At 34.1% G+C, this 57,671-nt stretch carries 46 protein-coding genes (1 of these 46 only partly in view); 27 read left to right on the top strand and 19 right to left on the bottom strand.

What is annotated here, in order from left to right; translation table 11 throughout:
* The first annotated feature begins 249 nt into the window (after positions 1-249).
* The gene (locus H7355_RS16105; protein WP_186643902.1) at positions 250-1,980 is read left to right on the top strand and encodes an adenylate/guanylate cyclase domain-containing protein; all 1,731 of its coding nucleotides are present in this window, start codon (positions 250-252) and stop codon (positions 1,978-1,980) included.
* Position 1,981: 1 nt separating this feature from the next.
* On the opposite strand, the gene H7355_RS00680 is transcribed toward H7355_RS16105, so the two are convergent.
* The 4 genes from H7355_RS00680 to clpP form a co-directional block, all read right to left on the bottom strand.
* Positions 1,982-3,403, bottom strand: coding sequence for an SH3 domain-containing protein (locus H7355_RS00680; protein ID WP_186643900.1), 1,422 nt, complete (start codon positions 3,401-3,403; stop codon positions 1,982-1,984).
* A 213-nt stretch (positions 3,404-3,616) separates the two neighbouring features.
* Positions 3,617-6,070, bottom strand: coding sequence for an endopeptidase La (lon, locus tag H7355_RS00675; RefSeq protein WP_186643892.1), 2,454 nt, complete (start codon positions 6,068-6,070; stop codon positions 3,617-3,619).
* 160 nt (positions 6,071-6,230) lie between these two features.
* Positions 6,231-7,607 (bottom strand): ATP-dependent Clp protease ATP-binding subunit ClpX, encoded by a 1,377-nt coding sequence (gene clpX / locus H7355_RS00670; protein ID WP_186643890.1) that lies wholly within the window; start codon positions 7,605-7,607, stop codon positions 6,231-6,233.
* 19 nt (positions 7,608-7,626) lie between these two features.
* Entirely contained in the window at positions 7,627-8,235 is a 609-nt protein-coding gene (gene clpP, locus H7355_RS00665; protein ID WP_130607863.1) for an ATP-dependent Clp endopeptidase proteolytic subunit ClpP, read from the bottom strand.
* A gap of 220 nt (positions 8,236-8,455) precedes the next feature.
* Between clpP and hemB the strand changes: the two genes are divergently transcribed.
* The 9 genes from hemB (at position 8,456) to H7355_RS00620 (ending at position 18,416) form a co-directional block, all read left to right on the top strand.
* Positions 8,456-9,469: a porphobilinogen synthase gene (hemB, locus tag H7355_RS00660; protein WP_186643888.1), complete on the top strand. Its 1,014-nt coding sequence runs from the start codon at positions 8,456-8,458 to the stop codon at positions 9,467-9,469.
* A gap of 58 nt (positions 9,470-9,527) precedes the next feature.
* On the top strand, positions 9,528-10,067 hold the full coding sequence (locus H7355_RS00655) for a TIGR00645 family protein (protein WP_186643886.1): 540 nt from the start codon (positions 9,528-9,530) through the stop codon (positions 10,065-10,067).
* 208 nt (positions 10,068-10,275) lie between these two features.
* Positions 10,276-12,297: a DNA mismatch repair endonuclease MutL gene (gene mutL, locus H7355_RS00650; RefSeq protein WP_186643884.1), complete on the top strand. Its 2,022-nt coding sequence runs from the start codon at positions 10,276-10,278 to the stop codon at positions 12,295-12,297.
* Complete coding sequence (gene miaA, locus H7355_RS00645; protein ID WP_186643882.1) at positions 12,279-13,313, top strand: tRNA (adenosine(37)-N6)-dimethylallyltransferase MiaA; 1,035 nt, start codon at positions 12,279-12,281, stop codon at positions 13,311-13,313. Before mutL ends, miaA begins: the two co-directional genes overlap by 19 nt.
* Positions 13,314-13,401: 88 nt before the next feature.
* A complete protein-coding gene (gene lexA / locus H7355_RS00640) occupies positions 13,402-14,196 on the top strand; it encodes a transcriptional repressor LexA (protein ID WP_186643880.1) in 795 nt (264 codons plus the stop codon).
* 340 nt (positions 14,197-14,536) lie between these two features.
* Entirely contained in the window at positions 14,537-15,490 is a 954-nt protein-coding gene (locus H7355_RS00635) for an ABC transporter substrate-binding protein (protein ID WP_186643878.1), read from the top strand.
* A 33-nt stretch (positions 15,491-15,523) separates the two neighbouring features.
* Positions 15,524-16,384 carry an ABC transporter permease gene (locus tag H7355_RS00630; RefSeq protein WP_186643877.1) on the top strand — a complete coding sequence of 287 codons (861 nt, stop codon included), beginning with the start codon at positions 15,524-15,526 and terminating at the stop codon, positions 16,382-16,384.
* Positions 16,381-17,061 (top strand): ATP-binding cassette domain-containing protein, encoded by a 681-nt coding sequence (locus H7355_RS00625; protein ID WP_186643876.1) that lies wholly within the window; start codon positions 16,381-16,383, stop codon positions 17,059-17,061. The genes H7355_RS00630 and H7355_RS00625 overlap by 4 nt, the downstream gene beginning before the upstream one ends.
* Before the next feature lie 401 nt (positions 17,062-17,462).
* Entirely contained in the window at positions 17,463-18,416 is a 954-nt protein-coding gene (locus tag H7355_RS00620; RefSeq protein WP_186643871.1) for an ABC transporter substrate-binding protein, read from the top strand.
* Positions 18,417-18,740: 324 nt separating this feature from the next.
* Here the strand turns inward: H7355_RS00620 and H7355_RS00615 are convergent, their stop codons facing one another.
* The 4 genes from H7355_RS00615 to H7355_RS00600 all read right to left on the bottom strand — a co-directional run bounded on the left by H7355_RS00615 (position 18,741) and on the right by H7355_RS00600 (position 24,297).
* On the bottom strand, positions 18,741-19,202 hold the full coding sequence (locus H7355_RS00615) for a hypothetical protein (RefSeq protein WP_186643869.1): 462 nt from the start codon (positions 19,200-19,202) through the stop codon (positions 18,741-18,743).
* A gap of 450 nt (positions 19,203-19,652) precedes the next feature.
* Positions 19,653-21,476 (bottom strand): ATP-binding protein, encoded by a 1,824-nt coding sequence (locus H7355_RS00610; RefSeq protein ID WP_186643867.1) that lies wholly within the window; start codon positions 21,474-21,476, stop codon positions 19,653-19,655.
* A 501-nt stretch (positions 21,477-21,977) separates the two neighbouring features.
* Positions 21,978-22,952, bottom strand: a complete 975-nt coding sequence (locus tag H7355_RS00605; protein WP_186643865.1) for an NAD(P)/FAD-dependent oxidoreductase — start codon at positions 22,950-22,952, stop codon at positions 21,978-21,980.
* A gap of 40 nt (positions 22,953-22,992) precedes the next feature.
* The gene (locus H7355_RS00600; RefSeq protein ID WP_186643863.1) at positions 22,993-24,297 is read right to left on the bottom strand and encodes a pyridoxal-phosphate dependent enzyme; all 1,305 of its coding nucleotides are present in this window, start codon (positions 24,295-24,297) and stop codon (positions 22,993-22,995) included.
* Between the two features lie 155 nt (positions 24,298-24,452).
* Here H7355_RS00600 and H7355_RS00595 point away from each other — a divergent pair, with 155 nt between their 5' ends.
* From H7355_RS00595 to kdsA, 6 genes are read left to right on the top strand one after another with little or no spacing between them, the layout of a single operon-like run.
* Positions 24,453-25,319, top strand: a complete 867-nt coding sequence (locus H7355_RS00595; protein ID WP_186643861.1) for a hypothetical protein — start codon at positions 24,453-24,455, stop codon at positions 25,317-25,319.
* 2 nt (positions 25,320-25,321) lie between these two features.
* Positions 25,322-27,946 carry a hypothetical protein gene (locus H7355_RS00590; RefSeq protein WP_186643859.1) on the top strand — a complete coding sequence of 875 codons (2,625 nt, stop codon included), beginning with the start codon at positions 25,322-25,324 and terminating at the stop codon, positions 27,944-27,946.
* A complete protein-coding gene (locus H7355_RS00585) occupies positions 27,943-29,967 on the top strand; it encodes a hypothetical protein (RefSeq protein ID WP_186643857.1) in 2,025 nt (674 codons plus the stop codon). The genes H7355_RS00590 and H7355_RS00585 overlap by 4 nt, the downstream gene beginning before the upstream one ends.
* A 51-nt stretch (positions 29,968-30,018) precedes the next feature.
* On the top strand, positions 30,019-30,444 hold the full coding sequence (locus H7355_RS00580; protein ID WP_186643855.1) for a PilZ domain-containing protein: 426 nt from the start codon (positions 30,019-30,021) through the stop codon (positions 30,442-30,444).
* A 15-nt stretch (positions 30,445-30,459) separates the two neighbouring features.
* Positions 30,460-31,155, top strand: coding sequence for a hypothetical protein (locus H7355_RS00575; RefSeq protein WP_186643853.1), 696 nt, complete (start codon positions 30,460-30,462; stop codon positions 31,153-31,155).
* A gap of 2 nt (positions 31,156-31,157) precedes the next feature.
* On the top strand, positions 31,158-31,994 hold the full coding sequence (kdsA, locus tag H7355_RS00570; protein ID WP_186643851.1) for a 3-deoxy-8-phosphooctulonate synthase: 837 nt from the start codon (positions 31,158-31,160) through the stop codon (positions 31,992-31,994).
* Between the two features lie 4 nt (positions 31,995-31,998).
* Here kdsA and H7355_RS00565 read toward each other — a convergent pair whose 3' ends face one another.
* From H7355_RS00565 to H7355_RS00550, 4 genes are all read right to left on the bottom strand, one after another.
* The gene (locus H7355_RS00565; protein WP_186643849.1) at positions 31,999-33,597 is read right to left on the bottom strand and encodes an SGNH/GDSL hydrolase family protein; all 1,599 of its coding nucleotides are present in this window, start codon (positions 33,595-33,597) and stop codon (positions 31,999-32,001) included.
* A gap of 375 nt (positions 33,598-33,972) precedes the next feature.
* Entirely contained in the window at positions 33,973-34,731 is a 759-nt protein-coding gene (locus tag H7355_RS00560) for an amino acid ABC transporter ATP-binding protein (protein ID WP_186643847.1), read from the bottom strand.
* A gap of 17 nt (positions 34,732-34,748) precedes the next feature.
* Positions 34,749-35,537, bottom strand: a complete 789-nt coding sequence (locus H7355_RS00555) for an amino acid ABC transporter permease (protein ID WP_186643845.1) — start codon at positions 35,535-35,537, stop codon at positions 34,749-34,751.
* Positions 35,538-35,596: 59 nt separating this feature from the next.
* Positions 35,597-36,460 (bottom strand): transporter substrate-binding domain-containing protein, encoded by an 864-nt coding sequence (locus H7355_RS00550; RefSeq protein ID WP_186643843.1) that lies wholly within the window; start codon positions 36,458-36,460, stop codon positions 35,597-35,599.
* A 254-nt stretch (positions 36,461-36,714) separates the two neighbouring features.
* Here H7355_RS00550 and H7355_RS00545 point away from each other — a divergent pair, with 254 nt between their 5' ends.
* Entirely contained in the window at positions 36,715-37,392 is a 678-nt protein-coding gene (locus H7355_RS00545; protein WP_186643841.1) for a hypothetical protein, read from the top strand.
* Between the two features lie 8 nt (positions 37,393-37,400).
* Positions 37,401-38,006, top strand: coding sequence for a hypothetical protein (locus tag H7355_RS00540; RefSeq protein WP_186643839.1), 606 nt, complete (start codon positions 37,401-37,403; stop codon positions 38,004-38,006).
* Here H7355_RS00540 and H7355_RS00535 read toward each other — a convergent pair.
* From H7355_RS00535 to H7355_RS00520, 4 genes are all read right to left on the bottom strand, one after another.
* Entirely contained in the window at positions 37,990-38,478 is a 489-nt protein-coding gene (locus H7355_RS00535; RefSeq protein WP_186643837.1) for a hypothetical protein, read from the bottom strand. The two genes, H7355_RS00540 and H7355_RS00535, sit on opposite strands and share 17 nt — an antisense overlap.
* Positions 38,479-40,377, bottom strand: coding sequence for a hypothetical protein (locus H7355_RS00530; RefSeq protein WP_186643835.1), 1,899 nt, complete (start codon positions 40,375-40,377; stop codon positions 38,479-38,481).
* Between the two features lie 325 nt (positions 40,378-40,702).
* Positions 40,703-41,383: a 3'-5' exonuclease gene (locus tag H7355_RS00525; RefSeq protein WP_186643833.1), complete on the bottom strand. Its 681-nt coding sequence runs from the start codon at positions 41,381-41,383 to the stop codon at positions 40,703-40,705.
* Between the two features lie 12 nt (positions 41,384-41,395).
* Positions 41,396-42,328, bottom strand: a complete 933-nt coding sequence (locus tag H7355_RS00520) for a LysR family transcriptional regulator (protein ID WP_186643831.1) — start codon at positions 42,326-42,328, stop codon at positions 41,396-41,398.
* Positions 42,329-42,431: 103 nt separating this feature from the next.
* Between H7355_RS00520 and H7355_RS16100 the strand changes: the two genes are divergently transcribed.
* The 7 genes from H7355_RS16100 (at position 42,432) to argS (ending at position 52,946) form a co-directional block, all read left to right on the top strand.
* Positions 42,432-44,132 (top strand): NFACT RNA binding domain-containing protein, encoded by a 1,701-nt coding sequence (locus H7355_RS16100; protein WP_186643829.1) that lies wholly within the window; start codon positions 42,432-42,434, stop codon positions 44,130-44,132.
* A 267-nt stretch (positions 44,133-44,399) separates the two neighbouring features.
* Positions 44,400-45,566, top strand: coding sequence for a glycosyltransferase (locus H7355_RS00510; RefSeq protein WP_186643827.1), 1,167 nt, complete (start codon positions 44,400-44,402; stop codon positions 45,564-45,566).
* Positions 45,567-45,578: 12 nt separating this feature from the next.
* Entirely contained in the window at positions 45,579-46,943 is a 1,365-nt protein-coding gene (locus tag H7355_RS00505; protein WP_186643825.1) for an undecaprenyl-phosphate glucose phosphotransferase, read from the top strand.
* A gap of 82 nt (positions 46,944-47,025) precedes the next feature.
* Positions 47,026-48,177: a FapA family protein gene (locus H7355_RS00500; RefSeq protein ID WP_186643816.1), complete on the top strand. Its 1,152-nt coding sequence runs from the start codon at positions 47,026-47,028 to the stop codon at positions 48,175-48,177.
* Positions 48,178-48,192: 15 nt separating this feature from the next.
* A complete protein-coding gene (rlmD, locus tag H7355_RS00495) occupies positions 48,193-49,629 on the top strand; it encodes a 23S rRNA (uracil(1939)-C(5))-methyltransferase RlmD (protein WP_186643814.1) in 1,437 nt (478 codons plus the stop codon).
* On the top strand, positions 49,626-51,005 hold the full coding sequence (gene radA / locus H7355_RS00490; RefSeq protein WP_186643812.1) for a DNA repair protein RadA: 1,380 nt from the start codon (positions 49,626-49,628) through the stop codon (positions 51,003-51,005). Before rlmD ends, radA begins: the two co-directional genes overlap by 4 nt.
* Before the next feature lie 165 nt (positions 51,006-51,170).
* A complete protein-coding gene (argS, locus tag H7355_RS00485) occupies positions 51,171-52,946 on the top strand; it encodes an arginine--tRNA ligase (protein ID WP_186643810.1) in 1,776 nt (591 codons plus the stop codon).
* Position 52,947: 1 nt separating this feature from the next.
* On the opposite strand, the gene H7355_RS00480 is transcribed toward argS, so the two are convergent.
* On the bottom strand, positions 52,948-53,748 hold the full coding sequence (locus tag H7355_RS00480; protein ID WP_186643808.1) for a nucleoside phosphorylase: 801 nt from the start codon (positions 53,746-53,748) through the stop codon (positions 52,948-52,950).
* Positions 53,749-54,046: 298 nt separating this feature from the next.
* On the opposite strand from H7355_RS00480, the gene H7355_RS00475 reads away from it, so the two are divergent.
* Entirely contained in the window at positions 54,047-55,237 is a 1,191-nt protein-coding gene (locus tag H7355_RS00475; RefSeq protein ID WP_186643806.1) for a hypothetical protein, read from the top strand.
* Between the two features lie 39 nt (positions 55,238-55,276).
* Positions 55,277-55,858 carry a hypothetical protein gene (locus tag H7355_RS00470; protein WP_186643805.1) on the top strand — a complete coding sequence of 194 codons (582 nt, stop codon included), beginning with the start codon at positions 55,277-55,279 and terminating at the stop codon, positions 55,856-55,858.
* Positions 55,859-55,864: 6 nt separating this feature from the next.
* Here the strand turns inward: H7355_RS00470 and H7355_RS00465 are convergent, their stop codons facing one another.
* Both H7355_RS00465 and H7355_RS00460 read right to left on the bottom strand, forming a co-directional pair.
* Entirely contained in the window at positions 55,865-56,914 is a 1,050-nt protein-coding gene (locus H7355_RS00465) for a BMP family lipoprotein (protein ID WP_186643803.1), read from the bottom strand.
* Positions 56,915-57,008: 94 nt separating this feature from the next.
* Positions 57,009-57,671: the 3' portion of a dihydrolipoamide acetyltransferase family protein gene (locus H7355_RS00460; protein ID WP_186643801.1), read on the bottom strand. Its footprint extends 630 nt past the window's final position; 663 of the gene's 1,293 nt are visible here — the last part of the coding sequence; the start codon falls outside the window, past its right edge — the gene reads right to left on this strand; it ends in the stop codon at positions 57,009-57,011.

Below are 57,671 nucleotides of genomic sequence, written 5' to 3'. Positions count from 1 at the left end.
TAGAAAACAAACCGTTCAATCGAAGTCAATAAATACCTCAGTCCAGGCAATAAGCTATTTGGAGATCATATAAACAAAAATGCAATCAATAAGTGATTTTGCGAATCATGAAACACCTTTGACGATAGGATAGCATGTCTCTTTTACTATTATTTTATGTAAAACATACTTACTCAAAGCCACATTTTTACACAATTAAGAAATCATTTGTTTAAATAGTTTTAATGCATAGAACAAAGGGTGTCGTTCGTGTTTTCCATACGCAGTCGTTTTCTGATCTCTATGGGTTTACTTGTAATCATTTCTTCCACAATCTGCCTTTTTTTTGGTGGATGGCTTTTCCTTGAGCAACTTAGAACTTCGTCTATGAATACTTTAAGCACGGGACATGAAGTTTTGGGGGCAATAATAAATTATGAATTTAATAAGCTAAAAAGTGATTCTAAAATATTATCGAATCTGTCAGATTTTATAAAAAAAGTGGAAGCTCGGCAGAGCCAAGCAGTCTTAAAAGTTGCTAGAAAATTCCAAGAGCAAATGGTGATTGATGACTTCTCTAGCTATGACAATGATGGAAATCCTATTGCTTTAGCAGATGAAAAAAGCAAAGATAATATTTTAAATTTTTTTTCCCTAGATAAAAACAAGGATATTGAAAATTCATTCAAACAGGCTTTAAAAGGGCAATCAAGTATTCGATTTCATGTTGAAAGCGAAAAAGTGAATTTCACTTCAATATCACCTGTTATCTCGGATAAAAAATCAATATGTGGAATTCTTACAACATCACTCTTTCTAGACAATAAATTTACAGAAAGAATAAAAGAATTATCAAAGGCGGATATCAGTATATTCGCAAATAGAAAATTGATTGCAAGCTCACTTGAAAGCCAAGAAGAAAAAAATAAGATACTTGACGAATTTTTGCGAATTAAAATGGAGCAATTGGAAAAACAGAAAATTTGGAATATCGACACAGAATTTTATTTACTCACTCGCTTTGATAGCAAATATGAAGGAGATAAAATATATGCTCTCTTTTCTGTTTCCAATAAAGAAAATATTTATATATTTGAATATATTAAACAATTTATTATTTCGTTTGGAATATTAACTATATCTATTTGCATTGTATTAGCCACTTTAATCTCTTCAGGAATAACGCGCGGCCTAAAAAAATTGGAAAAAAATGCTATAGCTCTCTCAGCTGGAGATTTAAATATAAAAATTGATACAAGAAATAATGATGAAGTTGGGAGATTAGCGAGAAGTTTTGACAAAATGCGCAATTCAATTGCTCAGCTTATAACCAATTTAAAAGAAATAAATGAATCCTATCAAAGATTTGTACCAAGTCAATTTCTAGATATTTTAAATAAACAGGGAATATTAAATGTGCATTTAGGCGATAGTAAACAAATAAAAATGACAATTTTATTTTCTGACATTCGAGATTTCACCACAATTTCAGACAAATTAACACCACAAGAAAGCTTTGATTTTCTCAATCAATATTTAAAAATGATTGCGCCAATTATCAAAGAAAAATGTGGATTTATCGATAAATATATAGGTGATGCAATTATGGCTCTTTTCCCGACAAAAGCTGCCCATGCTTTGGAAACTGCTATAGAAATGCGCTGCTGTTTGGAAAAGTTAAATATGGAAAGACAAAATCAAGGTAAAAATCCAATGCAAATAGGCATTGGTTTAAACACGGGTTTGGTTGTAATAGGAATTGTTGGCGAAGAGCAAAGAATGGATGCAACTGTTATTGGTGATTCAGTGAATGTTGCTGCACGAATTGAAAGTTTAACAAAAAATCAGGTTAATAAAATCCTTTTATCTCATGAAACGTATTTAGATTTAACTGAAAAACAAAAAGAGTTAGTTAAAAGTATAGGATTGCATGATTTAAAAGGAAAAGAACAAGCTGTTCTTCTTTATGAGGTTGAACAAAATGAGATAAAAAAATTTTAATTTAAAATTTTTCATCTAAATAAGTGATTATAAACTTATCTCTGTATTTATCATTTGCAATTGAAATTAATTCCGGATTTTCTGGATAATATTTAAGCAAAGGCATCAAGGATGATTGTCCTATAATTGAGCGATAAGAATTATCTTCAGGTCTAAAACCCCAAATATTATTATGAATCCATGGAGTGTTATTATAATTTCCAATATAAAGCATGATATGACCTTGAATATAAACTAATGTTAGGAATTTACGACCATATTTTGCAAGAGCTTCTAATCTTTCTTGTGTCCCAAGAGAACTTAAATTGAGCATGACCCCCTCTTTAGATTGCTCCGCTGAGTTACGGGGAAGCCATATTCCAAAGGTTGAAAAAATTGCTTTTAACTCCAATGAACAATCATTGAAAAAATACAATCCCCCCCAGCCATATGGCCTACCAAGCAATGGATTAATAACATTAACAAAGTTTTTTGGTGTAGCTACCAAAGGGAAAAATGCGATTTTTCCCTGATTTATCTTAGCCACTTTCAATTTTGCATATCCATTTTTTAACATAACAGGATAAAATATTTTATTTATATTATTTAAATATTGTCCAGGATACAAGCTCCCAGTATATCCAATATTCACTATTTTACCTAAATTATTCTTTATTGGTGTTTCGGGTTGAATAATAACACGGAGCCCATTTTTAACTACAATTTTTTTATATCTTTCAATAAATTCGCAAGAAACACGTGCAATTGAATAACTTGGTACCCAAGTAACAATATCAGAGTTTGTTAATATGAGTGACCATTTTTTATCTTTTGATTTCCCAACTATATATAATGGAGTACCAAGCCAGATCGAAGTGATCTGCAATTTATCAAATGGATAACCTTCTCCAACTTGATTATAATTAAAATAAAGCGGGGAATTTGTAGGCAACGATCTAGCACTTATATTTTCGACTGCTATCGCTCTATTTTCAGGATTAAAATCTAAATATTTATTAAATTGGGTAAGATTCAAATTTGGTTTTATTTTATTTTCAAACCATGCACATGTATATGGCCGAAAATTAAAAGAAAAACTCTTTGGATGTTTTGTATCGCATTCTGCTTTAAATTTTTCCAGTAAAAGATTTTCTATACTCAAAATGTCTTTGGGACTCGGTTTATTTATTGCGTTTATGACAAATTCTTTTGCCCAAGGAGACTGTTCACCAAAAAAACGTTCTTTATATGCATCGACCTTTTCTTGTTGAATTGCATTTTGCAAGAGTGGAGAGTTATAATCATTCGACTTAGGATCTATATAATAATTTAAATTTTGTGCATAATTAGTCAATGGAAAAATCTGAACTCTATTTTTTCCATTATTTGTTATATGACAAGATTGTATAAGAAAAACAAAAATAAGTAACGATATTTTTTTCATAATTATCCAAAAAATTATTCTTTTTTATTTAAAATTGAAATTTTTCTATATAGAGTTATATAGATTCGTAGCAGGTTTTAATAACTAATAGGATAGCTGTCAATACTATTTTAAGCCAAATTATACTTTATATATAAGCATTTGGAATAGCTAAGTTTTAAAAAATATTTCTTATCGTAACAGAATTAAGTAGCTAAAATGACATATTTAAGCTTAAGCCACTGAAATATTGTCTTCAACAGATAGATTTCTTTCAACAATATTTTTACTTTCATCTAATTCTTTAGAAGAGTTATCTTCATTTATAAAATATTCTTTTATGACATCTTCTAAAGTTGAGACAAAAGATACGTTGACTCTACGGCGAATCGTAAGGGGTAACTCAGCAAAAGAACCTCTGTTTTTTTCTGGCAAACAGACTTTTCTGATACCGGCTCTCAGGGCAGCTAATACTTTTTCGCGCACACCTCCGATTGGCAAAATACGCCCATGGAGTGTTATTTCCCCAGTAACTGCAATATCTTGGCTGATTGCTACATTTTTAAAAGCAGAGACCAGAGCAATAGCGATGGCAATACCTGCACTGGGACCATCTTTTGGAATGGCACCTGCGGGCACATGTAAATGAATATCGTAATTTGTAAATTTACTACTATCCAGTTCAAGTTCTTTTGCCAAACTGCGGACACAACTGAGAGCCGTTTGAGCTGATTCCTTCATCACTTCTCCCAATTGACCAGTGAGAATCAGTTTACCCGTACCGCCCATCAATTTGACTTCAAGCTCAAGAATCTCACCACCCGTTTGGGTATATGCAAGTCCAACTCCCACACCAATTTTTTTATTATATATGTCGTGATCGTCGTTAAAGTAACGTTCTTCACCGAGCAGTTCTTTTGCTATTTTAGCAGTTACCTTAACTAATTTTCTTTCTTTCCCTTTTTCATCATTTTCTGCGATATATCTCGCAAGTTTTCTTGTTATTGTTGCTATATGTTTTTCTAAACTGCGCAATCCGGATTCGCGGGTATAGGCATTTATCACTAAGTTAACTGCAGTGTCTTGAAATTGCACAAGATCGGCATTCAAACCATTTTGTTCAATCACTTTTGGAATAATGTATTGTCGAGTAATTTCAGATTTTTCTTCTTCGCTATAGCCAGACACTTCTATAATTTCCAGCCGATCCCGAAGAGCAGCAGGTATAGTATCGAGTCTATTTGCATTCGCTAGAAATATAATTTGGCTTAAATCGAAAGGGACTGAAATATAGTGGTCGGAAAAGGTATGGTTCTGTTCTGGGTCGAGCACTTCAAGCAGCGCGCTTGCGGGATCCCCTTTGTAGTCGGCACCAAGCTTATCAATTTCATCGAGCATAAGCACAGGATTCCGAGTTCCAACAGTCTTTAACGTCTGGATAATTCTTCCTGGCATGGCTCCTACGTAAGTTCTGCGATGTCCTCTAATCTCCGCTTCATCACGTACGCCACCCAAACTGATTCTGACGAATTTTCTTCCAAGAGCCCTAGCTATACTTCGCCCTAAACTGGTTTTACCTACTCCTGGAGGTCCAACAAAGCATAAAATAGGGCCTTTTAAATCTGGATTTAATTTCTTGACCGCAATATATTCTAAAATACGATCCTTTATCTTTTCTAAGCCATAATGATCTTCATCTAAAATCTTTTTACAATGTGCCATTTCTATTTTAGAATCACTCATTTTTGCCCAAGGAATATCGACCATCCATTCCAAATATGTTCTTGTTAAGGTTGCCTCACTTGAATCTTGATTCATTCTTTCCAACCGACGCAATTGCTTAAGGCACTCTGTTTGCCCTTCAGAACTCATCCCTGTTTTCAGAACTTTATCACGTAGATCTTCGATTTCATCTTTTCCGTCAAGTTCTCCCAACTCGTGTTTTAAGGCTTTGAGCTGTTCCCTTAAATATTGCTCCCTCTGATTTTTAATAGCATCTTCTCGCCCTTGTGAAAATCCCTTGGAATTAACAGTGTAGTTTTCTAGCTCACGCAATAATAAAGTATGAACTCTTCTTAATCTTTCAAAAGGTTCGATCGTTGCTAAAACTTTTTGTGCTTCCACAATTTTTAAGCCTAAATTACTCGCGACAAGATCGGCTAATTTGCCAACTTCTGTTACATCTTCGAGAAGCATTAAAAGATCTGGAGAAATTGTCCTCCCAAAAGTAACTATTTTCTCTAATTGTTCTTTAACAGCGCGACAGAGAGCTTCACTTTCTTGAGCGCTTTCTTTATCAGGCAACATTCTTAGGTTAACAACCGGAAATGGTTCAGTTTGTTTTAAATTTATGATACTTCCTTTAGAAATACCTTGAATGAGAACTTTCGTTCTTCCATCAGGAAGTTTGCGCGTGCGCATGACGGTAGCAATTGTACCAACATCATAGACATCAAATGGTGGAGGAGTTGAGACACGTAATTCAGGATAAGAATCATGCTCACGATTTATTTCTGAGCGAAATGCTGAAAGGAAAATAAATCTATCTTTTGCACATGCAGCTTCAACTGCTCTCATGCAAATATCCTCTGCAACAAATACGGGTAAAATCATTTGAGGAAAAACCACAATATCTTTTAATGGCAAAAGGGGTAGACTTTCCGCAACTTTATCAATTCCTTGCAGCATAGAATCCTTCCTCTAGTGCAATTGTTTTTAATTTTTCTTATTCTCTTATTTATTTTTACAGATTATTTATAAACTCAGTGAGTCGCAAAAATGGCAGGAAGCAGATAAGACCATATCTGTTGAAAAATTTACTGTGCAAAAATTTCTGCAAAGAAATAATTTATTTCTTTGCAGATGTTTTAACTTTGGCTGCTGTTGTCGAAGCGGGTTGAGTAGCTGATGACTGAGCACGCGCGCGTTGTTCTTGTCTCTGTTGAACTTCTTCATCAGTTAACAAAATTCTTTCAGGAGGTTTTCCTTCACGAATGCACTCAGCTGTTACGGTAATTTGCTTAACATTTCTTTGGCCAGGAATATCAAACATAGTTTCTAGCATCACATCTTCAAGTATCGCTCGTAAACCGCGAGCACCTGTCTTTCTTTTTATTGCTTCTTGTGAAACGGCAATAAGAGCTTCTTGAGTAAATTCTAAAATAACTCTTTCATAACTAAACAACTTTTGAAATTGTTTAATGATAGAATTTTTAGGTTGAGTTAGAACTTGCACAAGCGCAGATTCATCGAGTTCAGCTAAAGTAACAATTACAGGCAATCGTCCCATAAATTCTGGAATCATTCCAAATTTTAAGAGATCTTCTACTCTCACTTTCGCAAAGAGATCTGTAACAGACATCTTGGATTTATTTTTTATATCAGCCCCAAATCCCATTGCTGTCTGTTCCATACGATTGCGGATAATTTCTTCAAGACCTGCAAAGGCTCCTCCACAAATAAATAAAATATTTGTGGTATCAACTTGGAGAAATTCTTGTTGAGGGTGTTTGCGTCCACCTCTTGGTGGTACATTGGCAACAGTTCCTTCAAGGAGTTTAAGCAATGCTTGTTGAACGCCTTCTCCTGATACATCGCGGGTGATCGATGTGTTTTCCCCTTTACGGGCAATTTTGTCAATTTCATCTACATAGGCAATGCCTTTTTGTGCTTGTTCAACATCGAATTCCGCTGCTTGAAGTAGATTTAGAATTATGTTTTCAACATCTTCACCAACATAACCTGCCTCAGTTAAGTTAGTTGCATCGGCGATAGTAAAAGGAACCTGTAATATACGTGCCATACTTTGCGCTAAAAGAGTTTTACCAGAGCCCGTTGGCCCAATGAGTAAAATATTACTTTTAGAGAGCTCAACATCTTCTTTTGCAGCATTCGAACCGTGTTCTATGCGTTTGTAGTGGTTATGAACAGCTACGGAAAGAACCTTTTTAGCTCTTTCTTGACCGATCACATATTCATCAAGAACTTTTTTAATTTCGCTTGGACTTGGAACGCCTTCCGCTATTTGTGCAGCATCGTCTTTTTCCATTTCCTCTGCGATAATTTCATTACAGAGTTCAATACATTCATCACAAATATAAACATTTGGCCCTGCAATAAGCTTTTTAACTTCTCTTTGACTTTTACCGCAAAAACTACAGTGGAGGCCATGCGAGCTGTTGGAGCCACCGCGTCCTGATGAAAATTTTATTCCATTTTGTATCATAACAATTCACTACCTTTTATCAGAGACCCGTAAAAGCCACTCTGTCAGATCTCGGCATTAAAATATCGTCAACCAGACCATAATCCTTAGCTTCGGATGCCGACATGAAAAAATCCCTGTCTGCATCAGCTTCGATATCTGTAATTTTTTTGCCTGTATGAGCAGCTAAGATTTCATTCAAACGCTTTTTAAGGGAGATGATTTCTTTTGCTTGAATAGCAATATCTGTTGCTTGTCCACCAGCTCCTCCGCTCGGTTGGTGAATCATAACACGGCTATTCGGCAATGCATATCGTTTTCCTTTTGCTCCTGCCGCTAAAAGCAGAGCTCCCATGCTCGCACATTGCCCAACGCAAAATGTACGAACTTGTGGGCGAATCACTTGCATAGCATCATAAATTGCCAGTCCTGCAGTGACACTTCCTCCTGGGCTATTTATATAAAAACTAATATCTTTTTCAGGATCTTGAGACTCAAGAAAGAGAAGTTGAGCAACAATAAGGTTGGCAACTTCATCATAAACCGGAGTTCCAAGAAATACGATTCGATCTTTTAGAAGGCGAGACCACACATCGTAAGAACGTTCTCCTCGATTGGTTTGCTCAACAACTATAGGAACAAGTGGCATAGGTCTTCTCCAAACAATGTGCAGTGGCAAAAATTGCAATTCACTGATTACAAAATAAATATAACCTAGAGTGGATGTTCCTGCAAAGATGATACTGAAAAACTTCAAAGCTAAAGTCTTAAAACACTTGCTTCAAAATCTGCAAATGAACATACTCGGCGAAGCCCATTTCAAGAAACTATGAAAAAAGGCTGTTAAATGCAATAAAAAGGAGCAGTAAATGAATCGTTTTCAAGTTTTTCCTGACCTACCTATTGGCAACAATCATATACGCCCTCGTCGTCTCAGAGTAAATGAAAACATTCGTTCCCTAGTCCAAGAAAATAAACTGCAAAAGACGGATCTTATTTTACCTCTTTTTATTTCTGAAAAAGGAACGAAACGCTTTGATATTCAAAGCTTACCCGGAGTTTATCGCATCCCATATGATGAAATCATCAATGAAATTGATGAAATAAAAAAACTCGGTATCCAAGCAATTATGCTTTTTCCAGTTGTTGACATTTCTCGCAAAGATCTCCATGGGACAGAAGCATTTAACCCAGAAGGTCTGATCCAAAACTGCATCCGCAAAATTAAAGAAACATTTCCAGACATGATAGTCTTTGTAGATGTTGCACTTGATCCCTATACAACCCATGGACATGATGGTATTATTAACGAAAATGGCTATGTCTTAAATGATGAAACCGTTGAAGTATTGTGCAAACAATCATTATCTTATGCTGCTTGCGGTGTGGATTTTGTTTGTCCAAGCGATATGATGGATGGAAGAATAGCAGCAATTCGCTCGACACTTGATAAAGAAGGTTATACAGGTACCGGAATTTTGGCTTACAGTGCAAAATATGCATCTGCTTTTTATGGTCCTTTTCGTGAAGCTATTTCCTCTGGAGCCCGTGGATTAGACAAAAAAACCTATCAGCTCAATCCAGCCAACTCCCGCGAAGCAGTCCGTGAAGCTGTGCTTGACATTCATGAAGGTGCGGATATGGTTATGGTTAAACCAGGTTTACCTTACTTGGACATTGTGACAAAAATCAAAAGTCAAAGTGAAGTGCCTGTAGTTATATATCAAGTCAGCGGTGAGTACGCTATGCTCAAATGCGCTGCACAAAATAATTTGATTGATGAGAGAGCTGCTGTTCTCGAAAGCCTTCTTTCAATGAAACGTGCGGGAGCTGATTTAATTGTAACGTATTATGCAAAATGGATTTGTGAAAATATATTATAAATTATTTTAATATATATTTTATATGAGTGAGGATTGATTACAATTAATGCAAAATAAAATGGCTAAAAAAAGAGAATTAGTTGAACATGGATTAGAATATATTATTTTTGCAAGCCGCTGGCTGCAAGCTCCAATGTATTTTGGCCTAATCGTAGTTCAAGTTATTTATACTTATAAATTTATTCTTGAGCTCATTCATATTGTAAGCACTGCCGATGTCAGTTCTGAACTGCAAATATTGCTTGGGATTTTAAGTCTTGTTGACGTTACTATGGTTGCAAACTTAGTGGCCATGGTTATCATTGGTGGATATGCAACATTTGTAAGCAAATTAAATCTTGATCACCATGATGACAAACCTGATTGGCTCGATCACATCGATCCCGGTGCGATTAAAGTAAAGCTCGCAAGTTCATTGATTGGAATTTCGAGCATTCATTTATTACGTTCATTTATCGACATTGACAAAATGGAAGCAGATAAAATAATGTGGCAAATTATTATTCATATGACTTTTATAGCATCGACAGTATTTCTCTCATTAACTGAATATATTATGTCAAAAAAGCAAACCCATTCGAATAATCACAATGCATAAGAGCTGTCCTTAAATATAGCATTATTAACAAAAACACAAATCTTGCTTAAATACTCTTAAAATGAACAATTGCACGATTTTTCGAGGAAAGGTATCGTGGCAAGGGCAGAATCACGCAAAAAATAAAAGCGGCATTTTGCTAAAATGTAAAAAAATAATAATAATTGAGTATTTTATGTATTACTCACAGTTCTGCGGGAGAGCTCCTTTGCTACAAAATGAGATCAGACATCTAAATGATGAACTTATAAATCAAATTAAAGCAGGAGAAGTTGTTGAAAGGCCTTATAATGTAGTGAAAGAGCTGGTTGAAAATTCCATTGATGCAGGTTCAAAACAAATATCCATCGAATTGCTCGATGGCGGTAAACAAATGATTCGCATTTCAGATGATGGATATGGCATGTCCGCAAAAAATCTTTCCCTTGCTCTCGAACGACATGCCACCAGTAAAATTACACAATTTAAAGATTTAGATACCCTTTTAAGTTTTGGTTTTCGTGGCGAAGCATTGCCTAGCATAGCTTCAGTTTCAAATTTCACAATAAAATCACGCCCACACGATCAAGATTTGGGCCGTGAAATTACTTTAAACTGTGGGAAGCGTATTTCTGAAAAAGATGTCTCGACATCGGTTGGCACGACCGTGCAAGTTAAAGATCTTTTTTCTGGAGTCCCAGTTAGATTAAAGTTTCTAAAATCAACAGCAACTGAATTTGCGCATATTCATGATTTCTTAACCGCTGTTTCTTTAGCTTTTTATAAAATTACTTTTCGTCTATCTCACAATGGTCGAGAAATTTTTAATTTTAAAGCTAAAAATACATCCGTCGAGCGATTTACTGAAATATTTAATTTTAATGCGAAAGATTTCACGGAAATTAATTACACTCGTGGATCATTTAAATTAACTGGATTTGTCGGTTTACCTCATACAGCAAAAACAACGCCAAGTCATTTCATAACATTTGTCAATGGACGCTTTGTAAAAGATAAAATTATTCGCACAGGAGTTATTCAAGCTTATCAAGGATTACTTCTAAAAGGTCTCGTAGCACCTGCTATTATTTTTGTCGAAGTGGATCCATCCTGGGTTGATGTGAATGCACATCCCTCCAAAGTTGAAGTCAGATTTTATGACAATGCAGTGATTCAAGATTTGATTTATATAGGAATTCAAAGCAACTTAAAAGAGGCAATTCATAAAAAAACTGCAAAAATATCTATACAAGATACTTATAAATCCAAACCGACAAATGTTACACCGCAGGCACATACAAAAAATGAAAATCAAATTTATCCAACCTCGAAATCAATAAGTAATACTTACCAAACGATTCCTATATATGAAAAAACTTTGTCAGCTCCACAAAATTATTCTTCGAATTCTAATCTTATAAAAAAAGTTCAGAATTACAATCTCAAAGGTAGTTCTGTTGGTAAACTTAAAACAGATGAATCTAGTTTCGAAAAAAATCAAATCATAGAAAGTGTATCTGCAGAAAAATCGTCTTTTGCAGCAAAATTAAGTCAAGAAAAATTATTTTCAGATATAAAAACTTCAATTTTTGATTCTGCAATTTATTTGGGACAATTTGCTCACTGTTTTTTATTGCTCGAGATAGCTAAAGAACTTTGGGTAATTGATCAACACGCTTTTCATGAAAGAATATTATTCGAAGAACTTATTGTTTCCCATATGAATAAAAAGATACTTATGCAACAATTATTAACTCCTGTCATAATTCCATCAACAGAAATTATATCAGAGATTATTTTTGAAGATAAAAATAAAATAAATAATCTGGGTTTTGAATTCGAAATCTTAAAAAATAGCCATATAGCAATTCATTCTTTTCCAAGCTTTCTCACCCCACAAAAAATACCAGAAGTTTTTGATGAAATCATTGCTCGTATTCTTTCATTCAATGGAATACCGCAAACAGAAATTCATCCACTGATTGAGAAAGCTCAAAAAATAAACAAGGAAATTATTGAACTCAATATGCAGTCTCAATCTTTAGATAATGAAAAAATATATCACCTTTTATTTGCAACAATAGCTTGTCATAGCGCTGTTCGAGCAGGCGACCCGTTGAATGAAGAACTGGTCAAAAGATTATTAGGGCGCGCAAAAGATGTTGATTTTTACGCGCATTGCCCCCATGGTCGTCCCGTTATTCGTAAATTTTCGGAGAAGGATATTTCTACGTGGTTTCAAAGGACATAATACACACTGGCGACCTATTCGCTTTTATATTTATTGGGCCTACAGCGAGCGGCAAATCTGGTTTGGCGCATATTTTAATTGATTATTTTGCTGCAAAAGGGAAAAAATGTGAGATAGTTAATCTAGATGCTTTTCAAATATACCACGAACTTTCTGCAGGTACAGCAAAACCAAGCACAGAAGAACAACAAAATTATATTTATCATTGTATAAATCTCATTCATATAAATGAAAATCTTGATGCAAATACATTTGCAAAAAAAGTAACAAAAACCTGCAGAGAAATAGTGGCTAGGGGTAATATTCCATTTTGCGTAGGCGGCAGTGGTCTTTATCTCCGTGCTTTTTTACATGGTCTTGATAATTTTCCAGCGCGCAATGATGAGTTTCGTGAAAAATTAAGAGTTCTAGCAGACACAAACGGTTGGCCATGGTGTCACCAGTGGCTGAGTCAAGTCGATCCCATAAGAGCTAAAGAATTACATCCAAATGATAAAACCCGAATCGAAAGAGCCCTTGAGATTTATACATTAACAGGAATACCGATGAGCTCTATCCGCTCTAAAACCGGAGTGCTTAATGATCAAGAAACTCTTTTTCCTTGTTACGTAATTCACCTAGAACCTGAAGATGAAATTCTAAAAGATCGGATTAAAACCAGAGTTCCTATTCTATTTAATCATGGATGGATTGAGGAAGTTAAGAAACTTTATCAGCAATATGGAGATGAGCTAACAAAATTTCATGCAATTCAGGCCATTGGTTACAAAGAGGTTTTAAACTTTATAAGAGAATACAAAAATCACCCAGATTCTATAAATAAACAAGAATATATCAACATATTACAAGAAAGAATTATTACTCTCACTTGGCAATATGCAAAAAAACAAGGAACCTGGAATGCTAAAGAAAAAAAAGATTTCGTTGTTACTTCAATGAATAAAAGTGAAATAAATAAGCTTAAAAAAGAAATGGAAAATAAAATTAAAGACTTTATATCAACGAAATCAAATTAAGTTACTTAAGCTTCTTGATAGATGTGCAAAAAAAGAGTACCATATCTTCGTATGGTACTCTTTTTTTCTTGAATTCGAGAGGCTTTCAATGCTCGAACTTACACATGTACAACGTAAAGTAATGGAATTTATCCTCAATCACATGGATTCTACAGGCACACCACCTACTATCCGTGAAATTGCAAATTATTTCCAATGGAAATCCGTTGGCAGTGCCCAAGATGTTATAGCAGCCTTACGAAAAAAAGGATTGTTACTATCACCAATGCCAGGAAAGTCTCGCCAATTGGTGCCCACTGCAGCGGTACTTGATGGACTATTTAGTCAAAATCCAACTGATAACACTCTTTTGCACAAGAATCCTTTTAGCAGTGCAAAGAAAAAATATTTTGAGAAAATGAATACCTCTAATGTTTTACCAGGGTTCGAAGATCTTTTGCGAGTGCCTATGCTTGGAGTTGTTCAAGCGGGAAACCCACATGAAGCTATTGAAAATGCTGGAGAGTTTATTACTTTTCCTAGCATTGCACGAAATACTTTGCGTGATGGTAAAGTATTTGCTTTAAATATTGAAGGTTATAGCATGTTAAACGTTGGATTTCTGCCAAAAGACATTATTTTGGTCGAGACCGTTCAAACAGCGCATGATCGTGATATCGTTGTGGCTTATTTAAATCAAGGAGAAGTCACTGTCAAAAGATATGCTCAAAAAGGCTCTGCTCTTTACAAACTTGCTTTAAAAAATATTTCTCAAAAAATACCTCTTCCCCCAGCTTTTTTAGTGCCTGAAAACCCTGATTTTGAACCTCTTCCCTTTGGTCATGATGAATCAGATAAAATCATAGGTATCGTTCGTTCCCTTTATAGAAAGTCAGTTTTCTAAATTTTAAGCAAAAAGTTTTCAATTCTTACTTGCCAATTCCTTTAAAAATAGATAGGCTAACAGCTGTCATTGTACGAGGTAATGTTCTGACAAAATCGAACATTCTCATTATAAATGAATGACTTAAGCAATCGATACGGAGCAAACAATGCAAACGAAAATAAGATCTAAAGTAATACAGCGAGAAACTCAGCTTTCTTCTCCTTTATCTTCTTCCTGCGTGACCTCCTATTTTACCAATCGATTTTATTTCTTTTTTTAAAAATTCCTTTATCTAAAAACTAAATATTATTTTAAAATACATTATTGTATTTAAATTACATTTGTGGAGTTTATATTCATGACCAAAAAGATCATTGCACTTCTCATAGGTTTAATTGCCATTTTAGCCGCAGTTGTACTTTTAAAAAGAAATAATCCAAAAGAAAATCACATCACAATCGGAATTCTACAAACAGCGTCATTCCCCCCATTAGATGATTCAATGAAGGGATTTATTTCAGAAATAAAAAAAGAACTTGGTGATAATGTTACAGTTATTGAGCAAAATGCTCAAGGCTCCATTATTCAAGCGCAGGCAATTGCAGCTAGCTTTAAAGCAAATAAAAGCATTTCTGGTTATTTTGCTATAGCAACACCAGCAGTGCAGGCATTAAAATCTGAAGTTAAAAGAAGACCTATTACATTTGCTGCTGTGACAGATCCCATTGGCTTACATTTAAGAGACGAAGGCACAAATATCACTGGAGCATCGGACATGGCCGATATTGAAAAACAAATTTCTATTCTCAGAGAGATTATGCCTAAGTTAAAAAAAGTTTCTCTATTATACAATCCAGGCGAAACAAACTCAGTCCTCTTAGTGAAGCAAATGAAAATGACTTTAGACAAATATGGAATTGCTTATCAAGATAACGGTGCAAATAGCCAAGCAGATGTGGCAGCAGCCGCTCAACATGCGGCTCAGAACTCTGAACTTATTCTTATTCCAACGGACAATACGATCGCCTCAGCTTTTCCTATCGTTCGACAAATCGCAGATAAAGCCAATATCCCTGTTGTGACAACTTGGACAGGTGAAAGCGAAGGTCCACTTATGCAATTTGGTGTTGACTACACCCAATCCGGTGTACAAGCAGCTCAACTTATGAAAAAAATATTAATTGATGGTATAAATCCTAAGGACTTACCCGTTGTATCTCCTAGTAGCAGTATACTTATAAGTTCAAAAGTTGTAGAGAGACTTGGGCTCGTAATTCCTGAGTCTATCAAAGACAGCGTATCGTTAATGTAATCTGATTTTTCTGTTTAGTTAGGATAAATGAGCATGATGTCGTTTTTGCCTGTTGTTATTGGTATTTTTGAACGTGGTTTTATTGGTGCTTTTATCGTCATGGCCATTTATCTCGCATCTCGAGTTATGAAATTTGATGACTTCAGTATTGAAGGCACTTTTGGTTTAGGTGGAGCCGTTGTTGCTTGGTCTCTTTTACACAAGACTGATCCTTGGCTTGCTTTGCTATTTGGCTGCCTCGCAGGAGGTATTTCTGGCAGTGTTACTGGATTGCTGCATACAAAACTTGGGTTAAATAAATTAATATCTGGTATTGTTGTAACAACAATGCTTTTTTCTATTAGTATTAATATTGGTGGAGCAAATGTTGCCCTTGGCAATGCTCCAACAATATTTTCTAAAATTCATTCTATACCATTTGGCACATTAATTCTGCTTGCTGCTATGGCATTTTCCGTTGCATTTATCTTTATTTGGTATATGAAAACTGAAAATGGATTTATTTTAAGATCAACAGGAATTAATGAACAATTTGTAACTTCTCTTGGCAAAAGCGTGCCATTATATATCACACTTTCTTTAATTCTTGCAAATACCTTAAGCGCTCTAGCTGGCGGAATTTTTGTCCAATACAGCGGGTTTTTTTCAGCATTTGGTAACGTTGGAATATTAATTGCAGCACTTGCAGGTTGCATGATTGCAGAGCTATTAGCATTAAATATGTTTATTATGGCGATTTTGGGCTCCATTGTGTATCAATTGATTATTGCAATTACAATAGAGTTTCAGGTCGAACCTTCGTGGCAAAAATTGATAACAGGACTCCTTATAGTAGTTATTCTAGTTGTCAAAAAATTAGAAAGTAAAAAATCTAAAGGAACTGTTGCAGTATGATTAAATTAGAAAATGTTAATGTTGAGTTTGGAGAATTTAAAGCTTTACAAGATATCAACTGCTCTATTAATGCCAAAGACTTTATTCTTATTCTCGGCCACAATGGTGCAGGAAAAAGCACTTTACTAGATATTGTTTCTGGTAGACTTTCTCCAACCAGTGGGAGAATTCTACGCAATAATGAAGATATTTCAGCTCTTTCTGAAGCAAAAAGAGCTCGCTTTATCAGCCGTGTATTTCAAAATACCCACATGGGTTCTGTTTCGACAATGACCGTAGCCGAAAACCTTGCAATGTCCACACTAAAAAGCAAAAAAGCAGGTTTTAAAAGTGCAATTAAAAATTTTCCCGAACAGATAGTGGAAGAAACATTAAAACCATTAGGTTTAAGACTTGAAGAATTATTAAATACCCCAATTGGAATTCTTTCTGGGGGACAAAGACAGATCATTACAATAATCATGGCAACGCTATGTGAACCTGACATCCTTTTATTGGATGAGCCAACAGCTGCTTTGGATCCTGTTTCTACCGAAAATCTATTACAATTTGTGCACAATTTCACAAAGAACCGTAATATGGCAACAATGATGATCACCCATGCAGAACAGCAAGCAAAATTCCTTGCTAATCGCACTTGGGTATTGCAAAAAGGCCAGCTAAGCACAGGCTCATAAATCATTAGTGGAAGGGTAGTTGTAGAGACTCAACAAAGAAGACAACAACTACCAAAAAAACATGATATTCCATTTATTTTTGTTAGCAAATAGCGACTTTGACTTGCCAATATATGGAAAAAAAGTTATCATGCTTACTGTCATAGTGCGAAGAAGAGTTAACTAAACATTAGGCTTTATCGTACAATATGAATGATTTAAGCAAACGACACGGAGCAGAGCAATGCATACGAATATAGGGTTTATAGAAACAGAGCGTAATTTTCAGTTTTCTTTACCATTCTCATCCGCACGTAAATCTTCATATTTAGCCTACCGTTACTATTTCTTTTTTTAATAAATTCCTATAATTTAAAAATTAAATATTTTAGTATTAAACTACTTTTGTGGAGTTAACTCACATGAATAAAAAAATCCTTGCACTTATATTAGGCTTAGTTGTAATTTTAGGCACAGTTCTATTTATAAAGAGAAATAATACCTCCGCTGGCCATTACACAATAGGTGTTCTGCAAACAGCTTCATTTCCTGCCTTAGATGATACCATGCGTGGCTTTATGTCTGAAATTAAAAAAGAACTTGGCGATAATCTAACAATAATTGAACAAAATGCCCAAGGCTCTATGATGCAAGCTCAAGCGATAGCTTCAAGCTTTAAAGCAAATAAAAGTATTTCTGGTTTTTATGCTATAGCTACTCCCGCAGTCCAAGCATTAAAATCTGAAATCAAAAATAGACCCATTGCATTTGCTGCAGTAACTGATCCAGAAGGTCTGCATCTAAGAGAAAATGATTCGAATATCACGGGTGCTACGGACATGGCAGATATAGAAAAGCAGATCACAATTATGCGAGCTCTGTTACCTAAAGTAACAAAAGTTGCTTTATTATACAATCCTGGTGAACCCAATTCCGTTATTATCGTTAAACAAATGAAAATTGCCTTAGATAAATTTGGCATCGCTTACCAAGACAATGGAGCAAATAGCCAAGCAGATGTTGCTGCCGCAGCTCAACATGCCGCAATTAATTCACAAGCTATTCTAATCCCTACAGACAATACCATCGCTTCCGCATTTCCTATCGTTCGACAAATTGCAGATAAAGCGCACGTACCCATAATTGCTACTGGCACTGCAGAAAAAGAAGGGCCCCTCATGCAATTTGGAGTTGATTATTTTCAATCCGGAGTACAAGCTGCACAACTCATGAAAAAAATGCTTGTCGATGGAATTAAACCAATGGACTTACCTGTTGTTGCCCCATCAAGCAGTATTTTAATTAGCGAAAAGGAATTAAAAAAGTTTGCCATCGAGATTCCCGAATCTTTAAAAGATAGTATTTCTCTAATTTAATTTTTGTGTGATTTTAAATATACAAGTTTTTTGATTATTATTTAAACTCTTTTATTTGCTTTCACTTTTAAAGTTTCGCTCTGGCTCTTCTCATAATTCTTTGCTACATCGCATAAGTTAAAGTTATTTAGCATAAATCAGCAGTGACCATATATTTCGTGAGTTTGTCGCTTAAATCTTCAAAGCGATGATTAAATTTAGAGGGGGAGTAAGTTAAGGTCTTCGAAGGGTATTTGCGGACAGCAACTCTGCCCTGAGAAACCCTTAGCTTACTTATACCAGATGAAATTAATACAAAACAAACTGATGATTTATCCGCCACCATTATTTAAAATATAAATTCATACCATAATTTGTAGAATAGCAATCCGCATTATTTGAGCGAATATCGTAACGATCCATTTGCCCAGGACCATAAGGTGCCACTATAAAAATGCAAGAAACTCTTCCTTTACTGAGCATTGGATTAGGCTGCGCATCATTTCTAACACCCATAAAGGAATATGTAGAATTAAATCCTTTAGAAACATTCACGACCATTCCAACTTTTTTAACTTCATGGGGCTGGAGAGAAATTTTTTGATTGATATTATCGATTGGTGCACAACTTGAGTCCACAAATGAAATATTATTTTCGTAAAGGCGAGAGATTTGAACGAGCCATTCTGTTTGTGAATCATTTTGCAGTGTGTACCACACATGCACTTTAGGATTGCACTGAGGATTTTGTGCGAAGGCATTTAAAGAGAAGATTGCAGAGCCTAAAATCATTAATTTTGTTTTCACTATAAACTCCTATATATGACAAAAAACTTATTGAGAATGATTATTAATATCATTAAAAGCGTCTGTCAAGACTAAAAAAGAAAAAAAAATTAAATTAATCTTCCAGCAATTTAGTTATTTTATTGACATTTATTTTTTACTACATTAACGTTCTGTTATACTTAATGGATTAATTTTTAAAAAAATGAGGTAAAAATGAAATTATATAAAACAATTTTTTTAATCTGTATTGCAACAATTAATTTAAATATTTTAAGTAATAATTCTCATACAAACACTAGAGATAAGAAGCACTCTCTAGCAAACCAAAATTCTCAACCACCTCCAAGCACACCTTGTTATTTAAATCCAGTTTCCTGTTTTTAAGTTTAAAACTTATAAAAAATAATATAGTTTTTAATTGTTCATATAATACATAATATTATTATTTTTATTTATTAATTATGCAAATCAGTCAATCCATGGAGGTTCTTTGCCTCTTATTCCCTTAATCCAACTCATTGGTGGAAAAAAAGAAGAATTGTAGGATGTTGATAAATAAATTTCTTTAAAACCCATCTCATATATCTCTTTCGAAATTTCCTCGCCTCTTAAGCCATTTCTTAATTGAGAATCAATATATATAGGTGTATTTTTATCAAAATTATCAGCATCATACATAAATAAATCGACGCAATAATAATATCTTATATCTTTATCATTTGCGCTTGCCTTCCAAAGAGAATGAATAAATAATTCATCATCTATAAGAATTGCAAACGGCTTTTCTTTTGGAGGTAAAATCTCTAATGGAACGTAATAAACAAAATTTTTAGGAATAATTCTTATAAATAAACTTTGGCATTTATCAAGCAATTCTATATCTTCATAACGATTTGTTACGAGAAAAGAGTTTTTTTTCAGTTTCAGATTTAAAATTACATCTAAACCATTCATATTGAAATCAGCAAATTCATAATCACAAAGAAATAACAAATTTTCTGTATCTAAATCTGTTTCATTTTTAAACCATTCAAGGACTCTAAGTGGATTTGAAAAATGCAAAATTTTAATATTATAGTTTGGCTTTAAATAATCTTGTAAGCGATCATTCCAAATATTATGGATTACGTCATCTTCATCGATTATAATAACAGTGGAATTCATGAAAAGCTTTAACTTAACTACAAACCATGGAGGTTCAATAGCTTTCGGGAAAGATAAGATTGCTTCGTTACCTTTTGTTGATTCAGAAAAGACCTCTAAATTTCCTCCCCATAGCTCTAAGTGCTTCTTAGCATGCAGAAAATTCTTAACTAGAGAACTTTCATTTCTATAAATTGCTTTACTGTCTTTTATTTTTTCTATAATTTTTTTAGGAATTTTTCTGCCATTATAATTAATAGATATAACACTTTTATTTTTTTTTGCATTGAGTATTAAAAATATTTTACCATGGCCATTTAAAGAGTTGACAGCGTTATCGATCAAGTTTGAGAAAATGAGATCAAATTCTCGGGGTTGAATTTTAGAAAATATTCCATATGATTTTAGACCAAGCTTTAATTCTATCTCTAAATTACAATATTTTTTATATTGAGCTCTCTTCTTAGATATTAAAGAATCAACTAGGTTTGAAATAAACTCTACAGATAAAGGCTCTTCAAAAAACTCATTTTTTTTATAATAATTATGCCAATCATGTTGTTTTAAAATCAGATTATTGACTATATCTTGAATTCTTTGCAAAGCTTTACATAGAGAAAAGACATAGTATTTTATTATTTTATTAATAACATTGATTGCCAATAGAATAAACATTAGAATTAATAAAATTAAAGCAACAATAAAACATAAAATCTTTAAAAGATGATTATTTATAAGAAAATATCGTTTACTTATATCATAGTTTTCATTTAGATTTAATCCATTTATTCTCACACCCTTTTGCATTTCATGCGCTTCGCATGAAAAACATTTTTTAATAGAAGAGTCAATTTCTTTTAATTTATTTAAGAAAATAATTTCATTAATAAAAACATATATATTTAGCGGACAATTAATTTTTTCAAGACTCAATTTTCCATATAAATCGCAGAGATCTATCACAACATTTAGTTCGGAAGATTTACCAGTAGAAATTATTTCTACATTTTTATTATTTATGATTTTGTAACCAAGGATTTCATTTTTCTGATTTTGTCGATAATTATATATTAATTCTTGTTTTAATTTCAGCTTTTTTTCATTATCAAATCGATGATAATTCAAAATTTCTGACGTGTTTACAAGCATGTAAAATTTCTGTAAAATTTCGTTAAAAAAAAGATTGTGAATTTGTTCCTTTTTATCATCATACAAAACTATTGCTAATATTTTAAGAGAATTCGAATCTGATAAAACAATAAAGAAAAAAAAATTCAATAAGGATAATACAAAAATTGATAAATATAAAAAAAAAAAAGTCTATTCTTTAAATTCCTAAGCTTAATTTTAATTTCAAGAATTGCCATATAATACTCAAAAAATAGGATTATTTATAGAAAAATATTTATATATTCTCTATAAAGACATTTCAATATGTAAATTAAGAAGTATATTATTGTCAATTTATGTAGCTTACCAAAACTTTTTTACAAAAATGTATACAATATGAAACATTATAAATTTTTATTTTATATGAATAGATTGAAATTTTAAGAAAATTGTTAAACTTTTAAGAAATTCAAAATAAATATTTTGGTAAAATATACTAGCAATGCACCTAAACGTTCATGTTTTTATCCTTAAGTTTCCTTATAAATAAGGAAACTTTTCTTGGATATATCCTTTTGCATGATTTATTCCCTGCATGGCTTCAGCGGTTCCTGTACCAATCAGTTTCATTTTGCCAGGATATGTTACGATATCACCTGCGGCATAAATTCCTGGTATAGAGGTCTGCCGATTGTGATCTACTATTATGGAATTCCCTTCCATAGCTATTCCCCACTGTTGTACAACTTCTAAATTAAAAAGAAGTCCCACAGCTATAATCACTTCATCAATTTCAATTGTGGTTGTTTCACCTGTTTTTGTATTTTTGATGGTTGCACCAGTCAGATGATTTTCATTGCCTTCGATTGCTGACAGTTCTGAGAAAGTACGAATTTCTGCATCGGATGCATAAAGTTTCTTGGTAGTTTCTTCATGCGCATTAAAGCGATCTGATCTATGCAAGACATAAAGATCTTTGCAATCATTTACAATGGTTAATGCGAGATCGAGAGCACTGTCTCCCCCGCCAACGACAATAACTCGTTTGTTTCTAAAAGTTTCGAGAGAATGCACTCCATAATGAATGCCTTTTCCTTCAAATTCTCGTAGATTTTGTATGTCAAGACGACGTGGGATATGAGCACCCATTCCTAAGCATAGAATCGCTGTTTTAGAGTGCATTACAGTTCCCTTGCGGGTTTCAATACACAATATATTGTTTCTATTTTTACGAATAAGAACAACTTCTTCATTTAAACTGCTAGGGATATTATAAGGAGCGGTTTGTTCAACTAAATTTTTATAAAGTTCTTTACCACGTATTGCAGGGATACCAGTCATATCATAGACCCATTTTTCCGGGTAGATCGCAGTCAGCTGTCCTCCCAACTCGTGCCTTCTATCAACAAGGCGCACCGACATATCACGGAGTCCAGCATAGTAAGCTCCAAATAATCCAACTGGGCCACCGCCGATAATTATGGTGTCATAACAATCTAAAAGTCCAGCATTCACAACGATTCCTCCTCAAACACAATAACCAATTTCAATCCCACTAGTTTCTCATTCTAGGTTTAAAACCTGCTTCTTCTAGCTTCTCCAGCAATGAATACTGATGCTCAGAATTACGAGTCTCCAATGAAAGTTCGACATCTACGTCACCTACACTCACTTCGCTATATGTACGATCATGAATGAGATCGACTACATTTCCCTCAAGTGATGAAACACATTCGAGCAGCCTCTTGAGTCCACCAGGTCGATCACTCACACAAACGCTCACTCTTAACACACGCCCCGTAATATTTAAGCCACGGGTAATAACACGGGTAAGCAATTGGGGATCAATATTCCCACCACTTATACAGGCAATGACCCGCTTCCCTTTATAAAAATCAGGACGCTTAAGCATATCTGCGACAGCAGCTGCCCCTGCTCCTTCAGAAAGGATGCGTTCTTGTTCACATAAGCCGAGAATTGCTTTTACAATAGTGTCATCGGACACTGTGCTTAAATTCTCAACAAAGCGCGTCATATAATTATAATTTAAATTCCCGATCATACCGACAGCAATCCCATCGGCAATAGTCGCATGCGGAGCTTTTTCACTCGCTGTTTGACTTTTGTTTTTAAAGCTTTTGATTGCCGAGTTATAATATTCCTGCTCAATTCCAACAACATTGGCTTTTGTCAATGCTTTTAAAACCAATCCTGCACCCGCTGCTAAACCGCCGCCGCCAATACTACAGGAAAAAAAATCTAACTCACCAAATGGGGTTTTTGAAATATCGGAAAGCTGTAAAAGAGCTTCATAGGCACAAGTGGCTTGACCAATAATAATGTCATAATTGTTATAAGCATGAATAAAATGTGCGTTCTCTTTTTCAGAAAAGACTAAGGCGGCTTCAAATGCTTCCTCTAAATTGTCGCCGATCAAATAAATTTGGGCACCTAATTTCTCGGTCGCATCTCTTTTGACCAAGGGTGCATATTTCGGTAAAAATATATGCGCTTCACATCCTAAGTTCTTTGCAGCAAAAGCAATTCCTTGCGCATGATTGCCTGCAGAAGCTGCGCAAACCTTAACTTTTTTATTTTTTTGTTTCGCTATAATATTTGCAACGGCAGTGAGTGCACCACGAACTTTAAAAGACCCATTTGGATTTAAGGATTCCAGCTTTAGCCAAATATCCCCTCCGGTTATGTCACTTAACCAATCTGACCTACGCAAAGGACTTGGCTGCATATACTTACAAATAATATTTGTCTGTGCATTGCGTATTTCATCGATGACATCGATAGGATTTTCAAATTCTCTGCCCTCAGCTAAATTTAAACACTTTAAAAGTTCAGGCTTCATGGCTTTCACCTCTCTTAGTCCTAACATGAAAAGACAAAATAGAAATCTATTTTGTAAAATTGCCCATTTCATAAATTCTCTGTTATCATAATATTTGTACGAGAGATAATAAATTTGTCTTTAAATCAAAGAAAAAAACAAAGACAAGAGGAAAAATGAATTTTGAAAAAATTTGCAGCGTTTTTCCAAGCGAAAAAAAATATTGGCCTTGCCAACAGCCTTCGCGTGCCCTTCCTTTTTATATAAGGGCGCATTTGCGTAATTTATTTGGTGGCGTTTTTTCTGCGAATGATCTCAATCGCAGAAACTTACCTTCACGATTGGGAATAACAATAAAACCTTTCGAAAAGGGCGATCCCATTTCTGCTATTTCAAAAAATCATTTTATAAAAACACAAAATTTATTAACACGAACCGATTATGGGCAAGGTAGGCAACGAGTTGTTGTTCTGTTTCATTGCTATGATAATATGCTTTATCAGTCTGAAAAAACCCTTATCAATAAAGGTCAACTTGCTATTGGTATCACTGCTATTTTAGAAGAAGCACATCGCAGCCTTGCACATTCTTTTGACATTTTTCCTATTTATGACAATGATCTTTTTTCAGGAGCACTTCTCCATAATAAAAGATTGATCTCAGCCGATTATATTTACATTATAACCGATCTTTTATTTGACGCGACTGAACCCTTTGCAGCTGCAGAAAATGCTTTACAACTTATAAATTATATGCACCTAAAACAATGTGTTTTTTTTATAACCCGCGATCCTCTTGAATATCCTATTAAAGATAATATAAATAGCACAATCGAAGAACTCATTCCATGGGAAAAGAATGATTCATCTAAAAGCACATATTATTTTAGTGGCAGCGAATATCAAATAAACTCTAGAAATCAAATTAATTATTTTAAAAATAAAGCTCTTGAAAGTAAAAGCATCGTTCAAGTAATCAATCCTCATGATAATCTAAGCGAATTTATTCAATTTATTATTAAAAATAATCTTAGGAATAAATAAACATGCTGATTATTTTATTATCAATTTGCGTCTCATTTATCACGATTTTTGTTCTTTTTTTTAGAGTCAAAAACTCAAAAAAAAGAGAGATACCTTCATGGTTCCTAGGGAAAAAAAATAAATTTATTATCAATAATAATATTATTCTTAAAAAACCGCCCGCTATACCTGTTGTTCTAATAATATTAATTACAAGTTCTTTTGCTTATATTTATTACCCAAAGGATATGCCAAAAAGCATAGAGAAACAAAACAATACAGGATTAGTATGGCTCGACCCCTCATTGAGCGCAAAAATATCGAGGAAACAAGATAATTTTAACCCTAGCGATGAAGCTGAAAAAATACTTTCACTCAGCTATAACAATTTTGGGCTCGAAAATAACTTTACTATAAAAAATGGTGAAATAAATATATATTACAAAATAGTACCCTTAGAATCAAAAACAAAAATTAAAGAATTTCTAGAATCAGAAAACAATAAGTTACCTTCACCTTTTATACAATCCATTCAAACAGATAAAGTTGCAAAAATTATTAAAGAAAATAGTTTATTTTCTAATAATAAAAGCAAAATAATTGTTTTATCCGACGGAAAATTTGAAAGTTTACAAGGAATTCTCACTCTTAAAAATTTCTTTAGCTCAGCATATTTAAGAAAATCGTCACCTTCACAAATTTTAAAAGATGATGAGAAAGAAATCATCCCAACTGAACTATCATATTTATGGAATGAAAAATTTGAAAATAAAAGTGATTTTATTCATTTTGACCCAATAATTTCTAAAATTCCGGCTGAAGCTAGACCTCATTTTTATTTAAGTACTTTGCACTTTGGAGATACTTTTTATGATAATTTAACTGCTAAGAAAAATAAAAATGATTTACCGCTCTTTATTGTATGCACAGATCGCTTTCCTGGCGCTATTGAACTTGATCCATTTTCAAGCTTAAGAAGTTTGATTAATTTTTTTAACAATGAATTTATAGAAAAGAAATGTCTAAATATTCAGAAAGAAACAGTAACTGAAAATGATGCATGGAAGTTTCGTAACCCTGCGCTTTGGATTGTTCCCATTACAAATGAAATAATTTCCCTCATGAATAATGATTTTAAATTTTGGACCCCGCAAGGTTTTGATGCTAATTTCGACACTCTTATTTATGTGGGCAGCTCTCTTTTTAATAGTGAAAATGGTGAAGTAAAAAAGTCACCTGTTCAACTTGATAGCGGAGCATATCCCGTTCCCATTGTTCTTTTGCCCCCTCCGCCTTCTGCTGAAATTGGTCATTTAATTCCAGGTGAAAAACTCGAATATAAAGGTAAATTTAAAACATTTTTTATCGCAACAGACGGTACTCCATTAGCTTGGAAATCGTCATCATTGCCCTTCTTTTATTTGCGAACCACAACTGCCACTCCCAATGGTGAGCTTGGAAGATCAAGGGGCTGGACGAATTTCTGGTTTGACGTAGCGAATACAGTAAAAAAGTCAAATTTATCTTTCACAAAAGTTATACTTGATGATGCAAATAAACTTCAAGAAAGTTTAGAAGAATCTGGATTAAATACCTCAGTAAAATTTACAGACATCTTGGACCTTAAAAATTTAAATTTTAAAACAGCAGAACATTTTTCCTCGGGTTTATATAAAATAGCAAATGGGAAAAATTGGGTTTTAATCCAAACTTCTGTCTTTGATTCACAACAAATTTTTCTTTCTCCTGAAGAATTTTCTATGAAATTTACAGAATCAAATCTTCATATGGTTAATAAAAATGAAGAAAAATATAGTCCAAAAATTTTAGAAGTAATAATAGCTATTATTACTGTTTTTCTTTTATTTTGGCTATGGAAAAAGCCCAAGAAAGTAGCTCTCATTTATTTTGGCTTTATCTTATTAGCAACTAATCCAAAAAAAGTTTTTGCTCAAGAAATTGACAATAATGACTCTCAACGCTTCAATATACCACTTTTTTATGGTGGAAAAAACTTACCACGTAATGTTGATCCTGAAAATATTCCGTTTAAAATAGCCTGGTGCTCTCAAGATATTCCAAAAAATGTTGAAATTAATTATGAAAAATTTAGAAATGCACTTATTCGACGGGGAACAATAAATATTCCAAAAAATCTCATTCCTGCAGCCTGTAATCCAGGTGAAGCTGAAATCTGGTGGACTGATAATGTTTCTCTTCTCTCAAAAAAATCATTAATTGAACATCTATCGAATGGGGGTATCTTTATTGTTGAAGGAACAAAATTATTCCCAAGTCTTTTTTTTGAATTAGATGATATTGGGACAGGATTAGAGTGGGAATCTCCACCAAAACGAGGTATGTTTTATCGTAGCTTTTATTTATTAAATACATTAAATGGCTGTATAAACGATTCAACGAAAGTTCTTATGCTAAAAAAGAAAATAAATGCACAAGCACCTTACGCTCTTTTTACCGATGCTCGATTTTTCTCTTCAGGAGATGATTGCTTTAAAAATAATTTAGATTATAAATTAAGAAGTTTTATTAATATAATGTATTCTTTTCTCACAACAGATTATAAAGAAGATCAGCTCCAATTACCTGAGATATTAAATAGAATTCGCAATTTAGGATTAGAGCCATGAAAAAAACAACAATATATGGCATCCGTTTATTAATTATTTTATTTTTATTTATTCCACTTATATTTCCATTTATTGATAAGAGAGAAAACAATATTTCTCTCATGCATCTTCAAGTTTTACATCCGTCTGATCTCAACTTTAAATATGATGATAAAGCCAAAATAAAAAAAATGATCACAAATTTTTTTTCGAATGATATAGATATACATTTTAATTCATTTGGTAAAAAGTCTAACACTCCTGTGCAAGATTTTGAAGATTTGCTTCAGCAAATTGACAAGCTAAGAGGTCAAATTGTTATTTTATCCAATGCACATTTATATGGAGAAAATGCTTTAAAGTTTAATAGTTCTTTAAAAGAAACTTCTGCTTATAAAGAAAAACGTTTATTTTACATCCCACTTGATAGAATAATTCCAACAGAAGCAAAAACAGAAGGTGAATATGTACTCATTTCTGATATATTCATTCCAAAAATAAGTTTCTTAGGTGAAGAAAGCATTGCCACAGTTTCTCTTATCGGTAAAGCAAACGCAAATAAAAAAATTAAAATTGAAATTACTCTCCATTCAGGTAATTCTTTTTTAAATTCTAAAACAGTAGAATTATCGGTCCCTGAAAATAATCTTATTCGTCAATCCTTCGATATTCCAATAAATTTTGCAAAAACAGGTACACAAGTTATCACTGCTGATATTAACTCCCCCCTAGCTCATCCCCCCTTAAATTCAGCAAGCACTTCTGTACAAGTAGTCTATTCTAAGACAACTTTATTACATATTGCTGTAGGCCCAGATTGGAGTTTAAGAACTTTAAGACAAAAATTAAAATTTTGGCCCAATCTCGATCTTTTAAGCTATTATATCTTACGTGAAATAAACAGCGATCAAAGTATTCCAAGTTCTCAACTTTCACTGATAGAATTCCCTGCAGATAAATTATTTGGCTCAGAGTTACAGAATTTTCATGGTATTGTTGCTCAGAATTTTTTATTTGATACTTACTTAGGAGAAAAAGAATCTGAAAACTTGGTCAAATATGTTTACAATGGTGGTCGCCTTTTCATCCAAGCTGGCCCATTGAGTTTTTTAAGTGAAAGTCAATCTATTAAATCTTTATTTCCCTGTGAAAATATTCCAAAATGGGATATGGAAAAAACTTATCACTGGGCAGCAAATGACACTGATTTTATAAATAATTCTAATTTCTCTCGCAGCCTTGATAATATTGTCACTCATGCAACGGCAATTGATTGTAAACCAAAAAAAGAAGCTGTTATTTTAGCTAAAACGAAAGAGGGAAATCATCCCATTTTACTTGCAATGCCTGTGCAAAAAGGAATTGTTCTTAGTTTTCTTGCGGGAGATTGGTTAACTGGCTATGTGCAAGAAAAACTTATTAAAAGCAATGAAAATGCAATTAGAATGCGTAATGCAGATAGTAGTGAAACAATTTTTAATTGGCTCATTGAATTTCTACAAAGAAGGCAAGACAGTGGAATCCGAGCACCAGATATTCTAGGGCCACGCCTTTATGCTGATGAAAATTCAATCGATATACGCAGCCGCGGTGGGATTCAACTTGGAAAAACTATTTATCTTATAACGAATGCAAATAAAAACTTAAGTGGATCGACTTTATCTTTGCAAAAACTAAATAAAGAAATTATTGAGTTTAACTCACCCATAAGTTCAATCGTTCAATTACAAAATGGCAACAATCTCAGCAGCACTGTAGTTGAAATGGCACTTGGTCAAGAAAAAAGTGATAAGAGTATATTAAAATTTGGAAATTGGCCTATATTTCCACAAACTGCAAAACGAATGGAAAAATATGATAATCCATTTTTATTTGAAAATGTAGCTACATTCACTCAAAAAGAAGAAGTTGTAAAAGAAAATACAGCTGTGATTGAAAAAGTTCCCCTTTTAAATGCATTTCCGTGGCTTTTGGCCTTGGCGCTCGCTTTGTTATGTTTTGAACAATTTTTGACGCGCATCCTTTGGAGAGAAGAGATATAAATTAATATATAAGATATTTTTATAATACCATTTTGAAATAAGGTGGTGGCAATGTCCGAAGATGCACCAAAACGTAAAGAACCCCGATACAGTACCGCCATCGTTATTGAAGTGCGAAAGACCAAATGGATCCCACTCAAAAAAGTAAAGGCTATACTACTCGATCTCTCTTGGAATGGCTTCAAAATAGAATTTGTAAAAAAAGTGCATTTAAAAAATGGCAATGAGCTGCAGCTCAAAATCCCAATTGAACAATTTCATATCGACGAATCAAAAATTTTAAAACTTAAAGTTACAGTCAAATGGTTTGATGAAGAATTGCAACGGGCTGGAGGATTTTACATACATCCAAAAGGTGAGCATGCAATAGTGCTAGAAAAACTCATACAAAAGCTTGCAAAATTACGCCAAACGGAAGATGAATTGAATCAAGGAAGCGAAACAAACCTTTCTCATGACAATGAAAAAGCTTCCTAATTGGGAGACTTTAGAATGTCATTTTTTAGTTCTAGTAATAATTTTATTCTCGAAATCGGGTTTGAATTGAGCAGCACTTCTCTGCATGAATCCGTTTTCCCTGTTTATGACTTTCCCCAATGGAAAATCCTTACGAATCATTCATCCAAAGATCATTTAGAAGAACAGAGTCGAGATTTACTAAAAAAAGCTAAATCCTCCACTCAGCGTCCCTTTGGCGCTCTCGTAAGTTCAGCGCAAGAGATTGAAATTGCAGCTCAATATGCAAATTTCCTCTATATTCCAGGCGAGTTATGCCGTCAAAGTGACATTCTCGAAGCAGCTGCACACTCACATCTTCCCTTGGTTGTCGAACGGGGCTGCTTTCTTGCTCCTATCGATGTTGTCCGAATTGTTGAAAAATTGAAAAATGCTGATGTGGCTCTTGTAGACTGTGGAACGGCAAATGGTTATTCAGATTCCGTTTTAGACCCCAGAGTGCTCTTCCTTATGCAAAAAACAGGCAAAAAAATAGGTATTCATTTGAGTGATCTCTTGTCACCTGAAGGTCAGACATATACGCATCGTCCACAATGGCTGAGCGACACTGATTTTATTCAAGCTTTTGTGCGCACAGGGAAAGCGCTTGGAGCCTCTTTTTATGTCGTAAAATCATATGGCAAAGGTGCAATTTCCACAGACCAAGCCTTAAAATACACAGTAGGAAACTAAAAATGACTGTTAAACAAGACATATTTCCAGGAAATTGGGATGGGAGTATCACCCGTGATATTCAACTAAGCCGCAAACGACCTGTCATTATGGCAGGTCCTTGTATGTTTGAAAACAGAGAAATCGGCTTTGCAGTCGCTCAATTCCTTAAAAATAAATGTGCAGAACTCGATCTCCCTTATATATTTAAAAGCAGCTATGACAAAGCAAATAGAACCAGTGCAAAAAGTATCCGCGGACCAGGTGTCAAACAAGGACTCGAGTGGCTGCAAGAACTTCGCAGTGAACTCAAAGTTCCAATTCTCACGGATGTGCACACTGCGGAACAAGCGATCGAAGCTGGTAAAGTTGTTGATATTGTTCAAATACCCGCTTTTCTTTGCAAACAAAAAGATCTCCTTTTAGCAGCAGCTTCCACTGGAAAAACTGTGCAAATTAAAAAAGGACAATGGACTTCTGCAGAAGAAATGCTGGAAATCGCTCAATTCGTTGAAAAATGTGGCAATCCAAAAATTATTTTAGTCGAACGTGGCACGTGTTTTGGCTATAATAATCTCGTGGTAGATTTTAGAAATCTTGTCGAAATGCATACCCTAGGTCATGCTGTCGTTTTCGATGCGACTCACTCAGTTCAATTGCCTGGTGCAGGGAATGGTAAATCCTCCGGCCTACGTCATATGGTGCATCCGCTCGTACGGGCCGCTATGGCTATAGGGGTTGATGGAATTTTTATGGAAGTTCACCCCAATCCCACCGAAGCTTGCTCAGATGCAGATACACAATTGTCTATGCAAGCGGCGGAAATAATCTTAGATGATATAGCAAAAATGCTAAAATAATTTTTTATCTAAATGTTTTCCCGTTGCTTTCAATTTGCTCAATACAATAGTTTTTAAACGCACTCAATGAACCAACGTCCGTTGCAAGAAGACCTTTTTTCTCTAATGCTTTTTCAATTGAATAAGATAACCAACAATGCGCATAACTCGTTGGGTGAGGTGAATTATAGAAAACGGAATATTTATTTAGAGACCCATCTGGATTTTTACAAGAATTTTTGACCGCAAATTGATTTGCCTCTTCATTTGTTTTTGTGAAAATCGCGTTAATATAACCACCATAGTAACAAAAATCTTGTACATATAAGCCATTTTTATTTGGGACAGGATATTTGGAGTTTATTTTTCTGAAACCATAATCAAACTTTGATTTATCATTGATATTCACGTTACTTAAAAGGTCTGAAAAATTTTCATCTATATCAATTAGAGTGATATCAATTTTATCTGCCAAAGAATTTTGCAATGCAATGATGGATTCCTTTAATAATTCATTGTGCCTTCTTGTCAGATCGCTCAAACGTGCAGAAAGTTCTAAACGATTTTTCATATCGTCTTCGTGTTTACTATATTCTGAGGTCAAAACTATTGGTGATTTGCCTAAATCAGGTAAATTTAAAATTAGAAAATGCTTACCACCCTTTGCATAAATTAGTTTGATTTGATCGATTATATTTTTTATCGTCTTCTTATAAGCATGATTAATTCCACTCGGATGTTCTGGGTCATCAAGAAATGGTTTGGTTAGGTTTTTATTTTCAAATTTTTCAATATAATCATTAGCTCCAATCCAAAGCATAAAAAGAGTGTCTTCAGGATTTGCAAGTTCTTTATTTGTTGACACATAAGAATCAGATGTTAAATATTTCTCTAGATAAGTTTTAATATAATCCGCAGAATTGCCTGTTATTAAATTCCTGCCAACTGCTTTGATTGAATCTGGTATTGTGCTTGCATAATATTCATTTTTCCCATCGGTTTTTGCACCACCATAAGAAAAGTTTAAAATAGGAACTTCTGTTCTCCGAGAAAAATAATCAACCCAAATTAAGCCATCCGTAAAACGTCCATACCAAAATGGAAAATAAGGCATGACTTTTGTCCATCTTTTTAAATTTCCAGTATCTGACAAACTATCACCAAATAAGACAATCTGTTTTATTTTTGATTTTTCTGAATTCCCTTTTTCAAAGCGAATTGGATACTCATATCCAGAGAAGTCGGACTCGGCAGCTTTAAAATCTAGCAGCACAAAACTTTCTTTCGTCGGTTGCAAAAATGTTCCCTTAGAAAGAGCATTATTGCATTTACTTATAACATCTTCATAACTCAAAGAATTTTCAACAAAAAAACCATCAACAATTTTTCCTGTTAACTGCGTAGATTTCGAATAAAATGCTCTAGAATCTTTTGCCCAAAAATAATTTGGGTTAACTCCAAGCTTATGTGTCATTAACTCCGGATTTTTACTTGCTTGCGAAGTGTCGGAATCCGAATAATAGCAAGCAATGTAATAATCTTTTGCTTGAGCAAATGTTTGAGCAAATAAGCAAGCTGCAAAAACGCACGTTGATTTCGCAACGATAGAAGGCATATTTAACATATGAACTCCGAATTTTTAAAAATATGAATCAATTTGCTACATATTTATATCAAACTTTTTGGCTAGTCAATTTGTAATGCTTTTTATTTTATTTTTTAATAAATATAATTTGACAAAAAATATTATTATCAATTCCCAATTATTAAAACTCAGAATTGAATAATGATTTATTATATTAAATAATTTTGAGACATCTCAAAGCATATTAAAGACTGAAAAAGTCAATGAAAAATGCTTAAGAGCTTAAGCACTTGATTGTTGATTTAACTTAAAGATTTGTCGATAGCTTAGAAGTAGACCAAACAAAAAATTGTCATTTCTTTGACTTTGATAAATAAGCGTCAAAAAAATGACATAAAAAAGATGGTCGAAAATTTATGACTGATGCGTGATGCGCTTTAAAAATGTCTGCAAACGCTCGGTTTTTGGTGCAGCAAACATTTCCTTCGTATTGCCCTGTTCAACGATGTAGCCATTTTCAAGAAACATTGTTCTATGCGAAACCTTTTGGGCAAAATAAAGTTCGTGGGTAACCACAATCATGGTCATACCTGTAGCGGCAATATCAACTAAAATATCAACAACTTCATCTACAAGTTCGGGATCGAGTGCACTTGTTGGTTCGTCGCATAATAAGATTTTGGGATTGATTGCGAGTGCACGTGCGATTGCGACACGCTGCTGCTGACCACCTGAAAGTCCTTTTGGAAACTTATGCATGTGATTGCCAAGCCCCACTCTATCCAAGAGATCTTTTGCTATTTTATAAGATTCATCTTTAGATTTACCAAGCACAAGATTAGGACCTAAAGCCACATTTTCAATAGCCGTCATATGTGGGAATAATTCAAAGCGTTGAAAAATCATCCCAGTATTGCGGCGAATCATATGCAGGGACTGCTTCGAGTTACGGTAATTGATTCCGCATACTTCAACATCACCCGATGTGATCGTTTCGAGAGCATTGATAGTCCGTAAACAGGTACTCTTTCCACTTCCTGAAGGACCGATTAAAGCAACAACTTCTCCTTGCTTAACTTCAAAATTGATACCCTTAAGCACATGATGCTCAGCAGTGGGAGTGCGAAATATTTTATTAACTTCTTTAAGGCTGACAACTACTTCTTGTGACATAATAAATAATTTCCAATTTACTGTTTGAGACTTACACTTAATCTTTTTTCAAGGTAACGACCAAAAGAGCTCACAAGAGTATTTACAACAAAATACAAAAGAGCAATAAAAAACCAAGTTTCGAAACTGCGGAAAGTAACAGTGACTGCATTCTGAGCTTCTTTAGTTAACTCAGGAATAGCGACAACTGATAACAAAGAGCTGTCTTTAATTAAAGAAACAAATTGTCCTACAAGGGGAGGTAACATATTGCGCAGTGCTTGAGGTGCAATTACTTTTCTTGCGACTTGAAATGGGCTTAATCCAAGAGCTTTTGCAGCATCAATCTGGCCTTTTTCAAAATTTGCTAAAGTTCCTCTAAAAATTTCTGCCACATATGCTGAACAGAATAAGCTCATTGTTAAAACACCTGCAACACTTCCGGATAAATTGAAAGCGGTACCGACGATAAAATAAGCAACATATAATTGAACTAAGACAGGGGTGTTTCTAAATATATCAACGTAAAAAAGAGCTGCTGTCTTCGAGACCTTCTCGTTTGTCGTCAATAGAATTCCGAAAATCACTCCAAGAATAGAGCCAAAAAAGATGCCTTCAAAACTCATCTTGATTGTAATCCAAAGACCTTGCAAGAAGAGTCCAGGACCTCCGCCATCACTTGAAGGCAACCAAATATAGGGCCCTAAAACACTAAAGTCCCATTGATAATCAAGGTGATAAAAGCTCCGTACGATTGCGAACGCGATGAGTGCAATGACGAAAAAAGACAAAAAAGAATAGAATAAAGAGAGTTTTTTATCTGGCATCGTATTTCTTATTTCCAAAATAAGGATGTTTCAAAAAGTTTCATACACGTATAAATAAATTATTTGTCCAGAAGAGAAAGCCATTCTCTACTTTCGAAATAGTACTTCATAGTCTTTTCATATCCGCCGCTTTTTTTCCAGTTTGCTAAGAAAGTATTGAAGCTTGAGACAAGATCTGTGTCTTTCTTACGCATTGCGACAGCAAATTGGTCACCTTTATCGAAAGTCTCAGGGAAGATATATAACTTGCCTGGGTTATTCAGTGCTGCAACTTGAACATATGGAGTGTCATAAATGAAAGCAGTCGACCGGCCTCTGAGCACAGCGCTGACAGTGTCAGAGTCTGCATCGAAGCGCATGATTTCTGCATTTTTAAATGTTTCTGAATTTTTGAGATAGAGATCCGGTGCCGAACCCGTTTTCACAGCAATTTTAATATCTTTAGTATTAAAATTCTCGATTTTTGCAAACTTTTTGCGGTTTTCAGGTGTGTCTAAAACAGCAATGAGAAAATTATTGTTATAATAAGGGTCACTGAATGCAACCGCTTTTTCTCGTTCGACCGTTTTGGCCATAGAAGAAACAATCATGTCACACTTAGATGAGATGAGAGAAGGGATGATCCCATCCCATTTTGTATCAGCCATAGTCAATTTAACACCAAGTTCTTTTGCATAAGCCAAGGACATTTCATAATCGAAGCCAAGCCATTTGCCAGAGGCCGTTTTCATTTCCAAAGGGATGTAGCCAGATTCAGAACAGACAACGAGCTCTTTTTTCTTTTTTATTGCCTCAAGTGTTGTGAGTTTCACAGCTGCATGTGATTTGATAAATATTGCAAATGATGACAACACACAAAGAGATATTGAAATTATTGTGCGGCATGCAGTGGGTTTTAGCCCTGATGAACTTGAGCTTGTCATGTGTAGATACCTTTCGTTTAGACATATTCTGAACACGAAAAAAGCAATGCTCCACATATCATACAAATGAACATGGGGCAAATGTTAAATAGTGAAAAAAACTCCACATTATGAAGCAAATTTCATTATATTTTTCGCGATTGAGACGGCAATTGTTAGTCAATATAATTTGTCGGCTGCAAAATATTAGCTGAAGGAAAGCTTGAAAATATGAAATAATTCAATAAGTAAAGCTTATGTTTACGAGGTTCACTATGAAGATAAAAATCATTGCCTACCTTCTTAGTATTTTGGTTATAGCCGGCTGCTCAACCTTATTCCCTCAATACTCGAAACGCGGACAAGATAACGCAGATGCTAAGCAATCAAATAGTTTTTTTGGGAGTCTATTTCGTGACGATTCTGACAACGAAGCAAATGATATTCAAAAGGAAAATGGAAAAGGAGGCTTGAACCAAGAAACGATAGCTCGTAACAATCGCAAACGCAGCGTGCAAATGGATCCCTCAATAACCAATCAAGCTGCTATCGCCGCTCTCAACCTGACCTTTATAGAAGGAAATACGTGGCGGACATCGGCTCACCCTGCTCTTGTTTTCGGTATTATGGCGCGTATTCTCTCCCAAAACTATATTATTACCTCTGTCGATCGGAAAAATTTTAATTTGCAAACTGAATGGGACAAATTCTTTATAGATGGCCGCCTTTTTCGCAACAGAATAAGTCTCATGGTTTTCCCAGTAGGCCCTCGCCAAACCGAAGTGGTTGCTAAAAATATTGTTGAGTATTATTCGGGGAGCGCAAATAGCAAACTCGAAGAAAATACAGCTTGGCTTCCCAGCCCAGACATCACCGATGAAATTACAAAACTGATTGAAAGTACCAATCGGCAAACAGCACTTTTACTAAATCAAATGCAAAAAACACGTTAAGAGAAGCAGTGAGAAGGATTCTTCTACTAAATTTTTTTTTACTCGTCTCTCTACATGGCTTTTTTTTAAATGGAGAAGCGCGTGGAGAAACGCGTTACTTTAGTTTAACTTTTAATGGAAATTATCAAACAACATACTTTACAACTTATAAAAACACTGAGTTTACATGGGGAGTTGAATTAGGCATTCCTCTCCATCGCTTTTTTGAACTGGGCATTGGAAAAAGTTTTACTCAAGATATTTACGAATATTCAGAAGATTACAAAAATTCATTAATTGACAAAGGTCTCGTCCTACCAAGTGGTACACTAAAACAAGAAAATGATACCTCGGATACATATTTAAATTTAATAGTTTCTCCGAATTGGATTTATGTTAATCCCTCAATTTCGAGCGGCTTGTTAATGAGGAGTGTTTGTTCGCGCGATTATTTCGATGATACGACTTGTCAAAATCAAAAGTTAACTTGGAATTTAGGAGTTGGCTTATCGTTTTATATTTCTGAAAATTTTCGTTTTAAAGTTTCTTATAAAATATCACCTTCTGGGTATCGTTTAAATTCAAAAAACTATTATGATGAGACTTATACTGCAGGCATTACTTTTTTATATTAAATTTATAGTTTAAATTTCTGAGAGAACCCTGTGCTTCTACTATCATTTCTAGCATTGCAAGTCGATGACGCCACAAAGCAAGCAAACTTTTTGTCGACAAAAAAATCTCAAGTTCCTTATTTTTATACATGCTTTCATCACAAAAATTCTCAGTAAAATATAATTCGGATTGAGAAAGTTTTTCATTCATAATGCATCTTTCCATAGCTTTAATTATCCCAGTCCACTTTGCTATGGAATCAACGCATTCTGAGACCAAAGTATTGATAAGATTTCTCCCTTGATCACACAATAAATTGCGAATGTCTTGAGCATACATAGGTAAAGGTGTTTCTATTTTTATTTGATTATCTAATATGTCTAAATCAAAATATTCAGATAAATATTTTTTATTTTTTTTATAAATAGGTTGAGAACTTCGATGGTGAAATGACACACCTTTTATTTTTTTTTGATATTGATAACTGTGCATTTATCGCAGCCTACTTTCAAGATAACGGATCATAGGAGAATCAGACTGTTCTCCATGACTTTTAAGGCGAGCAATCTCTTCAAGAATTTTTTTTCGCCAGCTTGAGTCAAGCATGCCTTGAGCCGCAAGCACATCCATCGATGAACGATAAGCACGCGCATCTTGTTCCTTTTGTAATTCCTTGTCACTTTCTTCTTCATTTTGCAAGCTCATTAGAGCTTTTTCAATAGCAAACTGTGCTAATTGTCTGCTTTTTTCCATTTCACTTGAATTCTCAAGTTGAGCATATTGTTGTGTAGCAGCAGTCTCGTCTTTTGCTTCAGATAAAGACTCATTAAAATCATCATTTATTTGTGGAGTTTTATCTAAACTTTTTTTAGCTTGAGTTAATTGCTCCATAACAACATTTTTATTCTCACTTTCTCTTGTTTTTTCAATATGACTATCCGCGCTTTGCAAATTTTTGCGCGCTTCTTGTATCGTTCGATTTCTAGCCTGTTGAAGAATTTGCATAGCTGTACCCAAATGACTCATCCCCATTTCAGCAGCTGCTTGAGCATTTTTTTGTGCTTCATTTAAATTTTTTGATTTTAGCTGTGACTCAGTGTCTTTTAATTTATCAAAAGTCTTATCAGTTTGTAAAATATTTTGGACAATGGATTTTTCCAGTTGTGTCAACCCATAAGAAGATTGATGAGATAAAATTAATAATTGTTTATTTAAATCACTTGACATATTTTTAAGCTCATTTGCTTCAGCAAGAATCTCATCGAAATTCCCTTCTGAGTTTTTTAACTTTGCAATGTTGTACTTTAGATTTTGCAGACGTGCGAGAAGATTTCCACCTTCTTCCATTTTCTGCTGTCGCTTTAACATATCAAGTGTTAATTGAATTTTTTTTACCGAATCTTTATAATATTTATCATTTTTTTTACTTATATTCTCAACATAACTCATAGTTTCAATTATATTTTTTCGCACCATTCCGGATCGCCCCAATTGCATTGCTAATTGAGCACTTTTTGCCAGAGGTTCAAATACCTTTTCCTTTTCAGAATTACTAAAAGATTTTATAGTGTTTAGAGTTTTTAAAGCCTTTTCTAAATTTAATATAATATCTTTTCTAATTTGGATTGGTGTACGGACAGGAAACTCAAGTTCTTTTGATTCTCCAATAATATCAGTGAGCACAGTTTTAGCAATTGCTTTTACATAGAGAATGTCTTCAGGCATAAACGGAATACCTAAAGTCACAAGCTCAGTCATTTCAGAAACAAAAGATAGCTGTGAAGCGTTTGCAAATTCAGCGACCGTCTTATCAAAATGGTAGCCAGATTTTGTTCGAATAGAAAGTGAAATCAAAGATAAGGGAACAGAAGAAGTCGCATTTAAAGAAAAATAAAGCTTACCTAAACTTTTACTTGTTTCTTGCTCTGGTAATTGAACATTCTCAAATTTTACAACTGGCAAGGGAGTTGGTTTAATTTCAATGTTTCCTATAAATTGATCTGTCCCGTTCGTTAAATTATATTCTACTATTTTAACTTCATTTTTATCGATGGCTGTAGACTCAATTTTATCGTTTTTTAACTGTTCATAAAGGGAAGCAACAGATGATGACCACAAACCGGATTCCGATAATTTATAACTGTATTCATTGTATTTATCAGAGTTTTTATATTTTAAGTTCAGTTTCCAATGTGTATTTGGTTTAATATTTTTTATTTTAAATTCCAAATAAGAAGACGTATCTAACAATATTTTCATATTATTATTTGCAAGTTTAATTTCTTCAGTTGACGTTTCTGAATATGTGGGGTGCTCTATTTTTATATAAGGCTGGGTAAATTTAAATTTCTGAGAAATAAAAGAAATTGATTCGTTTATATCATCTTTCATAAAATAAACAAAACCACTCAGTGAAAACAAACTGACTAGAAGAACTCTTAGGAATAATTTTTTATGTAAAGAATGTGATTTTATACCCGCTGCATTTAAATTGAGATCAATCCTTTGTTTTGACAAATTTTTATATAAAAAAAGACCTCTGAAAATAAATAAATCCAACCAATTTAAAAAAAGCAGTGAAATCGGAAAAGATAGCCATGCTAAATCTTTGCTAATCACTCGAAAAAAAAACAAAAAAATTGTAATAATGGTAAATATAGAAAATAAAAATATGTTTAACTTATATTTCACTCGTATATTTTTCCCAATATTTTATCTATCCTAACATCTCTTCACGATAGGACGAAAAATCTGCAATTGTCTGTAACTCAGGGTTCTCGTCTATCATACGCCAAAGCACACCTGCTGTAACTAAAATATCGCCAATAGAACGGTGACGCGATTCAAATGTCAAACCGTAATGGGCTGCAAGTGCATCCAAGTTACGTCTCTCAATTTTTACAAGTGCGCGAGCCATTTTTAAGGAACAAAAAATTGTATAATCACATGAAATTCCAAGACGATAGGATTCATGATGCAGCATTCCGACATCGAATTCAGCATTGTGGGCAAAACCCACACAACCTCTTAAAAAATCATGGAATTTAGGGAGAATTTCCTGAATAGATGGTTTACCAACCAACATGCTGTTGTCAATTCCTGTGATACGAGTGATTTCTTCAGAGACATTTTCTTTGGGATCGATCAATTCAGAAAAGCGCCCCACCTCTTTACGTCCTAAGTATTTGATAGCACCAATTTCTATAATTTTAGCCGTGCGTATATCGAGACCAGTTGTTTCAAAGTCAAATATCACAATGGGAAGATCAGAAAGTTTTTCTTCAAATGCAAAACGCGACCCACTGACACCTCCCATAATTGCGACGTGTGATGAATTTAAATTTTCTTTACGGGAAAGCAAAAAGTGAAAAAGACTATTGTGAAAAGGAGAACTCATTAAACACTAACCTTAATTATAAATACGCTTAAGAACATTTACAAACTCTGAAGCAGCAGGCGTTAATTCACGATCTAAGACAGAGCAAATAAGAATGGAGCGTTCCATCTTTAGCCCTTGAATTTTTAAAATATGAATGCCTTTTTCATTTCTTAATGAATGTGCACTGACTATACTTAGGCCAATATTTTTTTCGACCATTTTAATCATGCTTTGTGCAGATCTTAATGTCATTACTGTCCGATGTCGTATACCCAATTTTCTAAATTCCATTTCAATAATATCATAAATAGCACTGCCTGATTCAAATAAAATCATAGGCTGCCGATTAATATGTATAGGTAATAAAGCTTTTCCCTGCTTTTCAAGCATTTGTGACATCTGTACCAAAGGGTGCTCTGGTGCAGCAATAACTTCTAAAGAATCGATTATTTCTGCATGCACTTTTAAGCCAACGAGGGGATCTTCATTTTGTGAGATATAAGGATTTCGAGTGATAAGACCCACATCGACTGAACCATCATGTAAAGATTCTATAACAGTGGCTGAGTCTTTTTCATGTAATGTGAATTGGATTTGCGGATACTTTTTTCTATACGCAGAAATTGCATCAGGAAAGACTCCTGCAACAGCCGTCGCTCCACCCCCCAAATGAACAAAACCTTCACGTAATTCAAGATGATTGCGCACAGTTGTTTGTAACTGACCCATTCTTTTTAAAATATCAACAGCTATTCCATAGACAAGTTTTCCCATAGAAGTCGGACGCACGCCCCGTGCTGTTCTTTCTAAAAGTGGACAACCTAAACCTTCTTCTAAAAGTTTGAGTCTTGCCGAAAGAGCTGGCTGAGTGATGTGAAGTTTATTCACAGCGGAAGAAAGGGAGCCTTCTTGAACCACTGTAACGAAGGCTTGTAAACGGTAAATATCTTGTAACTCTTGCACTCGGCACTCTCCAATCTGAGAATAGACACACTAGGAACAATACTGTAAGCATGAATGTCGTCAACCTAATTAGCTAATGAAAGAGCAGCATAGGAAGATCATCGTGAAAGAAACTGAATTTTCTCAAGAATTAAGAACTGGTATGGCTCAACTTGCTATTTGGACAAGGAAATTTGCCCAACCACTTCACAGAATAATCAACACAAGTTTACAAAAAATAACTGCATCGGAACAAGGACATATTATTTTATCGGTTTATAAACCTGGCGATGATAGAAGCGCAATTTTACTTTCCATGAAAAAAGGGGAAAGTGGAATTTCAACCACTCGACTCAAACCAACAACATTAAAACAACCAAATTCTATCGTTCAAATTTCTCGAAAATATATACAGGGAAGAAAAATCTGTTCTGCATATGCAACAATCTCGCCTATATCTATCATTATAGAACTTGCTGATGCAAATAAACAAATTGAAAATTTCCAAGAAATAAATGATGGACCAAATTGTCTTATTTTAGATTTAGATGCAAAACCACCAAGAATTATTCTTGCTAAAAAATATTCGTCCATTCCTGCACGCTACAAAACGCAATATGGAATGAATTTTTCCGACTCAGATAACTTCTTTGAAAGCTGGTGCGAATGGAGCGAAGATTGCACAAAAACAAAAAAAAGAGCTTGCTTTGAACACCCACTCATTTGTTACTGCCCCTTGCCACAAAATGAAAATATTGACTCGCAAAAAATAGTTGCGAATCCAATAGCAGAAACAAATGAATTAAAATTAAAGCAAACAGGAATGCCTCTGCATTTAACTTCTGCACTCGAATATTTACCTACACACATAAGAAGAAGTGCTAAAACAAAATTGCAATTTTTAAGTCGAAGATTGAGCAGACAAAAAGCTGATTTACCCGATGACAAAGAAATATTACGCTTACAACGACAAAGCGAAGGATTTAAAACTCATTTTTATTTATGGCCACAAAATTCAGTCATTTGGTATGTGCCACCTCAATTTATAGAAGAATTCGGAATGCCCGCATTTTATTCTCTCAAGAAAAACGAAAAACCGGGTGATCTTTTAAATAAAATTCATGATGAAATAGATGTATTAAAAAGAAGAAAACAAGAATTAACAACCCGTATTGCTGAAAGCAAAAAAGCGGAATATGATTTTCAAAAATTAATAATTGACAGTGCCGAAGAATTAAAGAATGCAGTAGAAGCTTACAAAGAGAAGCACATACATCTGCAAACCGATCTTAAAAAATTTGAAAAATATGCACTTGATTATGTTCTCATTAAAGAAGATCTTCCTCTTATTGCAAGATTATGCAAAGTGCTTGATATTTCACTGACTGAAAGCGAACAGGCGCAAAAAATCCGTGAAGAAAAAGCTAAGAGATATCCATTTAAAGAATTTATTGCCTCAACTGGAGAATTTATTCGCGTAGCACGTTCTGCAGAAGATGGTGATAAAATGATTAAACTCATGCCGTCGCATCACACTTGGATCCACGTTTTGACTGGTGAAGGCAGCCATGTGTGGTTAGAAAAGCCCAAAGGCAATAAACCTTCTATGCAATCCTTGCGTGAAGCCTCCGTACTTGCTGTTCACCATTCTAAACACAGCCGCGCTCAAAGTGCTGATGTGCAAATAGCCACTCGAGCAGACATTGAAAAACGTAAAAATTTGCCACCCGGTAAAGTGATTGTGCGGCGGTGTGAGACTTTATTGATCAAATACGACAATACAGAACTTCATAAAATCACCGATCCTGCCCATAAAAAAGTATAATAAAATATTAGAATAATTTATGTTATTTAATTTTTCAGTAAAATTACATATATTATTTTATAAAATATAAAAATTAATTTTTTAAATCTGAACAAAAAATAATCAATCTTTCTATTTATTGAAAAATTATTTTATACATTTCATCTTATCAAAGAAAATTCATACATAAAACTCAATATAACTTTACAAAACAAGAAAAAAGCATCTATAATATTATTTACACATTCGAGAATCATTTGCGCATATATAAATGAGGAAGTAATATATTTGGATAAAGAAAATTTTATTAATCAAACTAAACATTTAAAAGTTGCTGTTGTGCATGACTGGATGTTTTCCCGAAGGGGTGGTGAGAAGGTTCTTGAACAAATTCTTAACTTATTTCCAAATGCGGATCTTTATTATCTCTTTGGCAATCCTCAGGAGGTTCTAAAGCTTGAACACACCCATCAATTTAAAGCATCATTTTTAGCAAAAATTCCTTTTATCAAAAAGTTTTATAAAACTTTATTACCCTTTTTCCCCATCGCTATTGAAAGTTTTGATTTATCAAATTACAATTTAATAATATCAAGTAGTAGCTGTGTCGCTAAAGGAATTGTACCTTCTCCACTTGGTTTACACATCGCATATATTCATAGTCCAATGCGCTATGCATGGGATCAAGAACACCGCTATTTCACTAAAAGTCCGAGTTTTAAACGCCCAGTCGAAATTTTAAGGCGAATTCTGCTCAATCGATTGCGCATTTGGGATATTACATCCTCAATTAGAATAGATAAACTATTAACTAATAGTCATTTTGTAGCAAGAAGATGCTCATTATTTTATGGCAAGAGTTCAACAGTTATTTATCCCCCAATTCACACTCAGTTTTTCCAAAACAACTTAAAAATTTCTTGTGCCTCTATCCAAAAAAGAAAAGTGTTACTTTTTGGAGCATGGACACCTTATAAAAAAATGTATGAAACTCTTGAATTTCTCATTCAAAATGGAATTCAAGTGATTGCTGCTGGTCATGGAGAGGAAATTTTAAAAGCCCAAAAAAAGTTTAAACAAAATGTAGAATTTTTTCTCAATCCAACAGATGATGAAGTTCCTATTATATTTTCAAAGGCACATGCTCTTTTATTTCCTGCGATAGAGGACTTCGGTATTGTTCCATTAGAGGCAACTTCATCAGGTTTATGGGTTATAGCCCCAAATCAAGGAGGAACTAAAGAAACAGTTTTGCATGAATTGACTGGATATACCTTTAATGAAAATTCGAAGGAATGCATGCTCAAGGCTGTTTTAAAAGCTCTTGAACGTGATTTATCTGAAAATGATCTCAAAAATATGAAAAAACAAGTCGAAAATTTCTCGATTGAAAATTTCCAAAAAAACTTTTCCCATGAAGTCTTTGTAACTCTAAAAAATGAAAACTTGCTATAAAAGGTTCACAAAATGTTACTGAGCAGACATTCTGAAAAACTAAATATATTTAAAGCGATTTCTGACTTACTTTGTATTTCACTTTCATGGATATTTGCATTTATTATTCGCTTCAATACGGATTTATTAAAAGTTATAGAAGATAAAGAAAGTTTAATAAACTATTTACGCCTATGGCCGTTACTTATTTTTAGTTATTTATTTATTTTTATATCTACTCATGTATACAGCAGAAATATTGAGAAAAAAAAGATCTGGGATGAAAATTTTGAAATTATTAAAAAACACACAATAGCATTTTTTATCTTTGTAACGCTTTCTTATTTTCTTTATCAACATAGATTTAGTAGATTAACATTGTTAATATTCTTTATTATACTTCCTTTTGTTTTCCCAATTGGCCGCAGTTTTGTTAGAAAATTTAATAGAATATATTTAAAATACAATAAAAGAAAGAAACAAGCTATAATCATTGGCAATGGCCCACAGGTACTAAAAATAAAAGAAGCAATTTCTTTTCGCAGCGATTGGAACTTAGAACTTATATCATGCCATTCATTTACTGAAGTTGATGTTGTAAGTAAAATTTTAAAAAGAAATGATATTAGTATAGTTTTTGTCATTCCGAGTGCAGAAGAAACAGCGCATGTAAACGAAATTTATGAACATCTCGATAAAAATCTCTCAGAAATTCTTCTTATACCTTATTTAGGTGAGAGAATATTTTTTGAGCCTAAATCAATTAAAATTGAAGGGATTTTAACAATTGCTCTTAATTCATCTAGTTTGCACAATACCGGTCGATTTGCCAAAAGATTTTTTGATATTATTTTTTCATTAGCATTTCTTTTATTCTTTTCACCTATTTATTTAATGTGCATTTTCCTCGTAAAAATAAGCAGCGCAGGTCCTGTTTTTTTCAAACAAGAAAGAATGGGACTCGATGGGAAAATGTTTTACTGTTATAAATTTAGAGGGATGTATGTCGATGCTGAAGAAAAGAGTGGACCTGTGTGGGCTAAAGAAAATGACAATCGTACAACACCTATTGGCAAATGGCTCCGTAAAACAAGTCTCGACGAAATTCCACAATTCATAAATGTTTTAATGGGTGATATGAGTGTTGTCGGACCCAGACCAGAACGTCCTGTGTTTGTCGAAAATTTTAAAACACAAATTCCTGGGTATATGTTAAGACACAAAGTAAAAGCGGGTATAACTGGTTGGGCCCAAATAAATGGATGGCGTGGTAACACTTCACTCGAAAAAAGAATTGAATGTGACTTATGGTACATTCAAAATTGGAGTATGTGGCTTGATTTGAAAATCGTTTTTTTGACTCCTTTTAAAGGATTAATCCATCCAAATGCTTATTAATCCTATTTCTTTGATTGATTTTAAAATTCTGTTACAATTAAAGTAACAATTGTATAAAAGAAATGTGCTTTGGAGATCTGAGATGAGTTCATCTACTAATCCACCCTCGGGTCAAGTTCCTTCTCCTGCAACAAAAACTTTATTTGCGATCAAAGCATCGCCAGATGGCATGTCAGCCCATATACCCGCAAAATCTCATATTTCACCAGATGTTATTCATTTAAATTATGAACAAATTTGTGCCTATTTACAAAAATTAGGTTATATTTTAAAACCGACACCTGAAGCCGTTGAAGAAATAAAGCGGGCAGCAAGTTCTAAGCCCCCTCAATTTTCTAAAGATTTTCTTTTTCTAAAAGGAATCCCATATACTGAAACTAAAGGGGCTACAATCCGCTGGCTCAATCCAATCACGATGCCAAAAGATCTTGTTCGCCCCAATATTCCTTTTGCCATCATAAAACAAGCAGCACCTGCTACTCCAGCAAAATCAATTTTTGGTCAAGAATTCCCCATGCCTCCTCAAAAAGGTGAACCTAAGAAAATAATTGTTTTGACTCCCGATCCTGCCTTTACAACCAACGAAAAAGGTGAACTCGTTTGCGACAAGGGGGGACAAGTTGTTGTATCACCAGATGGACAACTAAAGTTCGAACCTGTTTATACCATTAAAAATTTACGCGTAGATCAAATGAAAAAAATTGAGTTTCATTGCAGCGTCATTGCCAAATGCGATATAATCGGAGCGCTCGAATGGGTGATTCATGGAGATTTTACCTGCGAACAATTCTGGTCTGCCACTGGCATCACTGTTCATGGAAATGCTGTCGCTTTAAGCGGTATTCAAACCAATCATGCACATGATGATTCCAAAGCCATAATCGTAAATGGAAACCTCGAAGCAAACTTTATTCAATCGAGTTGTTTTATTGTTGAAGGTAACATAAAGGTTGAGAAAGCAATTCTTGCTTCTCGAATCACAACGAACGGTAATTTGGAGTGTTTAGGAGAGCCAGGAAAAATAACCGGCAGTGAAATTTTTATGAAAAAGGGAACTTTAAATGTTAAAAAAGTTGGCAGTGAAAAAGAAAAACCAACTTATATAAAGTTTTTTTCAGAAACGCTTTCTAGTACTTCAAAAATAGAAACCCTATCTGAAGGTTCCCGCATACAAATTCAAAAAACAAATATTATTATCCAAAATTCACAGCCATGGCCATCACCTACAAAATAGGCAAAGTTTCAAACTATGCAGTATCATCGCAATCGTCAAAAATCTTTTCATTCAAAAAAGTCACATTTAAAAGCACATATTAATCCAAACATAAAGCATGAAAAAGAAACATTAACCTCTTACGCCATGTCTACAGATGGAAAAGCAATTGCTCGCAGTGAGGATGGTATAATTGTTTTTGTAAAAGATATGATTGAAAATGAAACAGCAAAAGTTGAAATTGTCTATAAAAAATCTAATTATAAAAATGCAATTGCTCTTAAAATTGAAAATTCTTCTCCGCACAGAGTCGAACCACCTTGTAAATATATTGCAAAGTGTGGTGGCTGTCAGTTGCAACATATAGCGCCAGAAGTTCAATCTGAATTTAAATCCCGCTGGTTTTTTGAAACTTTAAAAAGAATTGGAAAATGGGATTCAACTAATATTAATTTATCTGAGAAAATACTATCGCTTATTTTTTTAAAAAAAGAACATTATAGGAGGAGAGTGCGTTTTCATTTTAATGGTAAAGAACTTGGTTTCAAAGAAAATAATTCTAACAAAATAGTTGATATTTCACATTGTTTAATAACGAGTCTTAAGATAAATGAAAAAATTGCATTTCTAAAAGAGAATTTAACTAAAGCTTTAAACGAAATTCAAGAGAAAAAGTTCAGTCGCCAAATGGAGTGCGAGATTGAACTTACGGAATGTGATGATGAAAAAGTTGTGTTAAATATTGCAATGTTCAATGTTGATCAAGAACCTAACAAAGAAATATGTTTAACAATCTTAGAAAAATATCTGACTATACAAAATGAACAAATTATACATTTAAAGCATCCTGAGCTCCCAAGATTTCGTTTAAAAAAGCAAAGTTTTATTCAACCTCATTTGGATTGTATACCTTTATATTATCAACATATAAAAGAGGCCGCTGATGAATTTTTAAAAACTTTTATAAAAAATAAAAGCGATAAAAAACAATTCATTGCGTGGGATCTTTATTCTGGTGCAGGAATATTTACTGCTCTTCCATATTTTGCAGGCAAAAGAATTGATTTAAATGTTCAATGTTTTGGAATAGAAGGTATAAAAGAAGCAATCGATTCTTTAAATAATAACTGTAAAAATTTGCCTGTTACAGGAATCACAAACAACGTCGAAATCTTTATTGATCAAGAATTTAAAAAGAAACTAGAACAACCTGAAAATTATAAAGAAGTCGATCTCATAATTCTTGATCCTCCCCGCGCGGGTTCAGGTATCGAAGTCATGCAAAAGATAGTGGAACTCTGTAGTAAAAAATCTCTTATTGTGTATCTTGCCTGTGATCCTGCGAGTTTTGCGCGTGACACACGCGTGTTGCTTGAAGGAGGTTTTCGCTTAAAAAATTTAAATCTTTTCGATGCTTTTGGTCATACAATTCATTATGAAGTGCTTGGGTGTTTTGAACGAGGAAATGGATGAAAAATTCTTTTAAACAAGTTTTTGTTTGCACTTCCTGTGGAGCAACCCACCCGAAATGGCTTGGCAAATGCCCAGATTGCAGCGCTTGGAACTCCATTCAAGAAGAAACTGTGAGTAAATCACACTTTAACCATAATTCAACTAAAGCAACTGTTGTACCTCTTCCAAAAGTCGAAGAAAAATTAGAGAAAAGAATATTTTGTGGAGTCCCAGAACTTGATCGCGTTTTAGGTGGTGGGCTTGTTGTGGGAAGTCTTGTGCTCTTAAGTGGCGATCCCGGAATAGGTAAATCAACCTTACTCCTACAAGCTTTAAACGGACTTGCCCAAAGAGGCTTCAAAGTTCTTTATGCCAGTGGTGAAGAAAGTTGCACACAAATCAAATTGAGAGCAGAACGTTTAGGCTCACTCAACCCAAATATCTTAGTTACAAATGAAACAAATATTCATTCTATTCTCGAAGCCACAAAACAAATCTGTCCCCATGTTCTCGTTGTGGACTCTATTCAAACAGTTTATAACCCTGAACTCCCAGGAAGCCCTGGAAATGTAAGCCAAATCAGAGAATGCACCAATCTCATTTTGCAAACTGCAAAGGGTGAAGGGATTTCAACATTTGTCATTGGGCACGTGACAAAAGAAGGATCGATCGCAGGTCCTAAGGTTCTTGAGCATCTTGTTGATACTGTTATGCATTTAGAGGGTGACACATCAAGTGGTTACAGAATACTAAGGGCAAATAAGAATCGTTTTGGTTCAACCGGAGAAATCGGGGTATTTGCCATGCAAGGACATGGCTTAGTCGATATCCCCAACCCAAGTTCAGTTTTTCTAGATGAAAACAAAAGAAGTTGTGAGGGAGCGGCAATCACAGTGAGTATGGAAGGCACCCGCCCTTTGCTTATCGAAGTGCAGGTTCTCGTTGGTAAAACCTCTTTTGCCTCGCCCAGACGTTTGGCCACAGGGTTTGACACGAATCGCTTTACCATTCTTTTAGCAGTTCTGGAAAAACGTGCGGGGCTTTATCTTTCTAACGTTGATGTCTATGCGAACGTTACAGGTGGATTTAAAATTTTTGAACCAGCAATTGATCTTGCAACCGCAGCTGCTGTGGCTTCAAGTTTATTTAACAAACCATTGCCTGTAAAAACGGCTTTTTTTGGTGAAGTGAGCTTATCGGGTGAAGTGCGCATGGTTAACCATGCTCTCCCAAGAATTTTAGAGGCTTATAAATTGGGTTTTGAAAAAATTTATATCCCTCTGCGCAATTATCAGCAAGAAAAAGAACACATTCTTAAACTTCTTGAAAAAGCAGAAAAACCCTTCTTCGTTATACCTATAGAAAGCGTCAATGAAGTCATTCGTTTTGACAATTAATTCCAATAAAAATTAACAATTAAGTTCTAAGAATTCTAGACACAATTTAGGTTTTGCAATAACGTATCGAGCATATTATGGCTCTGATGAGAGCATTTCTTGACTCTGCTCTTCTAAGAATGCCATTCTAAATATGTTTTAACATTTTTAAAATTCTGGTGAAAAATGCCGACCTTACACGACCCCTTTAAATCTGAAATAGCTCATATTGTCTGCGCTCAATTGAATAAATTTGCACAGGAGTCGGGTTTAGAATTTCAAATCGCTGAACAAGACGTTTATAATCAATTGACAGTTCCCCCTGACTTTTCCTTGGGACAAGCTGCACTTCCTTGCTTTTTATTTGCAAAAGCATTTAAAAAAGCACCGCAAAAAATTGCTCAAGAACTCGCTCAAAGTCTAAACACAAAAGCACATCAGCTCGTTGAAAAAGTAGATTGTGTAAATGCCTATTTAAATTTTCATTGCCAATTTGAAAAACTTGCAGAATCGTTTTCTTCCTCCATAAATACAGGAGAATATTTCAAAAAAGATCTGTTAAAAGAAAATGAAAAAGACAAAGTTGTGGTTGAATACTCTCAACCGAATACGCACAAAGCTATGCACGTGGGTCATTTACGTTGTCTCGTTTTGGGCGATGCTGTTTGCAATCTATTGGAGTATGCTGGCAATCAAGTTGTGCGAGCAACTTATCCAGGGGATTTAGGCACACATGTTGCCAAAATTATTTGGTATTTAACCCATCCAAACAAAAAAGAATTGCCGAGAGAAAATCAAAGCACTTGGCTTGGACAAATGTATGCTGAAGCGGATGAAGCCTTTAAACAAGCCAAAGGAACTGAGCAAGAATTAGAAATCAAACAACACATATCTGAAATACTCAAGCAGCTTGATAATTCTGCAGGTGAATATTTTGAATTATGGAAAGAAACCCGTGAGTGGAGTCTTAACTATCTGAAAGATATTTATAAATGGCTAAATTCCCATTTTGATATTTGGTACTTTGAAAGTGAATGCCATTCTCCATCCAAAACTCTAGTTAAGAAGAAATTTGAAGAAGGCTTTTTTGTTAAAGATAATGGTGCAATTGGCATTGATTTAAGCCAATGGAAATTAGGTTTTGCCATGTTTTTAAAATCCGATGGTAATGGCCTTTATTTAACTAAAGATCTCGATCTAATCACACGCAAATTCGCCGATCCTAAAGTTACAAAATCAATCGTTGTGGTCGACTCTCGACAAAAACTCCATTTTCAACAATTGTTTAAAACAGCAGAACTTATGGGCTACCCACAGGCAGCAAAATCAGTGCATTTATCTTATGAAACTGTGAACACAGAAGATGGAAAACCCTTCAGTTCCAGACAGTTAAATGGTCTACAACTTCTTGATCTTCGCTATAAAATGGAAGAAAAAGTCAAAAATGACTACTTAGAAAGATACCGCGGGCAATGGACAGATGAAGAAATCGAGCTCACTGCAAAAAATATCACCATTGGAGCCCTTAAATACGGAATGCTTCGCGTTGACAACAACACTCAAATAAACTTTTCCCTTGAAGAGTGGCTTAAACTCGATGGAGAAACCGGCCCATATTTACAATATGTGCATGCGCGTTGTACAAGTATACTTGATAAACTTGGTCACCCCAAAGAAAATATCAAATACACCTTAACCGAAACAGCTGAAAAAGAATTATTATTTATACTTTCTCGTTTTAATGATTTTACATTACAAGCATCTTTGCAGAATCGCCCTTCTATATTAACCGGATATCTTTATGATACCGCTAAATCTTTTAATCGTTTTTATGAGCAATGCCCAATAAAAAATGCAGAAGAAAATATAAAAAAAACACGCCTCGCATTGGTTAAAAATACACAAAAAATTATTTCTGAAGGATTATCACTTCTCGGAATTCATTCTCCAGAAAAAATGTAAATTAATTATTTAACTTCAATTTTCCGCTTTGAATATTTTCTAAAGTTTTCAAAGCGGATAAAATTGTTTTATCCGTTACATCTTCAACTATATCATGTATTAATTTTTCTGATTCCTCATTTTCAGAATATCTTGCTGCAACCACACCACAAATACTTGTTGCATGAAATTTATAAACACTTGCCATTTTAAATAAAGTACCAGTCTCCATCTCAAAGTTTAAAATATTTAAATGTTGATATTCTTTAATAAGACCTTGCTGCTTTCTTAACAATTTAGGATTTGCATTACCATATCGTTCTTGCCCTTCATAAAAAGTATCAACAGAAGCATTGATACCAAAATAAACAGAAGGGTGAATTCCTTTAGCAGTGTGGTAAAGATCTGTGGATAATAAAGGACATGCAACAGAAGGATACTCATTGGGAGCAATATCTTTTGCAGCACCTTGTTTGCAAAGAGATGCATAATTAACAATAAGACTACCCGGTGTAATATATTTTTGAATCGATCCAGTCGTACCAACTCGAATAATAACTTCTATACCTGCCTGAGCCAATTCATTTACTACAATGCTTGTTGAAGGAGCTCCCATACCAGAGGTAGCAGCAAGGATTGGAATTTCTAAAGATGTTTCGCCGATATAACAAATCAATCCGCGATTATCACAGACCAATTCTGAATTACGCAAATATTTCTCTGCGATCATACGCGTGCGACTGGGATCACCTGACAAAAGACATAAATGAACGTTGCGATTGGATAAGAAATCAATGCTAAAATTAAGATGATTGAGTAACATTTACGTTTCCTTAGATAATAAAATTAAATATCTAGATGTCTTTTTTGCTTCCTCTCAAAGGAAATGAAAAATAATTATTAAAATGGCTTAAAACCTTTGTCAAATTTTTGACTTCTTTCATGTACTAATGTTTTAATTCGTTTCATGTGGGTTAGACTAAGTCGATTCTAGAATCAAAAAAAATAGCTTGAAATATAAAATATTATTATAAGAGAAGTTCTTTTTTATAATTGGTATTTTGAATTAAATATCAATAAAAATATTTTATTTTCATATTAAAATTTTAGAGAGGATTAATATGTCGATATTAAAAAATAGTTTGAAAGTTCTTCTTCTTTCTCCATTATTTTCATTGCTTCACACTTCGGCTCATGCTTATCCAGTCGATCCAAATAAAGTCCCTGTCAGCATTGGTCTCGATGCAAAATCCTTGCATGATTTTCAATTGGCTTATGATTCACAAGATAAATCTATTGTTTATTATGCACCAAAAACAGGTCGTGTTGCGACTATAAATGGAATGCCCTTAGTTGGATTTCAAACCTTACCAGATGGTTCAGGTGTATTTAATGTTCAATTTGAAACTGGTGTTTTCGGTGCAGATAAAGAACTTCTTATAAGAACAATAGAAAAAGCAGGTTACAAAGCTTTGCCTTTTCCATTTTTTAAGACCAAAGTTGTTCCTTTAACTCCAGGCATCGATCCTGATACTAAAAAACCAATCTGTATCACTGAAGAAGACCCATCTACTGGCGAAAAAATTACAACGTGCGATCCAACTCTTTATTCGGCACTAGCATATTCAAACAATGGACCATCTTTAAATCAAAATATTGCTGTCAGTGCGATGTTGAATAAAGTTGGTGCGAGTGTTTACCGGCAAATGCTGCGTGGTGGTAACGCCTTGCAAATAAACTTACATGCACAATACTATTCGGCCGGAGATGCCTTCACAGCTTCAGTTGAAGTCAATTACTCAAAAATCTATCAAGCATATATTGCATATTCGAGAAGATGGGATGGCTTTTTAGATAGAGCACAGTTGAGTCACTTTTGGGAGCAAGAAGGTCTTTGTCTTAATAAAGCAGCTGATCAATGTGGAGTGAAAATTACTTACAAAGATAGTCGTGGAAATATAATTTCAAATGTTACTGTTGATCCAAACAATAGAGAAGCCCAAGAAAAACTTCTACAATCAATAGAAAGATTGAGACAAAAACTGGAAGATCAACTCTTTTCTGCAATTGGTACAAATGCTAACATAACAGAACCAGGAACTGCAGCTCCACGTTTTACTTATAAAATCAATGAAGCATTTTTTAGAAAAGAAATTAACGTAAATGCTAAATTTGAGTTCCAAAGTCCTAGAGGAATCAATATCTCTGAGACAGTCTTTCCATTATCCGTTGGATGCATTCAACAAACAGAAAATGGTTTTGTAAATAGAAATTTATTGGGCGACTGTAAACTCTATTGGTCAGGAACCTAATAAAGCTGCATAAAAGTTATTGGATTAAGGGATAATTCAATGAGCATACAAAAGCGATTGTCTTTAATATTTGTATTTTTTGTATATGCACAATATGCTTATTCTGTAGGGCAACCTATCAAGCAATACGTTGAAACTGAAGAAGCTATCTTTTTTGATTCAACTTTAGCAACAGCAAAAGATATTGTGTTCTATTTCCCAAAAACATATTTAGATTTTCAAGCTTTTTATGATGATGATATTATCCCAAATCCAGATCCAGAATTATATATAGCTCGAGTCCGTACGAGAACTTTTATTTTTAGAACACTTGAAGAACTAAATAAAAATTGGACTGGAAAGATTTTACGACCATGGAACATTTTAGCAAATGATGAATGTCGCCTTGAAACAAGAGAAAATATCACAGATACAGTGCAAAGTATTAAAATGTTTAATCGAGAAATAAGCGGAGCATCCAATGCTCCTATTTGTGAATTTTATTTTAAAGTAAAAGGAAAATCTAGAAAGAAAATTCTTGAAGAATTTATCCATCCTGAGAAATATGGTTGGAATATTAAAAGAAATATAATTCTAAGACTCATAAATGAAAAAAATGAAGAAAGAGTTATATACCTTTAATTTAAATTAAATACTTTTTTGATCTTTTTTAGGTAAAGTATAAAAATCTGGTACTTTAATCTTTCCCTCAATAATTTCAGAACGAATTTTATTTATTCGTTGGATTTCAAATGCGCTAAATAAAGATTTATTATGCTTATCAAAAGCCCAGTCAACACCACCATTTCTTAAGTTGTACTCTTTTATATCACTGGTGAACTTTTCATTTACAATATCTTCAATTGATGAATAAACTGCCATATCAACATGCTTTTCCATACTGGTTAAAATGATTTTAGGCGCAATAGCATTTTGATTGGAATCGACTCCTATAGCAAAATAAGTTTGAGTTGGATTCTTTTCTTTTGCTTGCTTAATGGCATCGAATACTCCCATACCGGAAGGGCCTGCAACTTGAAAAATCACATCTACACCTTGAGAAATTTGCGCAAGTGCAATTTCCTTTGCTTTTGCTGGATTGTTCCAAGCATCCGGTGTTGTGCCAATAATACTTTTTGCCACATGGATTTTACTTGAAATGTGTTTTGCTCCTGCTTCATAAGCCAGGGCAAAACGACTCATCATAGGAATCTCCATTCCTCCAACCATACCTATTTTTTTCGATTTCGATTTAATGGCAGCAATACTTCCCATTAAATATGCCCCTTCATCTTCTCGAAAAAGAGCAGAACGAATATTCTTCTTTGAAGAGAGAGCTTTATGATCAATCGTTAGATATTTTTTATTCGCATATTTTTCTGCAAAACTTTTTACATAACTTGAAGGATTAAAGCCAATCGTTATAATTAAGCTACAGGCGGGATCAAGAGAGAAATTTCTTAGATAATGCTGAATCTGAGCATCAGAATGGATTTCAAGAAATTTACTTTCTGAAGAAATATCTAAATTTTCCATTGCTTTTTGAAAACCGCGCACTGCAGATTCATTAAACGATTTATCGTCTTTCCCACCACGATCGAGCACCATGCAAATTTTTTGTTTTGCGTTTGCATTTAAATCGACTGATAAATTTAATAACGAAACTAAAGAAACAAATAAAAGCAAAAATTTTTTCATATTTTATTCCCATAAAAAAACTCAAAGAGTTGTTCTCTTTGAGTTCATTAAAGTTACAGACAGTGCGCTTTTTTTAGAAAAAATTCCGGAAATATTAAATGACTGGAATATTCCAGTTCTCAAGAACATTTTTAACTGTGCTTAAAAACTTACCGCTGTCTGAACCATCGATGACACGATGATCAAAGGACAGAACACAATAGCACATAGTGCGGATAGCAATCGCATCGTTGATAACGACTGGTTTCTTTTGCATTGCACCAATACCAAAAATTGCCACTTGTGGTTGATTGATAATAGGTTGACCTATCACTGTGCCAAATCCACCGTAATTACTGATTGAGAAAGTACCACCACGCACATCATCTGGAGCCAGTTTTTTATTGCGTGCTTTTTCAGCTAAATTATTCAATTCGCGGCCGAGACCAACAAAACTTCTTTCAGAAGAGTTTTTAATGACCGGAACAATAAGACCCCAATCTAATGCAACGGCGCAGCCTAAATTTATATCTTTCTTATAAAGAATAGCATCTCCATCGACACTGGCATTGACAACAGGCACAGCCTTAATTCCTTCGACCACAGCTTGTAAGAAGAAAGGCATAAATGTTAATTTAAATCCGTTAATTGCTTCGAATTTATCTTTAAATTTTGCACGCACATCAACAATTTTTTGCAAATCAATTTCAATGACAGAAGTCACATGTGGACTTGTTCTTTTGCTCATGACCATGTGATCTGCAATTTTTTTGCGCAT

It is taken from the genome of Fluviispira vulneris (assembly GCF_014281055.1).
In the GTDB taxonomy this organism is placed as follows: Bacteria; Bdellovibrionota_B; Oligoflexia; order Silvanigrellales; family Silvanigrellaceae; genus Silvanigrella; species Silvanigrella vulneris.
This window is presented reverse-complemented; position numbering and strand designations above follow the sequence as displayed.

Excerpts from the sequence above, each read along its gene's own strand:
- H7355_RS00680 (WP_186643900.1), bottom strand. The coding sequence starts at position 3,403 with ATGAAAAAAATATCGTTACTTATTTTTGTTTTTCTTATACAATCTTGT.
- lon (WP_186643892.1), bottom strand. The coding sequence starts at position 6,070 with ATGCTGCAAGGAATTGATAAAGTTGCGGAAAGTCTACCCCTTTTGCCA.
- clpX (WP_186643890.1), bottom strand. The coding sequence starts at position 7,607 with ATGATACAAAATGGAATAAAATTTTCATCAGGACGCGGTGGCTCCAAC.
- clpP (WP_130607863.1), bottom strand. The coding sequence starts at position 8,235 with ATGCCACTTGTTCCTATAGTTGTTGAGCAAACCAATCGAGGAGAACGT.
- hemB (WP_186643888.1), top strand. The coding sequence starts at position 8,456 with ATGAATCGTTTTCAAGTTTTTCCTGACCTACCTATTGGCAACAATCAT.
- H7355_RS00655 (WP_186643886.1), top strand. The coding sequence starts at position 9,528 with ATGGCTAAAAAAAGAGAATTAGTTGAACATGGATTAGAATATATTATT.
- lexA (WP_186643880.1), top strand. The coding sequence starts at position 13,402 with ATGCTCGAACTTACACATGTACAACGTAAAGTAATGGAATTTATCCTC.
- H7355_RS00635 (WP_186643878.1), top strand. The coding sequence starts at position 14,537 with ATGACCAAAAAGATCATTGCACTTCTCATAGGTTTAATTGCCATTTTA.
- H7355_RS00630 (WP_186643877.1), top strand. The coding sequence starts at position 15,524 with ATGATGTCGTTTTTGCCTGTTGTTATTGGTATTTTTGAACGTGGTTTT.
- H7355_RS00625 (WP_186643876.1), top strand. The coding sequence starts at position 16,381 with ATGATTAAATTAGAAAATGTTAATGTTGAGTTTGGAGAATTTAAAGCT.
- H7355_RS00620 (WP_186643871.1), top strand. The coding sequence starts at position 17,463 with ATGAATAAAAAAATCCTTGCACTTATATTAGGCTTAGTTGTAATTTTA.
- H7355_RS00610 (WP_186643867.1), bottom strand. The coding sequence starts at position 21,476 with ATGCTTGTAAACACGTCAGAAATTTTGAATTATCATCGATTTGATAAT.
- H7355_RS00600 (WP_186643863.1), bottom strand. The coding sequence starts at position 24,297 with ATGAAGCCTGAACTTTTAAAGTGTTTAAATTTAGCTGAGGGCAGAGAA.
- H7355_RS00595 (WP_186643861.1), top strand. The coding sequence starts at position 24,453 with ATGAATTTTGAAAAAATTTGCAGCGTTTTTCCAAGCGAAAAAAAATAT.
- H7355_RS00590 (WP_186643859.1), top strand. The coding sequence starts at position 25,322 with ATGCTGATTATTTTATTATCAATTTGCGTCTCATTTATCACGATTTTT.
- H7355_RS00585 (WP_186643857.1), top strand. The coding sequence starts at position 27,943 with ATGAAAAAAACAACAATATATGGCATCCGTTTATTAATTATTTTATTT.
- H7355_RS00580 (WP_186643855.1), top strand. The coding sequence starts at position 30,019 with ATGTCCGAAGATGCACCAAAACGTAAAGAACCCCGATACAGTACCGCC.
- H7355_RS00575 (WP_186643853.1), top strand. The coding sequence starts at position 30,460 with ATGTCATTTTTTAGTTCTAGTAATAATTTTATTCTCGAAATCGGGTTT.
- kdsA (WP_186643851.1), top strand. The coding sequence starts at position 31,158 with ATGACTGTTAAACAAGACATATTTCCAGGAAATTGGGATGGGAGTATC.
- H7355_RS00565 (WP_186643849.1), bottom strand. The coding sequence starts at position 33,597 with ATGTTAAATATGCCTTCTATCGTTGCGAAATCAACGTGCGTTTTTGCA.
- H7355_RS00560 (WP_186643847.1), bottom strand. The coding sequence starts at position 34,731 with ATGTCACAAGAAGTAGTTGTCAGCCTTAAAGAAGTTAATAAAATATTT.
- H7355_RS00555 (WP_186643845.1), bottom strand. The coding sequence starts at position 35,537 with ATGCCAGATAAAAAACTCTCTTTATTCTATTCTTTTTTGTCTTTTTTC.
- H7355_RS00550 (WP_186643843.1), bottom strand. The coding sequence starts at position 36,460 with ATGACAAGCTCAAGTTCATCAGGGCTAAAACCCACTGCATGCCGCACA.
- H7355_RS00545 (WP_186643841.1), top strand. The coding sequence starts at position 36,715 with ATGAAGATAAAAATCATTGCCTACCTTCTTAGTATTTTGGTTATAGCC.
- H7355_RS00535 (WP_186643837.1), bottom strand. The coding sequence starts at position 38,478 with ATGCACAGTTATCAATATCAAAAAAAAATAAAAGGTGTGTCATTTCAC.
- H7355_RS00530 (WP_186643835.1), bottom strand. The coding sequence starts at position 40,377 with ATGAAAGATGATATAAACGAATCAATTTCTTTTATTTCTCAGAAATTT.
- H7355_RS00525 (WP_186643833.1), bottom strand. The coding sequence starts at position 41,383 with ATGAGTTCTCCTTTTCACAATAGTCTTTTTCACTTTTTGCTTTCCCGT.
- H7355_RS00505 (WP_186643825.1), top strand. The coding sequence starts at position 45,579 with ATGTTACTGAGCAGACATTCTGAAAAACTAAATATATTTAAAGCGATT.
- H7355_RS00500 (WP_186643816.1), top strand. The coding sequence starts at position 47,026 with ATGAGTTCATCTACTAATCCACCCTCGGGTCAAGTTCCTTCTCCTGCA.
- rlmD (WP_186643814.1), top strand. The coding sequence starts at position 48,193 with ATGCAGTATCATCGCAATCGTCAAAAATCTTTTCATTCAAAAAAGTCA.
- radA (WP_186643812.1), top strand. The coding sequence starts at position 49,626 with ATGAAAAATTCTTTTAAACAAGTTTTTGTTTGCACTTCCTGTGGAGCA.
- argS (WP_186643810.1), top strand. The coding sequence starts at position 51,171 with ATGCCGACCTTACACGACCCCTTTAAATCTGAAATAGCTCATATTGTC.
- H7355_RS00480 (WP_186643808.1), bottom strand. The coding sequence starts at position 53,748 with ATGTTACTCAATCATCTTAATTTTAGCATTGATTTCTTATCCAATCGC.
- H7355_RS00475 (WP_186643806.1), top strand. The coding sequence starts at position 54,047 with ATGTCGATATTAAAAAATAGTTTGAAAGTTCTTCTTCTTTCTCCATTA.
- H7355_RS00470 (WP_186643805.1), top strand. The coding sequence starts at position 55,277 with ATGAGCATACAAAAGCGATTGTCTTTAATATTTGTATTTTTTGTATAT.
- H7355_RS00465 (WP_186643803.1), bottom strand. The coding sequence starts at position 56,914 with ATGAAAAAATTTTTGCTTTTATTTGTTTCTTTAGTTTCGTTATTAAAT.